The following is a 57,671-nucleotide window of genomic DNA, read 5'->3' on the forward strand; positions in this document are numbered from 1 at the left end:
ATGACTAAAACTGCTGATTCAGTTTGGAATGAATGCTTGTCTTTCATAAAAGATAACATTAAACCCCAAGCGTATAAAACCTGGTTTGAGCCTATTAAGCCAACAAAATTGGCTGGGGAAGCTCTTACGATTCAGGTACCTAGTAAATTTTTTTACGAATGGTTAGAAGAGCATTATATTAAACTATTAAGAGTAGCTTTAGTAAGAGAGTTAGGTAGTGATGCAAAGCTAATATATGATGTACGTATGGAAAATACGTATAGTAGTAATAGTCCGCAAACAGTAAAAATTCCGAGTTCGAATCGTAATCCATTAAAACCTCAAAAAATAACTGTTCCTTTAGAATCTAAAAGAGAGTTGAAAAACCCATTTATTATTCCTGGGTTGCAAAAGGTTAAAATAGAATCTCAATTAAATCCAAATTATAATTTTAATAATTTTGTAGAGGGTGATGCAAACCGTTTAGCAAGGTCTGCAGGGATGGCAGTAGCAAATAAACCAGGAGGGACTTCATTTAATCCGTTATTAATTTATGGAGGAGTTGGTTTAGGGAAAACACATTTAGCACATGCAATAGGTGTTGAGATAAAAGATAAATATGCTGATAAAACAGTTTTATATATTTCTTCAGAAAAATTTACACAACAATTTATCGATTCTGTAAAATCGAATACTAGAAATGATTTTATTCATTTTTACCAAATGGTTGATGTATTAATTATTGATGATGTTCAGTTTTTATCAGGAAAAACAGGAACACAAGATGTATTCTTTCATATTTTTAATCATTTACATCAAAACGGAAAGCAAGTAATTTTAACTTCTGATAAAGCGCCTGTAGATATGCAAGACATAGAGCAGCGTTTATTATCTCGTTTTAAATGGGGATTATCAGCTGAATTACAAGCACCAGATTTTGAAACACGTGTATCGATACTTCAAAATAAGTTATATAGAGATGGTGTTGAAATGCCAGAAGATATAGTAGAATATATAGCGAAGAATATAAAATCGAACGTTCGTGAATTAGAAGGTGTTATTATTTCGATGATTGCACAGGCTTCTTTTAATAGAAAAGAATTTACGGTTGAATTAGCAAAAGAAATTGTTGATAAATTCGTAAAGAACACAAAGAAAGAAGTTTCGATCGATTATATTCAAAAAGTAGTATCGAAGTATTTCGATATGGATGTTGCTACTTTACAATCTAAAACACGTAAAAGACATATTGTTCAAGCGCGTCAATTAGCGATGTTTTTTGCCAAACGGATGACCAAATCTTCATTAGCAAGTATTGGAAGTCAAATTGGTAAAAGAGATCATGCTACCGTATTACATGCTTGTAAAACTGTTGATAATTTAACAGAAACAGATAAGCAATTTAAAAAATACGTGGAAGATTTAACGAAAAAGTTAACCTTGTAATTATGAAAAAAATACTAATGGTTTGTTTGGGGAATATTTGTCGTTCACCACTAGCCGAAGGTATTTTACAATCAAAATTATCGAACGAATTTTTTAAAGTTGATTCTGCAGGAACGGCGGGTTATCATGTTGGTGAGTTACCAGATGAAAGATCTATTGAAGTGGCTAAGAAATACGGAATAGATATTACAAAGCAACGTTCAAGAAAATTTATAAAATCAGATTTTAAAGAATTTGATTTAATTTTTGCAATGGATGAAAGTAATTATCACAATATTCTTTCGATAATTGATGAAAAAGAAGATGCTCGAAAAGTAAAAATGATTTTAAACGAGCAGTATCCATCAGAAAACAGAAATGTTCCAGACCCATATTACGGAGGTGATCAGGGTTTTGAAAATGTATATAAAATGTTAGATGAAGCTTGTGAAATTATTGCTTCAAAATTAGAATACTAATGAAAGGGAAATTATACTTAATACCAACAACTTTAGGAGAAACCGAACCGTTAGAGGTAATGCCTATATCGGTTAAAAAAGTAATAGAGCATCTTGATCATTTTATTGTTGAAAATGAAAAATCAGCAAGACGATTTATAAAAAGAATTACACCTAATAAAGCACAAGCATCTTTAGAGTTATTATTATTAGATAAGTATTCGAATGATATTGAAATTCGAAATTATTTGGACGTATGTGATAAAGGAATTTCAATAGGTTTATTGTCTGATGCCGGAGTTCCAGCGGTTGCAGACCCTGGAGCAAGTATTGTGAAATTAGCACATGAAAGAGGTATTCAGGTAGTGCCTTTGGTAGGGCCTTCGTCAATATTAATGGCAATGATGGGATCTGGTATGAACGGTCAGAACTTTGCTTTTAATGGATATTTACCTATCGATAAATCGGATAGGAAAAGAACTATTAAAGAATTAGAAAAGATTTCTAGGGATAAAAATCAAACTCAAATTTTTATTGAAACACCTTATCGAAATGAAAAAATGTTAGATGATTTACGTGCAACTTTATCACCAGATACACGGGTGTGCGTGGCATGTGATATAACATTACCATCTGAATATATAAAAACACATACGGTTAAGGAATGGCAAAATATAAAAACTGATTTACATAAACGACCTACCATTTTTATACTTCATAAAACATAAAAAAAGCCGTATCTTAATAAGATGCGGCTTTTTTTATGTTTTATGTGAAGCTTTAAACTCTCGCTTTTCTATTGGGCTTGATATTAGATACGTCATAGCCGGCAAATTTTTTCATATATGATCTTATTGAAGTTCCAAAAGCGTCGTTAAAGGTAAAAACTCCGTTTGATCGCAAGTATTTTTTAACGTTACCAGCACCACTTAAATGTGCTGCAGCCAAAATACCAGATTCGGTAATTTTAGTGCCGTTAATAGTTTTACCTACACTTCTTCTAATGTCTTTTCTTAAAATCCACTTATTTACTTTACAGTAAGCTATAAAAGCTTTTTCTTGTAATTCAGGAGTTTTAAGAAATTTTTGAGTATTGTAAATTCTAAACCTTTTTAAGGTTCCTCTTCCAAATTGATATTTACCTAAATAACCTAATTTGTTTACAACTCGATATCTCCCTTGTGATTCTTTAAAAGCTAAAGCTTCTTTAAAACCAACAAAATCTTTTACCAAGAAAGGAATATTAAAGTTTTCAGCATAATATGCTGTTTTCTTTGGTGTAAGTGTTGTTTTATCTTTTTTAACTACTGGAGTTGTAAAGCTAACGAGCGCTACAAAACCTATTAATAAAAATACTAAATACTTGATAATTAATTACTTTCTGTTTAGCGGTGCAAATGTACACTAATTAATATAAATCATTAGCAATCAATATGTTAAGATTATTGTGAAATGTGAATATTTCTCGTTATTGATGTTTTTTTTATTTAAAAATCAATGAAACAACAATTAAATTATTTTTACTTCAGTACTATGTGTGTTTTATTGAGAATAAAATTTTGTTAAGATTACCTAATAATTCCTCGTTGATTAATCCATTTTTGATATTTAGCAGCGTTTCTGTTATGTTGTGCTAAAGAGCTTGCAAAATCATGAAAACCAATATTATCTACACTTGCACACATATAATAGTAACCATGTTTTTTGTAATTTAAAACAGCATCTATTGATGAAACATCAGGCATTGCAATTAATGATGGAGGTAAGCCAGTATTTTGATACGTATTATAAGGCGATTTAATTTTAAGATCGTTATTCAATACACGTTTTACAACAAAGTCTTCACCTTTAAGTTGTTTAATAGCGTAGATTACTGTTGGGTCTGCTTGTAAAGGCCAACCGTCTCTTAACCTATTTAGATATAAACCAGCTACAATTGGGCGTTCGCTTTTTTGAGCCGTTTCTTTTTGAACGATAGAAGCCAATGTGGTAACTTCTTTTTTTGTTAAGTTTAATTTTTTAGCTTTTGCTAATCGCGCTGTATTCCAAAAGCGATTGTATTCAATAAGCATTTTATTACGGAATTTTTCAGCAGAGGTATTCCAATAAAATTCATAACTATTAGGAATATACATACCCAAAGCATTTTTTTGATTGAAACTGTTTTTAACTAAAAAGTCATTTTCTCTCATTACTTTTACTAAAGAAATAGAATCAGTTTCAATTTGTTCAGCAATTCTACCAGCTAGCTTTTCTAATGAATCTTGATTGTTAAAAGATAATTTTATCGGAGTTTGATTTCCGCTCCTCAATAAGTTAACCACGTCGTTTAAACTCATTCCTTTTTTAAGAATGTATTTTCCGCCTTTCGGTTTTGTGAATTTTTTCTTTTCAGCAACCCAAATAAAATTTTCAGGTTTGTCTATGTAATTAGATAGCTGTTTTTTTAAGCCATCAAAAGTATCATCAGATTTTACATAAATAGTGCCACTTTTAGTAACCGCTTTGCTAAATATTTTCTGATAAAAATTAAAACCAATAATTCCGCCAATTAAAAATACAATGGCAATAGCTACGTATAATATTTTCTTATTCATTTATTAATTGAAATAAAATTTCGTCTTTATATATATTGTTGCTTAGAATCCAATCTTTTTTAATGCCGATTTCTTTAAAATGGTGTTTTGTAAAAAGAGGAATGCTTTTTTTGTTATCGCTAGTAATATTAGCGTATAACTGGTGTAACTGTAAATGGGTAAAACAATACTTAGTTAATAGATGTAAAGCTTCAGAAGCAAATCCGTTTTGTTGATAATCAGGGTGAATTAAAATTCCGATACCGGCTCTTTTATGTTGCGGATTAAAATCAAAAAGATCAATCATTCCAATAGCATTTAACGAGGTATTATCTTCAATAACTAACCTTAGTTGCTTAGCCTCATAAATATCTAAATAGGCATTTTCTAAATATTGTTTTAAAATAAATTTAGAAAACGGAGCTTGTGTATGGCTAACTTCCCAGACGGATTCATTGTTTTCTATCTGAAACAAAAATTCTAAATCTTCGGGTTCAAGCGCTCTTAAATTTATAAGTGTACCTTTTAATGTATTCATTATAATTCAATTTCGCCTTTAAACACACAAACAGCTGGTCCTTTTAGAAAAATATTGCTAAATTTTCCATTTTTTTCATGAAAACTAACTTCAAGTAAACCGCCTTCAACTGGTAATTTAATTAGTTGTTCGGTTGTTTTTTTTGTAGCATACATTGCAATTGCAACAGCGGTAACTCCGGTTCCGCAAGCTAAAGTTTCATCTTCTACGCCTTTTTCGTACGTTCTTACTCTAAAGGTGTTTGTGTTTATTTGTTCTACAAAATTTACGTTACTACCGTTCTCACCATATATATTGTAGCGAATCTCTCTTCCTTTTTCGAAAACAGGGAAATTATCTAAATCAGCAACTATTTCAACATGATGTTGTGTACCTGTGTTAGCAAAAATATATCCGTCATTTAGTATTATCTCATTAACATCTATCATGTGTAATGATATAATATCATTATTTATTTCAGCATAATGAGTACCATCAAAAGCAGTAAAAGTTGTCTTAGAGTCAATAATATTTAATCGTTTGGCAAAAGCAACTGCACATCGCCCTCCGTTACCACACATAGTTTGGCTACCATCGGCATTGAAGTAAATCATTTTAAAATCGGTTGTAGCATCATTTTCTAAAAGAATTAATCCATCAGCTCCAATTCCAAAATGACGATTACATAGTTTTGAGACTAAGTTAATGTCGTTCTTCGGAAAGGTTTCTTTACGATTATCGATTATAATAAAATCGTTTCCAGTTCCTTGATATTTGTAAAAAGTAATGCTCATATAAAGCAAATATACATATTTTATTAGGTAATTAAGAGTGTTAAAAAGCGGTTAAAAAGAGTTAAAACAAAGTTAAACAGATTTTAGAAGTATGTTAAAATGTTATCTTTGAAATATTAAATTTTGTAAGCATATGAAAAAAATAATTGTAACATTAGGAATTGCCTTTTTAGGTGGAATAATAGCACTTGCAGGATATAAAGTACTAATGGAAAAACACCAAGTAGTAGCAGAGAAAAATGTAATACCAGCATTACAAACTGTAAATGCAAATTACACACCAACGGTTGTAAATTCATCATCTACGCCAACTGACTTTACAGAAGCAGCAGATAAAACGATTCATGCAGTGGTGCATGTTAAAAATACAGCAGTAAGAACACAACAAAACCCATATGCGCAACTTTTTGGACGAAATGGTACACGTAAATATGAGCAAGTAGGAACGGGGAGTGGTGTAATAATTTCACCAGATGGTTACATAGTAACGAATAATCATGTAATAGAAGGAGCGAGTGAAATTGAGATTACATTAAATAATCGTAAAAAGTTAAAAGCTGTTTTAGTAGGGACAGATAAGGGGAATGATATTGCTTTATTGAAAGTAGTTACTGATGAGGATTTACCGTATTTACCTTTTGGGAATTCAGATAATGCAAAAATAGGAGAATGGGTTTTGGCAGTAGGAAATCCTTATAATTTAACATCAACAGTTACAGCAGGTATTGTAAGTGCAAAAGGACGTGATTTAGATGGGAATAGAAATATCGAAGCTTTTATTCAAACAGATGCAGCCGTAAATCCTGGTAACAGCGGTGGAGCCTTAGTAAATACGAGAGGAGAATTAATCGGAATAAACACGGCTATATCATCTAAAACAGGTTCTTTTATTGGGTATTCTTTTGCAGTACCGTCTAACATTGCTAAAAAAGTAGTAGATGATTTATTAGAGTTTGGATCTGTACAAGAAGCTTTAATAGGTTTTGTTCCTTATGAAGATAAAGAAGGTGTAATTGAAGGGGTGAAAATAGATGGAATAGAAAGTGATAGTGAAGCAATAAAAGCAGGTTTATTAGAGGGGGATATTATAACCAAAGTAAACGACATTAAAATTTCTAAATTTTCAGATTTAAAAGGGCAATTAACAGCAAAAAGACCAGGTGAATATGTAAATTTAACAATTACTAGAGATGGCGAAGATTTAATGAAAACTGTAAAGTTGGGAAAAAAAAGCACATTTACTTCTTTTTCTTTCGGAGTACAATTAAAAGATTTATCAAAAAAAGAAAGAAAAAAATATGCAATAAAAGGAGGGGCAAAAATTACAGGAACCAATAATAAAGGATTTTTGTATTATAAAGTAGGAGCAGGTTATATTTTAACTAAAATAAACGGCAAAGAAATAGCCAATGCCTCTGAGGCTGTTGCTGTTTTAGATACTTACACAGGGAATCAACAAATGATTTTAGAGTTAATGAGCCCTGATGGAAAAAAAGAGTATTTTCGATTTTAAAATACATTTATAAGAAGGACAAATGTCGTTGAAAATTATTTTTCAGCGACATTTTTCTTTGATAAAAATATTTATGAAACCGTTTGAAATACTTATTTTTACAGCAAATTTTTAAAAATTTAGTTAACACACAACTATGTCAACAATAACAAATTACGAAAGTGAAGTAGTAGGTCAAGCGCAAGTAAGACGAGCTACAGTTGAATTTATTAATATCGTTAATGATTTATGGTATGATAAATCGATTGAATTAGTTTTATTTAGAAACCAATTAGTAGATAAAAGAGCTAGTGAGGTTTTAAATTTAATAGATTACGCTAAAGAATTCGTAGCGAAACCTATTTCGATTAACGATGCTTTAGAAATAGCAAAAGCAATACAATCTATCGATTTACCAGCATCAAAATTAGATATTGGTAAATTAGCATATGAGTATCATTTACAAGATGATAACAATGCAGATAAATTAGCTTTTGTACAAAATCAATTAAAAGACGCTACTGAGGCAGAGGGTATTAAGCCTAAGGATGTTGTGTTATATGGTTTTGGACGTATCGGTCGTTTATTAGCGCGTGAGTTAATGAGTAAAATGGGTAAAGGTTCTCAATTAAGATTAAGAGCAGTTGTTACTCGTGGTGAAATTAACGAAGCTGTATTAGAAAAAAGAGCATCCTTATTAAGTATCGATTCAGTACATGGAGATTTCTTAGGAACTGTTCAGGTAGATGTAGACAACAATGCGTTAATTATTAACGGAACTACAGTGTATATGATTTCTGCTGGTAAACCAGAAGATATTGATTATACTAAATACGGAATTAACGATGCATTAATTATAGACAACACAGGTGCTTTTAAAGATAAAGAAGCTTTAAGTCGCCATTTAGTGCCAAAGGGAGCAAGTAAAGTATTATTAACTGCGCCAGGAAAAGGAATTCCTAATATCGTACACGGAGTAAATCATGCTGAAAATAACCCTGATAATGTAGATATTTTCTCTGCAGCTTCATGTACAACGAATGCTATTACACCAGTATTAAAAGTATTAGAAGACAACTTCGGAATTAAAAAAGGACATTTAGAAACGATTCATGCCTATACTAACGACCAGAACTTGGTAGATAATATGCATAGTAAATACCGTAGAGGTAGAGCAGCCGCTTTAAACATGGTAATTACAGAAACAGGTGCAGGTAAAGCAGTAGCAAAAGCATTACCCGCTTTAGAAGGTAAATTAACATCAAGCGCTATTCGTGTGCCAGTTCCAAACGGTTCTTTAGCGATTTTAAATTTACAGTTAAACTCTAACACTACTGTAGAAGCTGTAAACGCTATTATGAAACAGTATGCTTTGGAGGGGGATTTGGTAGAGCAAATTCAATATTCAATAAACAATGAGCTAGTATCTTCAGATATTGTAGGTACAACAGCTCCTTCAATTTTTGATAGTAAAGCAACTATTGCAGATGGAAATACAATTGTAATATATGTATGGTACGATAACGAGTACGGATATTCTCATCAAGTAATGCGTTTAGCAAAACACATTGCAAAAGTTAGACGTTATACATATTATTAATATCTTATATTAAAGTAACTAAAATTGGTCAAAATTTTTAAAAAATATTTTGGCCTATTTTGTTTTTAAGGATTGAATGTTTTAGTTATTTACTATTATAATAACGTTTTTTGTAAAATGATAATAGCAGGTTTATTCCGAAATTGAATGAATTAAACATCAGGTAGACTACCCTAACTTTATTTAATCAAAAAATAAACTTTATGTATTAAACAAACTATACATAAAATGATACCAGGTATACATAATTAGTATCGTAAAGTGTTTTTTTATTGCAAATTGCAGTATAATACGCATGGAAATCATATTGATAAATTGGGGGATTAATCAATAATGAATTTTAAAAAAAAGCATCATCTTTCTAAGATGGTGCTTTTTTACGATATAACTTAAAAAGTATTAATGAATCATATTTGTTTTATTAATTCATACAGCCGCTATTGGTAATAGGTATATTAACTTTTAAAGGCGTAATTATTCTATGAAAAATATGTTTTAAAGTAGCATATAACTTTTACGGTAGAGGATTAATACCAAAAAGTTTTTCTTAAATTAGCTATAAAATTAATAACATGAAATTACTATTTTCTTCATTTTTAATAATGTTAATGATTGCGGTAACAAAAGCACAAACTAAATTACCGTATTACGAAATTCCTGAAGCAGCAACAGAATATACTGCAGGTGCAGTAGCAAGTAGAATGGTTGATGGATTAGGTTTTCGTTATTACTGGGCAACAGAAGGGTTAACAGTTAAAGATTTAATTTTTAAACCTAGTAAAGGAGCAAGAACATCTGAAGAAACTATAGATCATATTTTAGGATTATCTCAAGTAACTTTAAACGCTGTATTAAAGAAACCGAATGGAGATAAGCAACCTGAAATGACATTTGCAGAGAAGCGTAAAAAAACATTAGAGAATTTAAAACACGCAAGTGATATTTTAAGGATAAGTAAAGATGTGTCGCAGTATAAAATTATCTTTGGAGAAAAAGAATTTCCGTTTTGGAACGCTTTAAACGGACCAATATCTGACGCAACTTGGCATGTTGGTCAAATAGTTTCTTTTCGTCGTTCTTCAGGGAACCCAATATCAAAAGAAATTCAGTTTTTAACGGGTAAAGTAAAAAAATAACAAACTGTTAGCGCTATTATTTTAATGACAATTCAACAAAAAATACAATCGCTTCGCGATGAACTAAATCTACACAATTATAATTATTATGTGTTAGATAATGCAACTATTTCAGACTATGATTTTGATGTAAAACTGAAAGAATTAGAGAAATTAGAGACAGAAAATCCTGAGTTTTTTAATTCAAATTCACCAACCCAAAGAGTAGGGGGAGAAATTACTAAAAATTTTGAAACGGTTACTCATAAAAACAGAATGTATTCTTTAGATAATTCATATTCTAAAGAAGATTTACAAGATTGGGAAAAGCGTATTCAAAAAATGTTAGGTTCCGATGATATTGAATATACATGTGAACTTAAATACGATGGAGCATCTATCAATTTAACTTTCGAAAAAGGTGTGTTTGTAAAAGCGGTAACTCGTGGAGACGGTTTTCAGGGAGATGATGTAACACCTAATATTCGTACCATAAAATCAATACCATTGATACTTAATGGAGACTTCGTCTCTGATTTTGAAATGCGTGGAGAAATTATTTTACCTCTTGAGGGATTCCGTAAAATGAACGAAGAAAGAGTAGTAAACGGAGAAGAAGAGTACAAAAACCCAAGAAATACCGCAAGCGGAAGTTTAAAATTACAAGACAGTGCAGAAGTTGCAAAACGCCCATTAGATTGTTTGTTGTATCAGGTAGTTACAGAAGAACGAAAATATAAAACCCATTTCGAGAACTTAGAAAATGCACGAAAAGTAGGTTTTAAAGTGCCAGAAACAATAACGTTAGCAAAAACAATAGATGCTGTTTTTGATTTTGTAAATAACTGGGATGTTAAAAGACATGAATTGCCTTATGAAACAGACGGAGTTGTAATTAAGGTAAATAATTTACAGCAACAAGAAGAACTCGGTTATACCGCAAAAGCACCGCGTTGGGCAATTGCATATAAGTTTAAAGCAGCGCAAGTTTCAACAATATTAGAAGAAATAACATATCAAGTTGGACGAACAGGAGCCATAACACCGGTTGCAAATTTAAACCCTGTACAACTAGCAGGAACTATTGTAAAAAGAGCTTCGTTGCATAATGCAGATCAGATTGAAAAATTAGATATTCGAATAAATGATACTGTTTTTGTTGAAAAAGGAGGTGAGATTATTCCTAAAATTATAGCAGTAGACATATCAAAAAGATCTGATAATTCTGAACCTACAAAATACGCAACCAATTGCCCAGAATGCAATGCAGAGCTTGTAAGAAATGAAGGTGATGCAAAGCATTATTGTCCGAATGAGTTTGGTTGCGCGCCACAAATAACAGGTAGGATTCAACATTACATCAGTAGAAAAGCCATGGATATAGATGGTTTAGGAGGAGAAACGGTTGATTTATTGCGTAAAGAAGGGTTGATTGAGAATTATGCGGATTTGTATGATTTAACTGTTGGTCAGGTAATTCCGTTAGAAAGAATGGCGGAGAAATCTGCTCAGAATATGGTGGCAGGAATTGAGAAGTCAAAAGAAATTCCGTTCGAAAAAGTATTGTTTGCTTTAGGTATTCGCTTTGTAGGAGAAACTGTAGCAAAAAAACTAGCAAAGCATTTTAAATCGATAGACAATTTATTGGCGGCCGATTTAGAAACCCTAATTTCAGTAGATGAAATAGGGCGTAGAATAGCCCAAAGTATTATCGATTTTTCAAATAATTTAGAAAATATTCAATTAATTAATAGGTTAAAATTTCATGGTGTTCAGTTAGAGGTTTCGACAGAGAGTTTGGAAGGTCAAACAGACAAACTTGCAGATAAAGTATTTGTGGTTTCAGGTGTTTTTCATCAAATGAGTAGAAATGAGCTTAAAAAAGCAATTGAAGATAACGGCGGAAAAGTAAGTTCATCAATATCTAAAAAAACAAGTTTTATTGTTGCTGGTGATAATATGGGGCCAAGTAAATTAGCGAAAGCAGAAGGTTTAGGTGTTTCTATTATTTCGGAGCAAGATTTTATTGATATGGTTAATTAGTAGGGTTTAGAAATGAATAAAATGTCATAGAGAGAAACGAAGCAGTCTCTTTAAACAGATTGCTTTATTATGTATGTAATGTTGAAGTTAAAAAAATGAATAAACAATTAAAAATAACTATTACATCAATCATATTTCTATTAGTAGCTATTATAGATGTATATGCAGTAATAACTCAAAATAAAAGTTTAGAAATAATTTTTAAACCTTTACTAATGACAACGTTGGTAATAGTTTATTTGTTCTCGGTTAAAAAAGCTAATTTTTGGCTGGTTTCAGCATTGTTTTTCTCTTTTTGGGGAGATGTATTTTTATTAGATAAAACAAATTATTTTATATTCGGATTGGCTTCTTTTTTAATAGTCCATGTTTTGTATATAAAAATGATATCTAAACTTTTACCGAAAAAACCTATTGTTAAAATATTAAAAGCAGCAATGCTTTTTGTACTGTTCTTTTTAGGTGTATTATTTTTAATAAAAGATAATATAGGAGAAATGCTAGTTCCTGTAATTGTATACGGAATTGCCATTTCAGGTTTTGGCACTTGTGCTTTGTTAAATTATCAACAAGAAAAAACATTAGCAAATTTATGGTTATTACTAGGGGCTATTTTGTTTATAGCATCCGACAGTTTAATAGCTTTAAATAATTTTTACAGCCCAATGTATTTGTTTGATGTTTTAATAGTTGTTTTATATATTATATCTCAGTACCTTATATGTAAATCGTTAATTTTAAAATAAATGTAATGCCCCCTAAAACTATTGAGTTTATATTGAAAATACTATTTTTCTTTGTTTCGGCAATGTATCTATACGCAGTTTTTGTAGAGTTTAATAGTTTAAAACCGTTTTTAATACCTTTACCTACAATCGTTTTAGGTTTTTTATATCTTCTAAAAGTAAAGAAAAAGGATAATAGAGTTTTATTGGCTATGTGTCTTACGGTAATAGCTGCTACTCTTAATACTATTCAAGGGTTTTTCTTGATATCAGTGTTGTTTTTTAAAATAGAGCATTTACTATTTATTAAATTAGTAATTGACTATATAAAACCTAAGAAACGAGAGTTTTTGCCTTTGTATATATTAATTTTTTCATTTTTTTTCATTTTGATATTTTTACTTATTTACGGCGAAACAGAGAAGGACCTTAATTATAAGATAAGTCTTATTTATGGTTTTATTTCCTTTTCATTATGCGCCATAGCTTTTACTAATTTTTTATACACCATGAGTAAAGCGAATTTATTACTTTTTATAGGTTTTTTTATAGCGATAGCATCCGATTGTGTTTATGCTATTGGTTTGCTAGATCAAACAATTTCATACTCTATCTTTTTAGGTCAGTTTTTATATTCGGTTTCTTATTATTTTATATATACAGGCTTTATAGAAAAAGATAAATATAAAATTGAATAGTTTTTTTGCTAAGTTTTTTTTGTATTAAAAAACATTTTTATTGTTACTTTTAATAAGTGTTGTTACATGTATTAAATAGTATTTTTGCCACATGAAGATAAAATTTTTATACATCGTTGTTTCTTTAGTTTTTATAGGGTGTAAAACAGAAAAAATATCCTTAAATTTTTTAAATGAATTTATAGTAAAAGATTCATTAAAGTATGAGAACACAATTATTGGCGGAATTTCAGGAATTAACTTTCATAATAATCAATATTATATGGTAGTTGATGATGTTAAAAACCCTAGAATTTTAGTTGGAAATATATTTGTAAAAAAAGATTCAATTAAGTTAGTAAGTTTTAAAAAAGTAATTGAAATAGACACTTCAAGTCAGTTTTATAAAAATAATGCTTTAGATTTAGAATCTGTTTTTGTTGATGGCCATCAAATTAACTTAGTAAGTGAAGGCTCAATTAAAAACGGAAAAAATCCTTCTGTTTTTAAGGTTGATAGTTTAGGAAGAGTTATTGAGCACATTACAATTCCTACATACTTTAATGCATTGTCTAAAGCAAAACCAAAGCACAATGCAGCATTTGAAAGCTCTTCGAAAAGTTATGATGAAAAAGGTTTTTGGGTTGCAATGGAAGCTCCACTTAAAGCAGATGGAGAAGAACCTACGTTTTATAAAACACAATCTCCAATAAGGATTACTTATTTTGATAAAAGTACAAGTGTGGCTATAAAACAGTTTGCATATCAATTAGAAAAAATAGACAAGCCAGCAAAAGGAAAAGTAAACTTAAATGGTGTGACAGCTATTTTAGAATATGCTAAAAATAATTTTTTCGTTGTAGAAAGAACTTATCAAAGTGGTTATGGAGCTTTCGGAAATACGGTTAGAATTTTTAGCGCAACGATTAACGAAAAAAGTACAAATACTTTAGCTATCCAATCGTTAAAAGAAGAAAAGTATATTCCACTTAAAAAAGAATTGTTATTCGATTTTGCATCAGTTAAAAATGTGTTAACAGATAAAATTATTGATAATATTGAAGGAATTACTTTTGGGCCAATGCTATCAAACGGAAATAGATCTTTAATATTAGTTTCTGATGATAATTTTCAGGTATATGGTAAGCAACTCAATCAATTTTTATTGTTAGAAATTGAAGAGAAATAATGTATTTTAGCAGTAGTAACTATATAAAATGATAAACAAACTTAAACATAAATCTATTCAAAAAACATACAATAATATCATTGTACAAAAAAAGGAAAAGATTTATAAAACGAATAAAGTAGCACACGTTGTAATTATTCTAGATAATGAATCTTTACAGAATGTAATGGTCGCCAATTTAATAAATAAGCTACCTTTTAAAAAGGAGAATATTACAGTGTTAATTTATAGAGAATATTCAAAAAAGCAAGAAACATCGCCTACGTTTTTTACAGATAATGATTTTGGTTTTAAAGCGAGTTTAAAATCAGACAATTTGAAAAACTTCGTTAAAAAAGAATATGATTTGCTTATTAACTACGTAAAGACGCCAAATTTATATACCAATATAATAACTTTGTTATCTCAAGCATCTTTAAAAACAGGTTTTGCAGGAATTGATGATAGATTGTATGATCTTGTTATTTCTGACGAAGGACTAAATGAGGCAGTTTTAAATCAAGAATTAAAAAAATATTTAACAATATTAAACAAAATATAATGCAAAAATTTGTTGGTACAGGGGTCGCTTTAGTAACTCCTTTTAACGAAGATTTAAGTGTAGATTTTAATGCGCTTAAAAAGTTAGTGAATTTTAATATCGATAACGGTACAAATTACTTAGTTATTAACGGTACTACGGCTGAAAGTGGTACTATTACAAGAAAAGAAAAGGAAGAGGTAATTAAGGTAATTGCAAACGAAAACAAAGGAAGGTTACCTTTGGTTTTAGGTGTTGGGAGTAATAATACACAAACAGTCATAGACGAATTAAATTCTTTAGATTTATCAAATATAGATGCTATTTTATCAGTAGCACCATATTATAACAAGCCAACACAAGAAGGTTTTTATCAGCATTTTAAAGCCATTTCTTTAGTAAGTTCAAAGCCAATTATTTTATATAATGTACCTGGTAGAACTGCTAAAAATATGGAGCCAGATACTATTTTACGCCTAGCGAATGATTTTAAAAATATAATAGGAGTAAAAGAAGCAGCAGGAAGTCAGCAGCAATATTTAGAATTATTAAAAGATAAACCAAAAGATTTTTTAATTATTTCAGGTGATGATGATTTAGCTTTAGGAGTTGTTTTAGCAGGTGGGGCAGGAGTAATATCTGTTATAGGACAAGGATTGCCAAAAGAGTTCTCAAAGATGATTCAGTTAGGTTTAGCAGGTAAGAATAAAGAAGCGTACGAGATTCATTATCAGTTAATGGATATTGTTGACTATATTTTTGAAGAAAATAACCCAGCGGGAATTAAATCAGTATTAATGAAACAAGGAATTTGTTTAGATGAAGTTCGTTTACCTTTAGTTAAAGCAACAGAAGAATTACAAACAAAAATTTCTGATTTTATAGATAATCTATAATTTGTCTAAACAAAAATACCATTTATAAGAGGCTACAGTTTTTTAATTGTAGTCTTTTTTTAGCATCTTTGTTCAATAGTTTCTTGTCAAAATTAAATTTGTTAAGGAATATAATTTCAAAAAAATAAAAATATGTTATCAAAAATAATAGAAAGCGCTTTAAATGAGCAGATAAAAGTAGAAGCAGAGTCATCACAAATATATTTATCAATGGCATGTTGGGCAGAAACTCAAGGTTTTGAGGGCGTTTCTCAATTTATGTATGCACATTCAGATGAAGAGCGTATGCACATGTTAAAGTTAGTAAAGTTTGTAAACGAAAGAGGAGGACATGCAAAAGTATCAGAATTAGCAGCGCCACCTGCAGAGTTTGGTTCTTTTAAAGACATGTTTCAAACCTTATTTGATCATGAGGTAATGGTTTCTGAATCAATTAATGATTTGGTTCATATAACCTTACAACAAAGAGATTATGCAACCCATAACTTCTTACAATGGTATGTATCTGAGCAAATAGAAGAAGAAGCATTAGCAAGAAATATTTTAGACAAAATTAATTTAATTGGCGATGATAAAGGAGGTTTATATTTGTTTGATAATGATGTAAAGCAAATAGTGGCTCAAGGTGCAGCAAACACAGCTGAATAAGATTAACAAACATTTAGGTATTTATACCTGTTTTTATAACATATTTTATGGTTTATTGCAATACTCTACTTAGAGTTAAAAAACGTTTTAATAATCCATAATTAATCACTAATTTTGCCAAATGCAAAAAATTAAAAATTTAGCGTATTTAGTTGTAGCGGTAATAGTGTTACAATCATGTAGCTCATACCACAAAACTTTAAATAAGGGAAGTGTTGAGGAGCAATACAAAATGGCCGTAAAAATGTACGAAACACAAAAGTACAGTAAAGCCTTGCGTTTGTTCGAAAAAGTAACACCTTCATATCGTGGTAAACCGCAAATGGAGCGTATTCAATTTATGGTTTCTCAATCTAATTTTAATGAGAAGAATTATAGTATAGCGGGATATTATTTTAATAGGTTTACAAGAAACTATCCTAAAAGTTCAAAAAGAGAAGAAGCCGCTTTTTTATCAGCATTAAGTTATTATAAAGCAGCGCCAAGTTTTAGTTTAGATCCAACAGATACAAATAAAGCGTTAGAATCTTTTCAAGGTTTTATTGATAGATACCCTGAATCTGATAAATTAGACGAAGCAAACAAGTATTATGTTGAGTTACGTAATAAATTAGAGAAAAAAGCGTTTGAAATAGCGAAAACATATTACAAAACCGCGGCTTACGATTCTAGAAACTACAGAGCAGCAATTGTAGCTTTCGATAATTTGTTGTCAGATTATTTAGGAACTAAATATAAAGAAGAAGCATTATATTTTCGTTTAAAAGCAGCACATGATTTTGTGTTAAAAAGTACGCAACGTAGAAAGGCTGAAAGAATTAAAGCAGCTATAAAAGCGTATGATAAGTTAAATAGAAGCTTTCCAGAATCTAAATTTATGGAAGATTCGAATGAAATGTTAGCAACATTAAACAAGGAACAAGAACAATTAGTTAAAAGTTAAAAAATGGATTATAAAGAAACGAAAGCGGCATTAAGTACTATTACTTATAACAAAGAAGCTATCGAAGCTCCAACAGAAAACATTTACGAAGCTATTTCTATCATAGCAAAAAGAGCGAATCAAATTAATTCTGATTTAAAGAAAGAATTAGTTGATAAGTTAGATGAGTTTGCTACTTATAACGATAGTTTAGAAGAAGTATTTGAAAACAAAGAACAAATTGAAGTTTCTAAATTTTACGAACGTTTACCAAAACCTCATGCTATAGCTGTAGATGAATGGTTAAACGGTAAAGTATATTACAGAACTCCAGACGTAGAATAATATGTCTGTATTAAGCGGTAAAAAAGTATTACTTGGTGTTACCGCTGGTATTGCCGCGTACAAAACAGCGAACTTAGTTCGTTTATTTATAAAATCTGGCGCAGAAGTTACCGTAGTAATGACTCCTGCGTCTAAAGATTTTATTACTCCACTTACACTTTCCACATTATCTAAAAACCCCGTTCATTCTACTTTTTACGAAAAAGAAGATGAAAACGAATTGTGGAATAATCATGTTGATTTAGGGCTTTGGGCAGATGTTATGATTATTGCTCCTGCCACCGCAAATACCTTGTCTAAAATGACAAACGGTACTTGCGATAATTTATTATTAGCAACATATTTATCGGCAAAATGTCCTGTATATTTCGCACCAGCAATGGATTTAGATATGTATCAGCATCCATCAACCAAGAAAAGTTTAGATAGTTTACAAGACTTTGGCAATATCTTAATTCCTGCTACTTCAGGCGAATTAGCAAGCGGATTGGTTGGAGAAGGCCGTATGGCAGAGCCAGAAGATATTGTTTCTTTTATAGAAAAAGACATTGTTTCTAAACTACCACTTCGGGGAAAAAAGCTGTTGTTAACTGCAGGTCCCACTTATGAAGCTATTGATCCTGTTCGTTTTATAGGGAATCACTCTTCAGGTAAAATGGGATTTGAAATAGCAAAAGCAGCTGCTAATTTAGGAGCTGAAGTTTTTTTAGTTTCAGGACCATCACATCAAAAAGTAAATCATTCTTTTATTCATAGAGTTGATGTGAAATCAGCAGAAGAAATGTATAAGGCTTGTCATAAGTATTACGGCGAAGTAGATATTGCTATTTTATCGGCTGCTGTAGCAGATTATCGACCAAAAAATGTGGCTAATCAGAAAATAAAAAAGAAAGATTCGTCGTTAGTAATAGAGTTAGAACCTACAAAAGATATTTTAAAGTCTTTAGGCGAAGCTAAAAAGAATCAGTTATTAGTAGGTTTTGCTTTAGAAACAGAAAATGAAGTAGAAAATGCTAAAGGCAAAATAGTAAAAAAGAATTTAGATTTAATTATCTTAAATTCACTGCAAGATAAAGGTGCAGGTTTTGCAACTGATACCAATAAAATTACGGTTATTGATGCTGATTTTAATGAAAAATCATTCGAATTAAAATCTAAAAAAGCAGTAGCAGTAGATATTATAAACGAGATTATAAACAAAGTTAGTTAAAATAACGATCGTCTTCTCGAGTATTATTGAAAAGTGAAATTTTTTACTTTGAAGATACAAACGCAGTTTTTCGAGAGATTTTAATTGGTCTCGGCTGCACTCGACCTGACAAATAAAATTATATTAAATGCGTACGTTTTTCTTTTTAGTTTTTATTTTATCATCAGTTTTTACAATACAGTCGCAAGAGCTTAATGCTTTAGTTACTATAAATACAGATAAAGTTCAGAGTAGTAATAAACAGGTTTATGAAACACTTCAAAAATCTTTAACGGAGTTTATTAATGAAAAGCAATGGACAAACAAAAGCTTTAAACAGCAAGAACGTATTAATTGCGCTTTTACAATTATTGTAAACGAGCAAAATGGTAATAATTTTAGAGCAAGTATTCAGGTGCAATCTACAAGACCTGTATATGGTTCTAGCTATGCAACACCTGTATTAAACCTTAATGACACTAATTTTAACTTTCGCTATAACGAATTTGATCCGTTAAACTTTAATCCTAATACTTACGAATCGAACTTAATATCAATCATCGCTTTTTATGCGTATGCAATTATTGGTGTAGATGCAGATACGTTTGCTTTAAAAGGAGGAACAGATTATTTAAAGGCAGCAGAAAATGTTGTCTTACAAGCACAATCTAATGGCGAATTAGGTTGGCAGAATCAAGTAGGAAAACAAAATCGTTTTGCGTTGATTGATAATTTATTGTCATCTAAATTTAATCCGTTACGTACTATTTATTACGATTATCATAGAAACGGATTTGATAACTTATCAAACACTAAAGAAGTTGCTAAAGAAACTATTGAAAAAAATGTAATAGCGTTAGATAAGCTTTACAATATAACAATAGGTAATTACATGGTTCGTGTTTTTTTAGATGCTAAAAGTGATGAAATAGCAAATGTTTTTTCTGATGGTAAGCCGGTCAAAAACACACAACAAATGCTAAGTGTTTTAAAGAAAATAGCGCCTACTTATAAAGATAAGTGGAAGAAGATTAAGTAAGTATGAAAAAAACTAGAATAGCTTTTATAACAGTTCTTTCAGTTATTATGTTGTATATAATTTCAATGGGAATTATAAAGAATGGCTTGGGTAAAAAAGAATTTTTTTTACTAGTTTTTGTGCTTTTATCAATTTTGATTGATAACGTATTATCAAGAAGAAAAAAACAATAAACTTCCGTTCTTTTTAAAGTGCTATAATTCAATCAAAATTTGTATTTTTATTCTTTTAAAGAATAGAATTTGCTTATACAATTATCCATACATAATTACGCGTTAATCAATCAGTTATCGATTGATTTTACAAAAGGTTTATCAATCATAACAGGTGAAACCGGAGCAGGGAAATCCATTTTATTAGGAGCCTTGGGCTTGGTAATGGGAAACCGTGCAGATTTATCATCTTTAAAAAACACTGAAAAAAAGTGTGTTATTGAAGCTAAATTTGCTGTTGAAGGTTATGATTTACAACGTTTATTTGAAAAACTAGATGTAGATTATGAAACAGAAACGATTATTCGAAGAGAAATCCTTCCTTCAGGTAAGTCGAGAGCTTTTGTAAATGATACGCCTGTAAATTTATCGGTTTTAACAGCTTTAAAAACAAAGCTAATTGATATTCATTCGCAACATCAAACATCGCAACTTTCAGATGTTAGCTTTCAGTTTTCTGTGTTAGATGCTTTGGCTAAGAATCAACCAAAGATAGCATCTTATAAAAGAGGATTAAAAAAGTATTCAGCATTAAATAAGGATCTTAAAATTCTTCAGCAAGAAACTGAAAAATCCAACGAACAGCATGAGTATAATTTGCATTTATTTAACGAGTTAGAAGAAGCAAATTTAAAAAGTGATGAGCAAGAAGCTTTAGAAGAAAAATTAGAGCGATTAAATAATATAGAAGAAATAAAACTGAGTTTATCAGAATCTTTAGAGATATCTGTAAATGAAGAAATAGGATTACAAAATTTATTGTATTCGCTAGAAAATAGTTTGCAAAAAATAAGTGGATATTCTAAAAAATACGAAGAGATTTCTAACAGAGTTACGAGTATAAAATTAGAGTTAGATGATGTTGTTTCTGAACTAGAAAATGAGAATGAAGCGGTAGATTTTAACCCGAATGAAATAGAAGAATTAAATGATAGATTACAATTAATTTACAATCTTCAGAAAAAACACGCGGTAGATTCTATTAAAGAATTACAGGCTATCCACGAAGCACTATCAGAAAAAGTATCGCAAGTAGCCAATGCAGGAACGTTAATTGAAGCAAAAAATGCTGAGATAAATGAAGTAGCTAAAAAGTTAGATGAAGTTGCTGTGATGATAACTAAAACGAGAAACAAAGCTATTCCGAAATTACAAAAAGCCTTAGAGTTTTTGTTAACAGAACTAGGAATGCCAAATGCACGTTTTTCTATAAAACTAACAGCATCAAAAGAGTATTTTACAAACGGAAAAGATGTATTAGATTTTTTATTCTCTGCAAATAAAGGTGGTAATTTCGGAGAACTTAAAAAAGTAGCCTCTGGTGGAGAACTATCAAGAATTATGCTTTCAATAAAAAAAATATTATCAGAAAACATACAATTACCTACCATTATTTTTGATGAAATAGATACCGGAGTTTCAGGTGAAGTTTCAAACAAAATAGCAAAAATAATGCAAGATATGGGTACAAGTATGCAGGTAATTACTATTACACATTTACCACAAATTGCAGCAAAAGGATTGCAGCATTATAAAGTGTATAAAGGAGAAGAAAAAGGCGTAACAACATCTAATTTAAAGTTGTTGTCTAATGAAGAAAGAGTAGTAGAAATAGCTGAAATGTTAAGCGGAAAAGATATTTCAGAAAGTGCTTTAACACATGCTAAAGAGTTATTGAATTAAAATTATGAGCGAAGACAATGCAGAAAACTTATTTTTTGAAGCTGATCAATTAATTGATGAGAATAAAATTATAGAGGCAAAAGAAGTTTTAAGAGATCTATTAAATGAATATCCAGATTATGGTAGGGCACATAATCACTTGGGTTGGTTGTATAGTGTGAAATTTAACAACCATCCAAAAGCCAAAAATCATTTAGAATTGGCTATAAAGTTTGCACCAAGTCATCAAGGAGTTTATACGAATTATGCCTATTTGCTTATAGAGATGAATCTTTTTGATGAAATGCTTGTTTTCGGAAAAAAAGCAATTGATAATAATATTGCTGATAAGGGAACTATTTATAATAAAATGGGACAAGCTTACGAGTTAAAAGGAGAATTAATGAATGCTTTTAAACAATATAAACTATCTGTAAAATCAGCTATTAATAACCAGTTTATAGATGAAGTATATGCATCTGTAAATAGGGTTAAAGGTAAGATGAGTATTTTACAAAAGTTAAAACTTATTAACGATTAAACATATAATTATGTACAATTTATTAAAAGGTAAAAAAGGAATTATTTTTGGCGCATTAGATGAAAATTCTATTGCTTGGAAAGTTGCAGAGCGTGCACATGAAGAAGGAGCAGAATTTGTATTAACCAACGCACCAATAGCAATGCGTATGGGACAAATTAAAGAGTTAGCTGCTAAAACTGGGTCAGAAATTATACCAGCTGATGCTACTTCTATGGAAGATTTAACAAATTTAGTTGAAAAATCTATGGAAATTTTAGGCGGTAAAATCGATTTTGTTTTACACTCAATCGGTATGTCGGTAAACGTTCGTAAAGGACGTCATTATACCGATTCTAAATACGATTTCACTACCAAAGGGTGGGATGTTTCAGCAGTGTCTTTTCACAAAGTAATGAATGTTTTATACAACAAAGAAGCCATGAATGAATGGGGAAGTATTGTTGCGTTAACCTACATGGCGGCACAAAGAGTTTTTCCTGATTATAACGATATGGCAGATAATAAAGCTTATTTAGAGTCGATTGCTCGTAGTTTTGGATACTTTTTTGGTCGTGATCATAAAGTACGTGTAAATACAATTTCTCAATCGCCAACACCAACTACTGCCGGACAAGGGGTAAAAGGGTTTGACGGGTTTATTTCATACGCCGAAAAAATGTCTCCGCTAGGTAATGCTACTGCGTTAGAATGTGCAGATTATACGATTTCGATGTTCTCTGATTTAACGAAAAAAGTAACTTTACAGAATTTATTTCATGATGGCGGATTCTCTAATATGGGAGTGAGCGAAGCCGTAATGGAAAAGTTTGAGTAATATTAGGTAAAGTGATAAAGAATAAAAAATGCAAGTCGTTAGATTTGCATTTTTTATTGATAAAATTATTAAAATGAATACAATTTTAGATATTGAAAAAGAGTTGGCTCCTTTAAGAAAACAGTTAAAAGAGCATACTTTATATACATCCTTAAAAAGGATAGAAGATGTAAAGATATTTATGGAGTCACATGTTTTTGCGGTATGGGATTTTATGTCGTTGTTAAAAGCTTTACAAGAAAAATTAACATGTACTACCTTGCCTTGGCTTCCTGTGGTAAATCCTAAAACAGCAAGATTTATTAATGAAATAGTTTTAGGGGAAGAAACAGATGTAAACGAATTAGGAGAGCCTAAAAGTCATTTCGAAATGTATATTGATGCTATGAAGCAAGCAGAAGCAAGTACCGTTGAAATAGCTAGTTTTATAAATAGCATTATTGAGCATAATACTATTGAAAAATCTTTAAACAAATGTTTAGTTTTAAAAGAAGTAAAAGAGTTTGTGTCATTTTCTTTTAAGGTAGTTGATACTCAAGAACCTCATATTATTGCGGCTAGTTTTACTTTTGGAAGAGAAGATGTGATTCCGGATATGTTTTTAGAAATTATTAAGAATACAGAAGAGAATTCAAGTTTAAACTACAACAAACTAACCTATTATTTAAAAAGACATATAGAGTTAGATGGAGACGAACATGGGCCATTATCTTTAAGGATGATAGAAGAATTATGCGGTAATGATGCACAAAAGTGGAATGATGTTTTATATTATGCTAAAGAATCTTTAAGGAAAAGAATTAATCTTTGGAACGGAATATCAAGACAAATAATAAACAATACTGTGAACTAATGAAACTAAATTTCTCTGTAATAATTCCGGTTTACAATCGTCCGCAAGAAATAGATGAGTTGTTAGAAAGTCTTACGAAACAAGATTTTTCTGATGATTTTGAAGTAATTATTGTAGAAGATGGTTCAGAAGATTCATCGGAAAATATTGTAGAAAATTACAAGAGTCAACTTGATTTAAAATATTTTTATAAAGAAAATAGCGGAGCAGGAGCAAGTAGAAATTACGGAATGCAACAAGCTACCGGAAATTATTTTATAATTTTAGATAGTGACGTTATTGTTCCGCCTCAATATGTATCAGAAGTAAAAAAAACCTTAGAAAATAATTTTACGGATGCCTTTGGTGGTCCAGATGCTGCACATAAAAGTTTTACCGATTTACAGAAAGCAATTAATTATTCGATGACGTCGGTTTTAACTACTGGCGGAATTAGAGGTAAGAAAAAAGGTGTTGGTAAGTTTCAACCACGTAGTTTTAACTTGGGATTATCAAAAAAAGCTTTTGAAAAAACAAACGGATTTTCAAAGATGAAAACCGGTGAAGATATCGATTTAACATTTCGCTTATGGGAAAACGGATTAGAAACACAGTTAATTGAAAAAGCCTTTGTGTATCATAAACGTAGAAGTACGATATCGCAGTTTTTTAAACAAACATATTCATTCGGATCTGCAAGGCCAATTTTAAATAAAAAGTTTCCAAAAACTGCTAAAATTACCTATTGGTTTCCGAGTTTATTTATCCTCGGATTTGATATTAGCATTCTTTTTGCAATTTTTGGTTATTGGCATTTTATTGCTTTCTACGGATTTTACTTTACGTTACTATTTATAGATGCATTAATTCAGAATAAAAATATAAAAGTTGCTTCTTTAAGTATTTTCACCTCTTTTACACAGTTTATAGGTTACGGCTTGGGTTTTTTAGAATCGAAGTTTTTTCCTGAAAAATAAACTTGTTTCATTCCGAATTTATTTCGGAATTACATAAAGATTGACAATTAATCATGATGTGAAGCTGAAACAAGTTCAGCTTGACGTGAAATAAAACGTCATCACGAGGAAGTATGAAGAAGTAATCTCACCTTATTAAAAAGAGATTGCTTCACTTCGTTCGCAATGACGATTTGATTTTACTCCGTCATTCCGGATTTATTTCGGAATCACATAAAGGTTGACAAGTAGTTATAATATGAAACCGAAAACGGGTTCAGCTTAGCGCTAAATAAAACGTCATTACGAGAAAGAATGACGAAGTAATCTCACTTCATAAAAAAGAGATTGCTTCACTTCGTTTTCAATGACGCTTATTATTAAATAATATCTAAAATACTTTCTGGCGGACGACCAATAACTGCTTTATTACCATTAATAACAATAGGGCGTTCTATTAGTTTAGGATTAGCAACCATTGCTTTTATAATTTCTGTATCCGACAATTCTTTACCTTTAAACTCTTCTTTCCAAACTTTTTCATTCTTACGAACTAATTGAGTAGGAGTGATGTTTAATAAGTTAATAATGGCTTTTAATTCGGTTTCTGTAGGAATGTCCTCTAAGTATTTTACAACTTCAAATTCCTTACCTGAGTTTTCTAAAATTTCTAATCCGCAACGTGATTTACTGCACCTGTTATTGTGAAATATTTTTATCATTTTGTTTTAATTTTTGTCAGTTCGAGTAATTTTCGATTTTACGAGAAAATTATATCGAGAACTTTTTTATGAATTATCTTTTTGTCCGTTTAGCATTAAATACGATTTTAAAAACGGATTTATATTTCCGTCCATCACCGCATCTACATTCCCTGTTTCGTGTCCAGTACGTACGTCTTTTACTAACTTATAAGGATGCATTACGTAATTACGAATTTGACTTCCCCATTCGGTTTTTAGTTTACCTGCTTCAATGTTTTCTCTTGTAGCTAAACGTTTTTGTAATTCAATTTCATACAATTGCGATTTTAACATTTTCAAAGCAGTTGCTCTGTTATCATGTTGCGAACGCGAGTTAGAACACTGAATTTGAATTCCACTTGGTTTATGAGTCAACTGAACCTTGGTTTCCACTTTGTTTACATTTTGTCCACCAGCACCACTAGAACGAGCGGTGACAATTTCGATGTCGGCAGGATTTATTTCAATTTCAATAGTATCATCAGCAACAGGAAAAACATAAACAGAACCAAAAGTGGTGTGTCTTTTTCCATTACTATCAAACGGAGAAATACGTACCAATCGATGTACACCATTTTCACCTTTTAACCATCCAAAGGCATAATCACCATCAAACTCAATAGTAACTGTTTTTACACCCGCAACATCACCAGCTTGGTAATTCAGTGTTTTTAATTTAAAACCTTGCTTTTCTGCCCACATGGTGTACATGCGCATTAGCATTTCTACCCAATCACAACTTTCGGTACCACCAGCACCAGCAGTAATTTGAATGGTTGCACTTAAATTATCGCCTTCTTCAGAAAGCATATTTTTAAACTCAATATCTTCTAGAAATGTAGCCGTTTTTTCAAACTGTTCTATCACTTCAGTTTCATCAACAGCATCTTCTTTATAAAAATCATATAAAACAGCAAGATCTTCATTCATTGAAATAACCAAATTGTAATCGCTTACCCATTTCTTTTTAAAACGGAGCGATTTCATTAAAACTTCGGCTTCTTTAGGATTATTCCAAAAATCAGGATCAACAGTTTTTTCTTCTTCATTATTAATTTCAATCAACTTCTTGTCAATCTCTAAATATCCTTTTAACTTGCCAATTCGTTCAGTAATATTTTTAAGCTGTTCGTGTGTAATCATAGAACAAAAATACATTTTAAAATCGTAGATAAAAATGGAAATAAACTTAATAAGCGATACTGTTACAAAGCCAACAAAAGAAATGATGAAGGCAATGATGAACGCAGAAGTTGGTGATGATGTTTTCGGAGCAGATCCAACAGTAAATGCATTGCAAGAAAAGGTAGCTAAACTATTTAATATGGAGGCTGCGTTGTTTTTTCCTTCGGGAACAATGGCGAATCAAGTAGCAATTAAAATACATACACAACCTGGTGATAAAATGTTTTGTGATAAATGGGCACATGTATATAATTATGAAGGAGGAGGAGCGGCTTTTAATTCTGGAGTAACCTCTCATTTAATTGATGGTAATAGAGGTATGTTTACTGCCGATCAGTTACAGAAAGCTGTTAGAGGGAGAGGAGATATTCATGTTCCGTTTAATAGACTGGTTTGTATTGAAAATACAACAAATAAAGGTGGTGGGGCTTGTTGGGATTTTGAAGAATTAAAACAAATTCAGAAAGTAGCAAAGACCAATGATTTGGCATTCCATTTAGACGGAGCACGTTTATTTAATGCATTAGTGGCTAAAAATGAAACTCCAGCTCAGTATGGGGAGCTGTTTGATACGATTTCTATTTGTTTATCTAAAGGATTAGGAGCTCCGGTAGGTTCTATTTTAGTAGGAAGTAAAAAGGACATGGAAAAAGCTTTACGTGTTCGTAAATTATTTGGTGGCGGAATGCGACAAGCTGGTTTTTTAGCAGCAGCGGCAATTTATGCGTTAGATAATAATGTAAATCGTTTGGCAGAAGATCATCAGAAGGCTCAACAAATAGGTGTTGTTTTAGAAGAATGCTCCTATGTAACAAAGGTAGAACCTATTGAAACTAATATTATTATCTTTTATGTAGATGATAAGATTGATCCGATGGTTTTTATCAATAACATGGCCGCAAAGGGCATTTTATTAATCTCTATGGGAGAAGGAAAAATACGAATTGTTACACATTTAGATTTTTCAGATGAAATGTTGACTATTTTACTAAAAGAACTTAAAAACTTTTAGAAAAAGACTCTAATAAAAGGAGAGAAAGCATTTGCATAAATGCTTTTATCTTCTTTGTATAGTACATCGTACTGAATACCAAGAGTAACTTTACCTGTAATATAAGCTGCCCCAATATTTAAAGAGGGATAGCTATAATTTTCTTTAATAGTTCCAACTTTTTTACTAACATAAGATTGTAAGAGTTCACCAGAAAATTCTATTTGAGGTATTGGTCTATATAAAGTAATAACACTAGCGGAATACATATTTGCACTGTAATCGCTACTTTTATTGTATAGGTAACCGATACTTCCTCCTAATGAGAATTCATCACTAAAATCATAAACTGCACTAGGAGAAATAGAAAGAGTTGTTGTGTTACTACCAAAACTAAAACCAAAACTACCACCAAAACGAGTATTACTCCAAAAATCAGATTCTTGAGAGAATGCACTTATTGATAATAAAAACAAAGATAGAATGATGAAATTTTTCATATGAGTATTTAATCTGGTTGGAGCAAAAATAAGAAATTTAATTGGTTAAAATAAAAAAGAGATTGTAGTTAAACAATCTCTTTTTTAAGAACTTAATTCAAATTATCTAGTTTAGACAACTCTTTATGATTTTTATTTAGTTTGCGTAGTAGAATACCATAAATTAATTGGTAAAACAACCATAATAAAACTAACATAATTAAAGAAATAACAGCAGTAATTATAATGAAAACTAACATTTTTGAACTGGTGAATTCAGGATGAGATTTTATGGTTGCCACAGCCACAGCCAGAGCAATTATAAATAAATAGGATAAGTTGAATAAAACGTAATACTTAACCGTTTTTCTAGTGTTTACAATTTTTGTCATCAATTCTTTGGTAGAGTCTGTAACTGAAATACGCTTATAGTTTAAATAAAATTTCATCAAAAAATAAAATAATATTATATAAGCTATTATCTGAGAATAGAATACAAAATTACCTAAGCCTATTTTTTCATATTCTTTGTTAGCTTCGCCCATATCAACGAAAAAATACATGGAGTTTAAGAGTATAAATTCTAATATTCCAATAATAAAAATCCATTTTACGATTGATGATGACCTTGAATGTGCCATTTTATAGATATCAACTTTAGAAACCGTGTCTGTTTCTTCTGGCTGATTATCCCATGCTTTTTTATATTTATCTAAATCCATTTATTATGGGTTTAATACTTTTTTTAATTTCTCTTTTGCTCTGTTCATTTTTACACGAGCGTTTACTTCACTAATACCTAGGGTTGCAGATATCTCTTTATAAGGTTTATCTTCTAAGTACAAAAAGATTAGTGCTTTGTCAATGTCATTTAACTTTCTAATGGCATTGTACAATGCTTTTAATTGTAATTCCTCTGTTTCGTCATAATCAATTGCTTTAATTTTAAAAGCATAGTCGGTAATATCTTGCGTCTTTACAGTTCTAGTAGATTTTCTGTATAAAGAAATAGCAGTGTTTAAAGCCACTCGATACATCCAGGTACTAAATTTAGCTTCTCCTCTAAACTTACTGTAGTTTTTCCAGAGTTGAATTGTTACCTCCTGAAACAAATCGTTATGAGCATCTTGGTTTGTAGTATAAAGTCTACAAATTTTATGCACAATGTTTTGATTGGCTTCAAAATCAGATAAAAATTTATTTTCTAGTTCCTTATTCACTAAGTTTAGTATGGTTGATTGGTTATAAGTAGCTCAAAAATACGAATTGTTACAGTTCATCCTAAAAAAAATACAGTTCAGTTGTTTTTAATTTTAAAAACGATAGATCAGCAGCATATTTGTAGTGTAATTAACCAATAAAAAAAAAGGATAATGAAATTTTTAACAGCAACATTAATGTTAATTCAACTCTTTTTAGTAGCGGAGTTAACAGCTCAGAATAAAGAAATACAAGTAACAGTTGTAAATGCTACATCAAACTTAGGTAAAATAAGTTATGCTTTATACACTAAAGATAATTTTAGAAAACAACCAATAAAAGCAACATCAACTATAATAAAAGAGGGTAAAAGTACTGTTGTTTTTAAAGATGTGCCACTTGGGGAATATGCTGTTATTTGTTTTCACGATAAAAATAATAATGGTAAAATGGATTTTAGACTTAACAGAATGCCATTAGAAGATTACGGATCGTCAAACAATGTAATTAACCCTTATGGTCCGCCACAATACGAACAAGCAAAATTTATGGTTACTGATAAAAATGTATCTTTAAAAATTAAATTTCAGCAATAATATAGCAATGGAAAAATATACATCCGATACATTTATAAGTTTGAAGAAAGATTTTTTAGTATGTTTAAAACTTACGATAATTTTTGGAGTAATTTTTACAATCATAAACCAACAATTTACCATTAAAGGAGCTGCAGTTGTGTTTTTATTTTCAGCAATGTATTCTTTTGTATTAGGTTTAGGAAACGGAATAATTAATAACTATTTAAATACTAGGTGGAACTGGGCTACACAAACGAACGAAAGAGTTTGGGCAGGAGTAATAGCAACTATTTGTTATACAATTATAGCCGTACTATTAATTCATTATATACAATATGTACTAATTTTTAACCATGATTTTTCTGTTTTTTTTGATGGGAAATTATTGTGGTCTCATTTATTTGCCATTATAATTTCTTTAGGAATTGCAAGTTTTTTTCATGCTCGTAGTTTTATGATTAATTGGAAAGCCTCGTTAAAGCAAGAAACTACACAACACGAAATTGTAGCGAAAACAGAAAGCGCAAAGTTTGAAACCTTAAAAAGTCAGTTAGACCCACATTTTTTATTTAATAGTTTAAATGTATTAACGTCTTTAATAGGAGAAAATCCGAAGCAAGCAGAAAGGTTTACCACAAAATTATCAAAAGTATATCGTTATGTTTTAGAACAGCGTAATAAAGAATTAATTCCGTTAGAAGAAGAGTTAAGGTTTGCAAAAACGTATATGGAGTTATTGCAAATGCGATTTGAAGATGCTGTGCAATTTAATATTCCAACGACGGTAAGTAACTCAGATTTAAAAATAGTGCCATTGTCATTACAGTTATTACTCGAAAATGCAGTAAAGCACAATGTAGTTTCATCAACTAAACCTTTGCAAATTTACATTTTTGAAGAAGATGGTTTTTTACAAATTCAAAATACGGTTAACCCTAAAGAAGCAATAGGTAAAAGTACAAAGGTAGGATTACGAAATATTGCAGACCGTTATGGTTTAATAACCGATGAACGGGTAGAAATTAAAAACAATAATAAAACATTTACAGTGAGTTTACCGCTGTTAACAAAAACAAATAATATGTCATACAATTCGAAAAATATAGAAAACAGCAAGTATGTAAGAGCTGTAGAAAAGGTAGAGAAATTAAAAGAATTTTATCAAAATTTAGCATCTTATTGTATTGTAATTCCTTTTTTAATTTTCATAAACTTAAGGTTTTCACCAGGATTTCATTGGTTTTGGTTTCCGATTTTTGGATGGGGAGTAGGATTAGCTTTTCACTTTTTAGAAGTAAATAATTACAATATTTTCTTAGGGAAAAATTGGGAAGAGCGTAAGATTAAAGAAATGATGAAGGACGATAAAAATTATAAGTAAAGGTGGGAAATAAATATATAGCGGAGCAAAAGTATACACAAGTAAAAAAAAGAGTAAAAAAAATTAAAGGGTTTTATACGCACTTAGCAATATACTGTATTATTATACCTGTAATAATTTTTGTAAACTTAAAATTCGAACCACATTTTCATTGGTTTTGGTTTTCTGCATTAGGGTGGGGAACAGGTCTTTTTTTCCATTGGTTAAATGTTTTTGGGTTTAACAAAATAGGTTTAACAAAAAACTGGGAAGAGCGCAAGATTAAAGAATTAATGAACGAAGAAAAAAACTATAAATAAGATGGAAAGAGATTATTCTGAAGAACAAAAATATATACTTGCAAAAAAGCGAGTAGAAAAAATTAAAGGATTTTACATTCATTTAGCAGTTTTTATTGTTGTAAATATCTTTATATCAGCAGTTATTGTATTCGGCTTAATAAATGATGGTACCTATAATTTTGTAGAAGCAGTTACTCATTTTGGAACGTATTCTACTTGGTTATTTTGGGGAATAGGATTATTTTTTCATTGGTTAGGTGTTTTTGGATCTAATTTATTCTTCGGAAAAGACTGGGAGAAGAAAAAGATAGAACAATATATGGACGATAATAAATTTTAATTATGGAGTCAGAAACAAATTATTTACAAGCAGAAAAAAAAGTAAAAAGGATCAAGAATTTTTATAACCATTTGCAAATATTTGTAATTATGATGGTTGTATTAGCGGTTTTTTCGAATACAATATTTAGTTTTTTTGAAAACCATATTCATAATGCAGGAACTTTAAAGTGGGTACGAGCTAATATTTGGGTAAACTCTTTATTATGGGCTTTTGGTGTTTTAATTCACGGCTTGTATGTTTTTAAAAGTAAAATTACTTTTCTTGATGCGTGGGAAAACAAAAAAGTAAAGGAGTTTATGAATGAAAAAAAATAAAATTATGGAAACTAATAATTACTCAGAAAAATACCTAGTAGCTCAAAAAAAAGTTGAAGAACTTAAACAATTTTACAAACATTTATCTGTATATATACTTGTAAATTTGTTTTTTATAGCACGTCGAATCTATAAAGATATTAAACTGGGTGATTCACTAGAAGAAGCTTTTTTTGATATAGATAATTATCGTTTTTTCTTATGGTGGGGAATTATTTTGGTACTACACGGTGTAAAAGTGTATAGCAAACAAAACCTGTTTAGTAAAAATTGGGAAGCGCGAAAAATAAAAGAATACATGGATGAAAAATAGTAAGATAAAACTATGAACGTTATAATTATTGAGGATGAAAAACCGGCAGCAAGACGGTTAAACAGAATGCTATCTGTATTAGATATAGAAGTTAAAACTATGCTACATTCTGTAGAAGAATCTATTAATTGGTTTCAGAATAACGAGCACCCTGATTTAATTTTTTTAGATATTCAATTGTCAGATGGATTATCTTTTGAGATATTTGAAGAAGTTGAAGTTAAATCTGCCATTATTTTTACAACAGCTTACGATGAATATGCCTTAAAAGCATTTAAATTAAACTCAATTGATTATTTGTTAAAACCTCTCGATGAAGACGAATTAAAGGTTGCGGTAGATAAATTTAAAGAAAATCAAACTAAAAAATCAGAGGTAAAAGTTAATATTGATGATATTCGTAAACTACTGATAAATCCGGTAGATAGAAAATTCAAAAAACGATTTACAATTAAGGTTGGTCAACATATAAAGATCATACATATTGATGAAATTGAGTGTTTTTATTCAGAAAATAAAGCAACTTATATACACACGAACTCTAACCGAAATTATTTAATAGACGATTCATTAGAGCATTGGCAAGAGCAATTAAATCCAGAACATTTTTTTAGAGTAAATAGAACTTTTATTGTGCATATAAATGCGATAAAAGATATTGTTTCATATACAAACTCACGATTACAATTAGTATTACATTCTTACACTGATGCCGAAATAATAGTAAGTAGAGAGCGTGTAAAAGAATTTAAAAATTGGATTGACTAAAAAATTACTTATACTATAATTTATAAAAAGTAACTCACATTAGCTAAGAGTTAAGCATAATGTGAGCTACTATATTTATTAAAAAGAGGTTATTTTTATTTTAAGTCAAACCTATCAGCATTCATTACTTTAGTCCAAGCTTTTATAAAATCGTTAACAAATTTTTCTTTATTATCATCTTGTGCATAAACCTCAGCATATGATCGAAGAATAGCGTTAGACCCAAAAACAAGATCCATACGCGTAGCTGTCCAAATAACTTTACCTGTTTTTCTATCACAAATTTCATATAAATTATCAGCGATAGGTTTCCATGAATAACTCATATCTGTTAAATTTACGAAGAAATCATTCGTTAATTTCCCAACAGTATTAGTAAAAACACCATGTTTTGTATTGTTGTAATTTGCATCTAACATTCGCATACCACCTACAAGAACTGTCATTTCTGGTGCAGTTAAACCCATTAGTTGTGTTTTATCAAGCATCAACTCTTCAGGGCTTACGACATAATTTTTTTTACTCCAGTTACGATATCCGTCAGCTAAAGGCTCTAAAGGTTCAAAAGATGCTGCATCTGTCATCTTATCAGTAGTATCTCCACGACCTGGTGAGAAAGGAACAGTTTTATTAAAACCCGCAGCTCTAGCAGCTTTTTCTACACCAATATTTCCTGCTAAAACAATAATATCAGCGATGCTAATATCAAATTGAGAAGCAATAGGTTCTAAAACTGCTAAAACACGAGCCAAACGTTTTGGCTCATTTCCTTCCCAATCTTTTTGAGGCGCTAAACGAATACGTGCACCATTGGCTCCACCACGCTTGTCAGACTGTCTAAAGGTACGAGCGCTATCCCATGCTGTAGCTACCATTTCTGAAATAGTTAAATTTGATTCCTCAATTTTTTTCTTTACAGCATTTACGTGATAATCTGTCGTTCCTGCGGGAATTGGGTCTTGCCAAAGCAAGTCTTCTTTAGGTAAGTCTGTACCAAAATAATTTGCACTAGGTCCCATGTCTCTATGAGTTAGTTTAAACCAAGCACGTGCAAATGTTTCAGAAAAATATTTTTGATCTTTCATGAATTTCAAAGAGATCTCCTTGTAAATAGGATCTACTTTCATAGCCATATCTGCGTCAGTCATCATAGGGTTATGACGAATAGTAGCATCTTCAATGTCTTTTGGTTTATCTTCTTTTTTAATAGTTACAGGTTCCCATTGCCAAGCACCAGCAGGACTTTTAACAGATTCCCATTCATGATTAAACAACATTTGAAAAAAACCATCATCCCATTTTGTTGGGTGTGTAGTCCAGGCTCCTTCCAGACCACTTGTTACCGTATAACGACCTTTTCCTGATTTGTTTGGGTTGTGCCAACCAAAACCTTGTTCTTCTACATTTGCACTTTCAGGGTCTGGTCCTAAAATACTAGCATCACCATTACCATGTGTTTTACCAACAGTATGACCACCAGCTGTTAAAGCAACTGTTTCTTCATCATTCATTGCCATACGTGCAAATGTTTCACGTACGTGAGCTGCTGTTTTTAAAGGATTTGGTTTTCCATTAACACCTTCTGGATTCACATAAATTAGCCCCATTTGTACAGCAGCTAAAGGGTTTTCCATCGTTGTTGGTTCATCTACATTTTCATAGCGTTCATCACTTGGTGCTAGCCATTCTTTTTCTGCTCCCCAATAAGTATCTTTTTCTGGTTGCCAAATGTCTTCACGTCCAAAACTAAAACCAAAAGTTTTTAATCCCATGTTTTCATAAGCAATAGTACCAGCCAAAATAATTAAATCGGCCCAGCTAATTTTATTACCATATTTTTTCTTGATAGGCCATAACAATCGTCTTGCTTTATCTAAACTAGCATTATCTGGCCAAGAATTTAAAGGCGCAAAACGTTGGTTACCAGATCCACCGCCACCACGACCATCAGATATTCGGTAAGAACCAGCAGAGTGCCAAGATAAACGGATAAATAAGCCTCCGTAATGACCCCAATCTGCAGGCCACCATTCTTGACTATCTGTCATTAAGGTATGCATATCTTTTTTTAATGACTCAATATCTAGTTTTTTTAGTTCTTCATGATAGTTAAAATCTTCTCCTAAAGGATTTGTTTTTGTATCATGTTGATGTAAAATATCAAGATTTAGTGCGTTAGGCCACCAATCGTTAACAGCTGATTTTGTAGTTGTATTACCTCCATGCATTACAGGGCATTTGCCAGATGATGTAGGTTTAATACCTCCATCTTGTTCTTTGTGCATGGGACATTTGCTTTCATTATTTAATGAGTTTGAATAGTTATCGTTTTCCATCTATGAAGTATTTATAGAATTAATAATTTAGTATACCCAAATTTAATAAACTATTTTTTATAAAGTGTTATTAATCAGTATAATAATTTATCAAGGTATAGGGTTGTCTTATAGTTAATTCCTGTTTAATACTTTTTTGTTATTAAAGGAAAGCTAATCAGAAATTTAAAAAATAATTTTAAAAAAATATTAGATAGCGATTATCGAAAACAATAGCCCTATAATTTATATTGATACAGAAATTTTTTTTAGCAGTAATAAAAGAGCTTAGGAACTTGAATTTTGAATTGATTAACATCAAACTAATTATACCGCTAAGAGGTAGAGCCTAATACTCTATATATAAAGAAGATTTCTTAGTTTTATTATTAATTAGAATTTAGCTATCGCTTTGCTTTTATAAAATCGGAAATCAAATAACTAATAAATTTACCAACTTGATTTATAGCCGAAGGATCTTGAACAATAGTAGGAGAACCTTCACAAATATGAATATAATTTGCATTGGTATTTTTAGCAAAATAATAAACAAACTCTCTTGCTTGTTGCGATGTAAATCCTGCGGGAGTCATAGCACTACTCGGAAAATTTTGGATACAATCTAAGTCAATCTCAATACCAAAAGGGTTTTCTTGAATAAAGTTTTTAGCACGTAATAATTCATTCTCAAACGGAATTGATTTGTAAACTTCTAATTCTTCATAAGTATTATAATCAATGTTTGTATTGGTATGAATATAATCGAAAACATATTGTGGAGTATAGTTTTCATGCAAGCCAAACATAAAATATTTTTCTAAATATTTATGTTCTATAGCATATGAGAAACCGTTACCGCTATGACGTTCCTCTAAACGACGTAAATCGGTATGTGCATCTAAATTAATAACATTTATAGGTTGATTTTTTCCTTCGGATAGTCCTTTTAAATTTCCATAAGCGTTATTATGTCCGCCACCAATTACAATCGGAACTTTATCAACTTCAATTATTTTTTTAATAATAGATGATAATTCTTTATCAATAGCTTTTACTAATAAATCTCCTTTCTCTCTGTCAGATCCCTCAAAATTTAAAACCTCATTTAAAAAATCTAAATAACCTAAAACAAGAATGTTTTTTCCGTTAATAAATTGATTTTCTTGCGTATTTAAAAATGACTTTAAAGTGGGGGTAAAAGCAGTATGTGCGCCACCGTTACCATAATTCATTTTTACACCAATATCTTCTGGTACACCAATAATAACAAATTTAGCAGTAGCTTTTTTAAGTTCTTTAATAGCAGAAATAGTTTGTACATGTTGCCCTAATTTTGTTTCTCCTTCACGAGGATTTACAAAATCATTAATGTTTTTTTGTGTAAATAACTGTAACATATTAAATTGATTTACCGTTAATAAATACCGTATCAATTAATACAGACCCAAAATTATAAGGAATAGCACCGTAACTTAAAATTTCTTTTGTAACGATAAAATTAGCTTTCTTACCTTTTGTAATGCTTCCAACTTCATCAGATAAATTCATAGCATAAGCCCCGTTTATAGTAGCTGCATTTATAGCTTCTTCGGGTGTCATTTTCATTTTAATACAGGCAGTAGCAACTACAAAATTCATATTACCCGAAGGTGTAGAACCTGGATTAAAATCAGTAGCCAAAGCTAGTGGTAATCCTGCGTTTATAATATCTCTAGCAGGAGTATAGGGAATACTTAAAAAATACGAACAAGAAGGTAATGCTACAGGCATTGTATTTGTTCCTTTTAAGGCATTAATATCATTAGTATTCATAACTTCTAAATGATCTACAGATAAAGCATTGTGTTTTACACTTACCTGAACTCCGCCTATAGTTGTAAACTGGTTCACGTGTACTTTAGGAGTTAATCCGTGTTTTTTACCTGCTTCTAGAATTCTATCTGTATCTTCTACCGAAAAATAACCAGTTTCACAAAAAGCATCTATAAAGTCAGCCAATTTTTCTTCAGCTATTTTGGGTAACATTTCATTAATAATTAAATCGATGTAACCATTTTTATCATCTTTGTATTCTTTCGGAAAAGCATGAGCTCCTAAAAATGTAGCTTTGATGGGTAGGTTGTAGTTTTCGCGTAATCTTTTAATAACGCGTAACATTTTTAATTCAGCATTAACAGTTAATCCGTAACCAGATTTAATTTCAACAGCGCCAGTACCAAGCTTCATAACCTCTTCTAAACGAACTGCCGATTGCTCATACAAATCTTCTATTGAAGTTTCTTGAAGCTTCTTGGCTGAATTTAAAATTCCGCCACCATTATTGGCTATTTCTTCATAGGTTAATCCGTTAATTCTGTCAACAAATTCTTGTTCTCTATTACCAGCATATACAATATGAGTATGAGAATCACACCAAGTAGGGAGAATCATTTTACCGGTGCAATCAATAGTTTTATCTGCTTTAGCAAATAAATTATTCATCGTACCAAAATCTAGAATCCTATCATCTTTAATTAATAGAAAAGCATTTTTTATAGTAGGTAAAATACTCATTTCTTTTCCTGAAACTTTCTTAACACTAGCTTCTCTAACCTGAATTAATTCTTTGATATTTATGAATAATGTTGTCATTATCGTTTTATGAAATTTGTTACACAAACTTACGGTAAAAACAATAAAAGAGATAGTTTTTAAATCAAAATACTTTTAAATAACCGTAACAGATTAATGTTTTTAGTTTTTTTAAATGTGTATTTTTTCTTTTAATAAACGAATAAATACGGTGGTAAAAAAGATGAAAAATAACCAATCATTTACTCCGTAAATAGCAAAAAATGCACCAGCCATTAAATCTTTTTCAAAAACATTAGAAATGGTATTGTTAAGTATCCAATTTATCCAAATACAGCCATAAATAAATTTTTCAATGGCAAAAATACCTACTAACCATTTTACTTTGGTGTAATTTTTTGCGATACTCATATATGCCAATCCCCAAATAAGTATCATTAAAAGTCCGAAATTAGACATTACGACCGGATCAGCTTCGTTAATAACAGTATTCGTGAAAAACTTCGAAAATATAAGAACTGTAGCGTTCATTAATCCGGCAATAATAAATCCCTTTGCAATTGTAGTGTTGTTTATTGTCATAATGTTGGTTCTTTTTTATGTATAGTTTTCGTTTTAGAGTAAATAACATATGTTAAACCTCTTTAAGTTCTAAAATATGTTATTATTTACTGTCTCTAAATTATATTTGAATACGGTATTGAAAAACACAGTAAAAAGTGTTGGTATTTACAAAGGATGACTAGAAGGAATTCTTATTTTTCAAAAAAGAAATCATGTATTTCAATAATATCACCTCTTCCCATTTGTACAAGATTCCTTGTTTCTTTTAGGAATATACCGAGAGATCGTTCATTATACACTAACTTCATATCATTGGAATAATCAGTAACAACATACATGTCTCCTTTTAACTTATAAAAAGGAATAACTAGTTTGCTTTTTACTTTTACACCTTTATTTACAACTTTACCATTTTTTAAAGTACTAACAAGAGTTTCTTCGTTGTTTTCACTTGAAGAAACCTTAACATAAGATACCATCATGTTCATCCATTCCTCTTCATCAATTAAAAACCATCTTACTTTATCAAAATTAATTCCATTTTGACTAATCCATCCTTGACTAGTAAAACCAAAAAGAACCTGTTTTTTGCCATCTAGTTCAGGCTTATTTGCAGGTGTAAATTCTTGTATTTTATAAGTGATAACAGAGGTTAATGACATGTCTTTTAGTTTTTTGCCATCAAAAGAAAGTGTTTTTAAAGAGAAGCTTGTTAACTCAGGATTGTTTGATAAAATCCATTGTGTAGCTGTTAACTCAGCCCTTTCTTCCATTTGTTTAACAGCGGCAATTCCGGCACCAATAGCAACTAGCGCACCAGCTGCAGCTATTGCCCCATTATTTTGAGCTTTTACATTTTGAGGTAGTAAATAAATCAAAACAGTAAGAAAGAGAAATATTTTTTTCATGATTTTTTATTTATAGAGGGTTAATAACTTAAAATAAGACTAAGTAATTTATAGAGGAATAAGGTAAAGAAATTAATCTTACCCAATTCGTGTTCCGTTTTTAATTTTTCTATCAGGAGAAATAAGCGTTATTTCATGCTGTTCGCCAACAGCACCTAATACCAAACATTCACTCATTATGTTGGCAATTTGTTTTTTAGGAAAGTTGATAACAGCCACTATTTGGTTGCCTATTAATTCTTCAGGAGTGTATAATTTTGTAATTTGAGCAGAAGTTTTTTTAATACCAAATTCGCCAAAATCTATTTGCATTTTATAAGCAGGATTTTTTACTTCTTTAAAAACTTCAGCAGAAAGTATTGTTCCTATTCGCATTTCTACTTTTGTAAAATCATCCCAAGTTAAAGCATTCTCTTTCATAAATGTTAAGGAGTTTAAAAATGTTTATTATTACAGGTAGCATTTTAACCAAATACCCATTATGGGGTTCCATAGTTTTTATTTAATAATCTGTTGGCAGCAGTAAATGGCGTTGTTTTTCCGTTTTCTAACTTTTTAAACTCTTCTTTTAGTAAATTTTTTATTTCAGAATTGTTATAAAAATTGCTTTTTAACTGTTGATTGATTGTTTCTAATAACCAGTATTTATTTTGATTGTTTCTTTTTTGTTGAAAATAAGAGGTACTCATTGCTGAGGTTATATACTCGTTAATCATTTTATAAACGTCAGCAATACCTTTATTATGTAGCGCACTTGCTAATAAAACTTTAGGTTGCCAACCACTATCTTTTGGTGGATATAAATGTAGTGCTCTGTTGAACTCAACTTTTGCAATTTTTGCATTTTTCTCGTTACCGCTATCTGCTTTATTAATAACAATCGCATCAGCCATTTCTATAATTCCTCGTTTAATACCTTGTAATTCGTCACCTGCACCGGCAAGTTTTAATAATAAAAAAAAATCGGTCATAGAATGCACGGCAGTTTCAGACTGTCCAACTCCAACAGTTTCTATGATAATAGTATCAAAACCAGCAGCTTCACATAAAATAATAGATTCTCGTGTTTTTTGAGCAACACCACCTAAAGAAGTTCCTGAGGGAGAAGGTCTTATAAATGCATTTTTATCGGTAACCAATTCTTCCATTCTAGTTTTATCACCTAAAATACTACCTCTATTGATAGAACTACTTGGGTCTACAGCTAAAACAGCTACTTTTTTACCTAACGAAGTTAAGTGCTTCCCAAAAGCCTCAATGAATGTGCTTTTTCCAACTCCAGGAACACCGGTAATACCAATTCTTACCGATTTGTTTGCGTGTGGTAAACAAGCTTCTAAAATTTCATTTGCTTGTTGTTGATGTTTTGTATTGGTGCTTTCAACCAAAGTAATTGCTCTGCTTAAAAAAGGAATACTTCCTGCTAGTATTTCACGAATATATTTAGGAGTGTCAGCCTTTTTTCTTCTACTTATTTTTATTTTTTCAGCAGCTGATTTACTGGTCGTTTCTGGTTGAGAAACGCCATCTTTTTCAGAAAGAGCAGATTTGTTGATATTAGCCATATTTTAGTAAAAACGAAATAATAACGTAAATTTATAAATAAAAATTCAGCAAAATGCAACGAAGCTTAAAAAGTATCGTCTTTAGTATAAGAAATCAATAATGAAGTCGACCAAACAGTTACATCAATCAATTATAAATGCGTGTAAAAACAACGATGCAAAAGCACAAATGCAGTTGTATGATTTGTATTGCGAAGCGATGCTTACTGTTGCAAATCGTTATGTAAAAGATACATTTATAGCTGAAGATATTATGCAAGAAGCTTTTATAAAGGCTTTTAAAAATATTAATATGTATAAGGAGGAAGTTGCATTCGGAGCTTGGTTAAAACGTATTGTAATTAATCAAAGTATTGATTGGTTAAAAAAGAAAAAGCTAGAGTTTGTTGCAATAAATGAAGAAACTACAAAAATAACAGCAGATGATAATTGGGAGGTGGAAACCGTTATTTCATGCCAAGAAATTATAAACTGCATTCAAAAATTAAAAGATAAATACAGCGTAGTATTAACCTTGTTTTTGCTAGAAGGTTATGATCATGGAGAGATTTCTGAAATATTAGGAATTTCAGAATCAACATCTAGAACTCATTTGTTAAGAGGTAAAAAGAAAGTGCAAGAACAATTAAAAGCAGTATATAATGTCTAAAGATATTAGAGAAATATTAAAAAATAAAAGTGATGATAACGCAAAGTTATCAACAAATCACAGGCAACGTTTTCAACAAAAAATGATGGACGAGATACATGATAAATCATCAGGAAAAAAATCATTTCAATGGTTATATGCAGCAGCATCAATTGTAATATTGTTAGGGTTAGGAATAACATTTTATCCGTCAGAAAATATAAATACACCAATTAATAACATCCCAAAAACCATTAGTTTAGGTAATGTTTCGCCAGAATTAAAAACAATAGAATCGTACTACACAAACACGATAAACTACGAACTAAGTCAGTTAGAGTTAACTGATGATACTAAAGAATTTTTTGATGGTTATTTTGCTAAAATAGGCGAGCTAACCAACGAATATAAATCGTTAACCGAAGAGCTCAATAAAAAAGGAATTAACGATAATACGATCAATGCATTGATTGGAAACCTGCAATTGCGTTTACAGCTGTTAAAACGTATGCAAAAACAATTAAATGAACTTAAAAATCCAATTAAAAATGACATTCAAACAATTTAAAATAAGTACTTTTTTATTACTCGCAACAAGTGTTGTGTTTGCTCAGAAGTACGATAAGAAATTTAGCGAAAACTTTAAAACAAATAAAGATGTAATCGTTAATATTAATGCTTCTAATGCGGATGTAAATGTAACTACGTGGAATAAAAATGAAGTTTCTGTAGAAGCTGTTATAGAAATAGAAGGATTAGATAAAGCTGAAGCTGAAAAGTACTTTAAAAACTGGAAATTTGAAGCTTTAGGTAATAAAAGTAAAGTGCAAATTAATGCTAAAAGCAATAGTTTTCATTCTTTAGATACCGATGATATAATATTTTTTAATTCGTCAAAAGACAATAATGCTAACGTTTATCATTACAATACTAATGGATCGAATGTTATTGTATTGCCAGAGATGCCTGAATTACCAGAAATGCCCGATATGTCGGAGATTGAAATCCCTGAAATCAACTTTGAAGAAATAGTATCTGATTTAGATCATATGGAGTTCGATTTTGATAAGTATGCCCAAGATGGTGAGAATTATTTTTTTCAGTGGAAAGATGGCGTTAACGGTATTGCTATAAAGTCAAAAAAAGAATGGGAGAAGTTTAAAAAAAGTAAAAAATATAAGAAATTTAAAGAGAGTATTAAAAAAAGTAAAGAAACAATGAGAAAAAGCCGTTTAACGATGCTGAAAAGTAGAGAAACGGCGAGTAAACACAGAGCTATAGCTGAGGAGTCTAGAAAAAAAGCTCGTAAAAATGCTATAGAAATGTTACAGAATTCTCGTTTATCAGAAAAAGAATACTCGAAAGAGATTAAAGAAGCATTAAGGAAAGCGCAAGAATCACTTAAAAACACCAAATTAGATTTTGTTTTTTTAAATAAATCAGGAACAGTTACTGTAAACGGAAAGAAAGTAAAAGTTACTAAAAAGATTACTATAAAAGTGCCTAAAAATGCAACCTTCGATTTAAATACACGTCATTGTAAAGTAAAATTACCAAAAACAAAAGCTTCAGGGAAAGTAAGTTATGGTACTTTTAACGCAGATGTTTTAAGCGGAGGAGAATTAAATATATCATATTCGCCAGTAACTATAAATTCATTAAATACTACTAAATTATTTTTAAATAACGTAACCGATGCTCATATAGCATCGGTTGCTAACTCTACATTAAATACTAATTCATCAAAATTAATTATAGATAAAGTTTATGAAGAAGTTTCAATAAAAAATGAATTTGGAGAATTATTGATAAATAAAATTGATTCAAAAATGAATACCTTAATGGTCTTTTTAAATTATTCAAACAGTACAATAAATATATCAGACGTTGATACCACAATCGACGTTAGTACTAAAAACGGGAAATTTGAATTTGATAAAAAGTTAGGGAAGTTAAATAAAGCAACTAAAGATTCAGAGGGGTTTATAAGGTATAAACGATCATCAAAAACGTCTAATAATAAAATTATTGTAATAGCTAATTATAGCGAAATAAAACTAAAATAAGTTTTATAATTTTAACTAAAACTTCAATAAAATTCCATTTCATTATTCTTTATAAAGTGCCTATCTTTAGCATCTGTAAATAGCCACTTTTTCGATGAAATTATATAAAGAAAATCAATTAAAAGTATACAACTCTTTATCAAAAACTAAAGAGCCTTTTAAAACTGTAAACGACGGATATGTAGGTATGTACGTTTGCGGTCCTACCGTATATAGCAATGCCCATTTAGGAAACGTACGTACATTTATGTTTTTTGATGTGGTATATCGTTATTTTTTACATTTAGGTTATAAAGTGCGTTATGTGCGTAATATTACCGATGCAGGGCATTTAGAAAACGATGCAGATGAAGGAGAAGATAGAATTTCTAAAAAAGCACGTTTAGAAGAAATCGAACCAATGGAAGTGGTACAAAAGTATACTGTAGACTTTCATGATGTTTTAAAAAACTATAACTTTTTACCGCCAAGTATAGAGCCTACCGCAACAGGTCATATTGTTGAACAAATTGAAATGATAAAAGAAATCATGGAAAAAGGGTTGGCATATGAAGTAAACGGTTCTGTTTATTTTGATGTTTTAAAGTATAACGAAACTGGTAATTACGGAATCCTTTCTGGTAGAAAAATAGAAGATGCAATTCATAATACAAGAACCTTAGACGGACAGTCAGATAAGAAAAATCCACAAGATTTTGCCCTTTGGAAAAAAGCCGATGAACGCCATATTATGCGTTGGCCTTCTCCTTGGAGTGATGGTTTTCCTGGTTGGCATTTAGAATGTTCGGTAATGAGTACAAAATACTTAGGAGAACAATTTGATATTCACGGTGGTGGAATGGATTTAAAATTTCCACATCACGAATGTGAAATAGCACAATCTCAAACTTGTAGTGGTGTTACTCCAGTAAATTACTGGATGCATACCAATATGTTGTTGCTAAATAGCCAGAAAATGGCAAAATCAACTGGTAATTTTATTTTACCAAACGAGATTTTATCAGGTGAAAACGAAATTTTACCAAAAGCATTTTCAGCAAGTGTGGTACGTTTCTTTAATATGCAAGCGAATTACAGAAGTATTCTTGATTTTTCTGGCGAAGCTTTAGAAGCATCAGAAAAAGGACATACCAAGTTAATGGATGCTGTAAATTTCTTAGATAAAATTGAAGCAGGAAATACTTCAACTTTTGATGTTCAGAAATGGAAGCAAGAATGTTATGCAGCCATGAATGACGATTTTAATACACCTGTATTAATTTCTCATTTATTTGAAGCTGTAAAAACTGTAAATCAAATAAAAGAACAAAACGCTAGTTTAACTTCAGATGATTTAGAAGAGCTAATAGTAACAATGAAAGCGTTTGTTTTTGATGTTTTAGGATTGATGAACGAAGTCTCTGAAGGAAATAATTCTGATAAATTAAGTGGAGTAGTAGAAATGCTTATTCAAATGAGAAAAGAAGCACGTGAAAACAAAGACTGGGCGTTGTCTGATGAAATCCGAGATAGATTATTAGTATTAGGAATTCAGTTAAAAGACGGAAAAGAAGGAACGAGTTTTTCTGTTAATTAATTGAAAAAAATACTCACATACCCGTTTATATTATTGGTACGGTTTTATCAAACAGCCATTTCACCATTTACACCAGCAACATGCAGGTATTCGCCAACATGCTCTAGTTACACAATTGAAGCATTGCAAAAACACGGATTGTTTTATGGCGGTTGGTTGGCAACAAAAAGAATATTTAGCTGTCATCCATGGGGAGGGAGTGGTTACGATCCAGTGCCAGAAAAAAAGAAATAGTAATTGTTGCCTCGAGTATTATTTTTAATAAAATATTATTTGTTGAAAAAAGAAACGTAGTTTGCGAGAGGTTTTAGTAAGAATATATTAATAAATAGGTCCCGACTGCGCTCGACCTGACATATAATAAGAATAAATGAATTTTTTATCTATAGTATGGGACTTAGATCCTGAAATCTTAAAAATTGGTAGTCTAGGTATTCGTTGGTACAGTTTAATGTTTGTAGCAGCTTTTGTGTTAGGACTTCGTTTAATGAAGAAAATTTATATAAATGATAAAATACCTGTAGAGAAATTAGATCCTTTATTTATGTATGTCTTCATTTCTATGCTAGTAGGAATGCGTTTAGGTGATGTTTTCTTTTATAGCTGGGATTATTATCAGAATCATTTATTAGAAATATTTTTACCAATAAAAGAAAGTGTAAATAGTAGGTTGTTCGGATTTATTGAAGGATGGAAATTTACAGGATTTACTGGGTTTGCAAGTCACGGAGCAGCAATTGGTATTCCTTTAGCATTATATTTTTATGCAAAAAAACATTTAAATAAACCATGGTTATTTATTTTAGATAGAGTAGGTATTATTGTTGCCTTAGCAGGATTTTTTATCCGTTTAGGAAACTTTTTTAATTCAGAGATCTATGGAAAACCAACAGGAAGCAGTTTCGGAGTTATTTTTAAAAGAGCTGGAGAAACCGTGCCGTGTCATCCAACACAATTATATGAAGCATTTAGTTATTTAGCATTGTTTTTTGCATTGTGGCATTTCTATTGGAAAACAGATAAGAAGAACCAATCAGGGTTTTTATTCGGATTGTTTATGGTGGTTTTGTGGTCGTTACGTTTCTTTATAGAATTTTTAAAGAAAGCACAAGTAGATGGAAGAGAAGACTGGGTATTTAACTCATTAAACACAGGGCAGGTATTAAGTATACCGCTTGTTTTAATAGGTTTTTGGTTGATGTTTAGAAAAACGAAATAAGTTAGATTTTAGATACAAAAAAGCTCCAAGTTTAAACTTGGAGCTTTTTTGTTATTTGATGTTTTATGCTGAGTTATTTTTACAGTTAATGGATTAACTATAAATAGAAACTAAAAATATAATTTCGTTTTAATAAACTAAATCAAAAATTAACGGATCTATTTATAGATTAGCAGAGGGTCAAGCAAAACTCAAGGCATAAAAAAATCCCAAAACTTAATTTGGGATTTTTTATTGCTAGTATTCTATTTTGTCATTCTTTTCGCCCCATTTTTCAAAAGGCTCTAAGGCAATTTTTCTTCCTACTTGTTCAAACGGAATGCTACGTTCTTCGTATGGTAACGGAATTTCTTTATAAATAAATTCGTCATCAAAACCAATATTAGCAGCATCTTGTTGGTTACTTCCGTAGTATACCTTATCTGGTCTAGCCCAATAAATTGCACCTAAACACATAGGGCAAGGTTCGCAAGAAGTATATACGATACAACCATCTAATTGAAAAGAGCCTAAATTTTTACAGGCATCTCTAATAGCGGTAACTTCAGCATGTGCTGTAGGATCGTTTGTAGAAGTAACTTTATTATTACCACGACCAACAATTTCTCCGTCTTTTACAACGATACAACCAAATGGTCCGCCTTCGTTATTGCTCATTCCTTTTAAAGCTGCTTTTACAGCTTCACTCATATATTCTTCGTGTTTGTTCATCTATTTTATTTTTAAAAAAAGGATTACAAAATTAGGTTTTTCTTTTGTTTGGTTCGTTAAATAAATTAAAAATTATTAAGAATAATGATTGTTATAAACGCTTGTGATTAATATTTACTTTTATATGACTCTAGAATAGGCTGTCATGACATTTTTTTTGAATGGCTTTATTTAAGATGATAACTTTGTTAAGATATTATTAAAAACTATCTAACCATGAAGAAATCATTTAAATTTACTTTAAAAACGTTACTCTTACTAAGTATAGTGTTTTTAAATTCTTGTGATAAGAAAAAACAAGAATCAGAAAAAAAAGCAACAGCTGTTGCTTATAATAAAATTGTATTAGAAAACTTATGTGAAAGCGATTGGTTTCCACATTTACAAACTCCTGCACCAGAAGAAGGAAAAGGAAGCCCGTTTGATGTAGATACGAGTACCAATGCTATTTTTCATCAATGGTCTTGGCAAAAATTTTTATGGTTGACAAAGCCAGAATATCAAATAGAAAAACTTTTGGTTAAAGTAGATGGAAAAGATGTGCCTTTATATATAGGGGAAACATTACCACTGTTTTTAAATCCCAAAAAAATGCATCAGGTAGACTCTCATTTAGGAAGTGTAAAGTCAATTCCAGGAGCATCCGTAGTTTTAGAAGATACAGCACAAGCAGGTTCTTCGGGTATTTTAAGAACTAATCCAGCATATAATCCTGCAAATAATAAAGAGGAAACAGTATTTTATTCAATCCATATTTCACCAACGTTTAAAATAGCTGCAGAAAAATTTAAAGACTCAATTTTAAATGGTTCGTTGGCGAAAGATAACTTAGCATCTTTTCCTGTAGGTTCCTTAGAGTTAAAAGTTTCATGGACTACAGTAACAGCCATTCCTAAAAATAAACGTGTCAATTATTTTACTACGGTAGGGGCTGTTGATGACGGCAAAGGAAATTTTGTTAATACTGAAGTTGCTTTGTTAGGAATGCATGTTGTTGGAGTGGTAGAAAATCACCCTGAGTTTATTTGGGCAACTTTCGAACAAGATGATTTAGCTCCGTTTTATAATAGAAAAGATAATGAAGCAAGTTCTTCTTCAGATAAACTATTATTTGCAAAAGGAAACACTACTGGTATTGGAGGTATTTATTGGGATACAATTACACAACAGCCATCAAAATTGTATAAAGCATACGATTTATTTAAATACGGTGTACCAAGAGATAGTGAAGGTAACTTTATGAAAACTTGCCAACAAGAACCTATTAATTTTAAAAATATTAAAAATATAAACACATGTGTTAAAAAGAGCTTAAACGACGTTTGGGGTAATTATTTCTATAACGGCTCTATTTGGGTAGATACTGATGGTTTGAATACACAAGCTCAAGCACAATTGTTAGTTGACTTAGGAGGCTCAATAGGTAATGCAACTCCAGGTTCATCAGCAAGAGGTTCTTTAAATAATGCAAATGTAACTATGGAAACTTTTACGCAAACATTTAATAGTAGTCTTAAAAGCATTAAAGTAGATAATTTAGCAAATTGTTTTAGCTGCCATAATGCTGTTAGTTATACAAATAATAAGTCGCCAATATATATAAGTCATGCATTTGATGCTTATATAAAGAGAGCTGAAGGAAAAACATATAATGAAGTAGAAATGTTAAAAGCGAAGCAAGAAGTGCAAGAGTTTATAAAGAATAGGTTGAATTAATTTAAAAAAATCAACCATAAGAAAACCGAAACTGTTAAGTTTCGGTTTTTTTTATGATTATAATAAGTAAGTTTTTATTTTAATCCTCCAGTCATGTTTTCAGGTTTTACCCATTCATCATATTCTTCAGCAGTTACATAACCTAAACGAACAGCCTCTACTTTTAAAGTTGTACCGTTTTCGTGTGCTGTATTTGCAATTTCAGCAGCTTTATAATATCCTATTTTAGTATTTAAAGCAGTAACTAGCATTAAAGAATTGTTTACCAATTCGGTAATTCTATCGTGATTTGGTTCAATACCAGCAGCACAATTTACATCGAAAGATACACATGCGTCTCCAATTAACTGAGCAGACTGTAATACATTAGCCGCCATCATTGGTTTAAAAACATTTAATTCGTAATGTCCTTGTGTACCACCAACAGTTACAGCAACATCGTTACCCATAACTTGTGCACAAACCATTGTAATCGCTTCTGCTTGCGTAGGATTTACTTTTCCTGGCATAATAGAAGAACCTGGTTCGTTTGCAGGAATAATTAATTCACCAATTCCAGAACGTGGTCCTGAAGCCATCATACGAATATCGTTGGCTATTTTATTAATAGAAACCGCTAATTGCTTTAAAGATCCGTGTGTTTCAACAAACGCATCATGCGCAGCCAAAGCTTCAAATTTATTTTCAGCAGTAATAAAAGGTAAACCTGTAAATTCAGCAATATATTTTGCCACTAACACGTCGTAATCTGCAGGTGTGTTTAATCCTGTTCCAACTGCTGTTCCTCCTAAAGCTAATTGCGATAAATGGTCTAGTGAGTTTCTTAATGCTTTTAAACCAAAGTTTAACTGCGCAACATAACCAGAAAACTCTTGTCCTAAGGTTAGGGGAGTAGCATCCATTAAATGTGTACGACCAATTTTTACAACATCTTTAAAAGCTTCTGATTTTGCTTGTAAAGTGTCTCGTAATTGCTCTACACCAGGAATGGTTACTTCTACAATTTTCTTGTAAGCAGCAATGTGCATACCTGTAGGAAAGGTGTCGTTTGATGATTGCGATTTGTTTACGTCATCATTTGGCTGGATGGTTTTTTCACCTTCACCAATTACATTTCCTGCAATTTCATGTGCTCTGTTAGCGATTACCTCGTTACAGTTCATGTTAGATTGTGTACCAGAACCCGTTTGCCAGATTACTAACGGAAATTGATTGTCGTGTTTACCTGTTAAGATTTCGTCACAAACTTGTGCAATTAAATCTCTTTTTTCATTAGTTAAAACACCTAATTCGGCATTTGTATAGGCAGCAGCTTTTTTAAGGTAAGCAAAACCATATACTATTTCTAACGGCATAGAACCAGCTGCGCCTATTTTAAAGTTGTTACGAGAGCGTTCTGTTTGTGCTCCCCAATATTTATCAGCAGGAACTTCAACGTTTCCCATTGTGTCTTTTTCGATTCTGTACTTTGTCATTTTAAAATGATTTAAAAGAATATAAATTAACGATGGTCAAAATTACAAATTCTAATAGTTTTAGTAGGTGATTTTTATCAGATTTTATTGCTTTCAAAGAAAAATAGTTATAATTTTGTCGCACAACAATTATTAATAGGAAACAAATGTTAGATTTTTCAGAATTTTCAGGATTGGTATTATTCATGTTTATTTTTACAACCGGATTTTGGTTGTTAATTTTCTTATTAACATTTGTAGTTCCTTATTGGATTGGTGGAACGATCTGGGAAAATATAAAGTTAAAGAGAGAAGCAAAAAAAGCTGCTGAAGGTAAGTAGTTTTTAAATTGATATAAAAAAAGCTCGTTCATGTATTTGAACGAGCTTTTTTTGTTTCTGGGTGTTTAAACAGGCTTTTCGTTATATCTTTTTTATAGTTACAAAAGCGAGGTTTACTTTTTGATTAACTATGGTAGTCTAAGAATTGGAAGAGATTGCTTCGTTCCTTGCAATGACGCATATTTATTAAGTTTTAAAAAAGGATGCCTCTGCAATCCTTAACACATGTTTATTTTTTATGTGGAAGAGATTGCTTCGTTCCTCGCAATGACGCATATTTATTAAGTTTTAAAAAAGGATGACTCTGCAATCCTTAACACATGTTTATTTTTTATGTGGAAGAGATTGCTTCGTTCCTCGGAATGACGCATTTTTATTAATTTTTAAAAAAGGATGCCACTTCAATCCTTAACGCATGTTTGTTTTTTGTATGGAAGAGATTGCTTCGTTTCTCGCAATGACGTATTTTTATTAAGTAAATAATAGTAGTTTAAGAGGTTACTTGGTTCCTCGCAATGACAGCTATTTATTAAGTTTTAAAAAAGGATGCCACTGCAATCCTTAGCGTATGTGTACTTTTTGTATGGAAGAGATTACTTCGTTTCTCGTAATGACGTATATTCATTATGTATATGTGTTTTTTTTAAAAAATAGAGGTAACAAAAAGCTCGTTCAATAAGAACGAGCTTTTTTTGTGTGTATTAGATAATCGCGTTAGGGATTAAATGGTTTGTTTGAGCTCTTTTAGTTTGTGTGTTTTTAGAACATACTAACTAGAAAGCGAGTAATGAAAGCCCGCTCGAACGCCCAAATTTTAGCCGTTAAAATCTCCAGCACCATTTTCTTGACCTCCACCTTCGGGTCTTTCTCTTTTTTTCTTTTGATTAAAACGATACGTAATACTTAATGATATTTGACGTTCTCTCCATTGAAATTCTCCGTTAGAAATTGTTGACGGATTTTCTCTACCGCCATAATACGTTGTGCTTTCTCTTTTACGTGAGTTAAATAAATCGCTTACATTTAAAACAACCGATGCTTTGTCTTTAAAGATGTCTTTACTAAATGCCAGGTTTGCCATAAACATACCTTCTCTATCACTTTGTGCATTTGTTTGTGGGCCACGGTACATAATACGTGTTTGCCAATCTATCTTAGCTGGTAATGTTATACGTGCGTTAAAACGCGCAAACCAACTATCTTGGTTTACTTCTGCTAGGTTGGTAGTAACTTGTGAATTGTCTTGTGCTGTATAAGTGTATGAAAAAGCATCTGTATTAAACTTAAAGTAGTTAAAACTAGCAGATAAACGCACTTTTTTTGTTGGATTGTAATTACTTGTAAATTCAAATCCGTAACGATCTTCGCTATTTAAATTTAAAGGCTGACTAACAAATACATTGGTTCCGTTTCTTTCTTCAATTATTGAAACTCGCTCGATTTTATCGGTAGAAATTTGATAGTATATAGAAGCACCTAAATTAAATTTTCTGATTTTTGTGTTATAACCTAAGTCGAAAGAACTTGTAAATGTAGGGTTTAAATCAGGGTTCCCTCTAAATACACTTGTAGCAGAACTACGGCTTTCAAACGGATTTAAAAACCAGTGACGTGGTCTTCTTAAACGTCTGCTATACCCTAAAGTTACATTTTCATTGTCGTTTAATTCGTAACCAAGGTTTACAGTAGGAAACCATTCTGTATAATTTTTGTCTGAATTTTTATTTTGAGTATCTGATTGTAAATCGATATCGATGTCTGTTATTTCAGCACGTAAACCTAATAGGTATGAAAACTTGTCTATTTTACTACCATATTGAGAGTAAAAGGCATATACGTTTTGCTTAAAAGTTAAATCGTTAGAAGGGTTATAGTTGATATTAGGATCTAAAATATTTACTCTAAAATCAGAATTTAAATCTTGATAAGTAGCTTTGTGACCAGCTTCAAACTGACTGTTTTCCCCGATTGGTAAGACATAATCTACCTGAACTAACTTTTCTTTAGAACTAGTGATTTGTGAATTATCTTCAGAAGGAATTCCGTTTACACTAATAGGTGAATTTTCGGTTTGATTACTATCTCCGTATTGTAAATCGATAGTTAACTTCTCACCATTATCATTTAATTTATTTGTGTAATTTATAGAATACTGCTTGTCAACTCCATCTTCATCTTCGTTTTCAACTCTAATTTCCTCAAGTAAAACCTGGTTAGGATCGTTAAATAAAAACCTGTCTGTTAAGTTGGTTGCAATATCATCTCCGTTAGATTTTCTATACACAAAATTACCTGTAATAGAGCTGTTATCGTTAATGTAATATTCTAAACCAATTGAGGCATTGAAGTTTTTATTTTTTCTATCAAAAGTTCTATCTTCTGTTTGTGTGCTGTCTAAAACTCCGTTTGTTAAATAAGAAAATGCTGTTTGTGAATTACCTGGTCCTTTTCTGTACGAATAACCAAGATTAGAAAATAAGTTAATCTTCTTTGTTCGGTAATTTAAGTTTGGTGCTACTCTTAACATATCAGGATTACCAGCAGTAACGTTTACAGAACCGTTAAAACCTGTTATTTTTCCTTTTCTTAAAATAATATTTAAAATACCTGCAGTTCCTTCAGCATCATAACGTGCCGATGGCGAGGTAATTACTTCTACTTTTTCAATAGCATCTGCAGGAAGATTTCTTAAAGCATCTGTACCTGTTAAACCAACAAGTGCCGAAGGCTTTCCGTCAATTAGAATACGCACGTTTTCACTACCACGTAAACTAACGGCACCTTGTGCATCTACGTTTACAGATGGTACATTGTCTAATACATCAGAGGCAGAACCCCCTTTTACGGTCATGTCTTTACCTACGTTGTATATTTTCTTATCTAAACGAATTTCTACGGTAGATTTTTCGGCGATAATTTCTACTTCATCCAACGTTTCAGCATCCTCAGAAAGCGAAATTGTACCTAAGTTGGTGTTGGCTGTTAATTGTTTTTGTTGAAGATTTTTAGTTTTAAATCCAATAAATTCTACTTTTAAGGCATATTCACCAGAAGGAATTGTAATAGAAAAATTCCCATTTAGATCTGTAATTCCACCAGAAACTTGTTTGTTTTGAAGATGAGTTAATACTAAAGTAGCATACTCTAAAGGTTGTTTAGAATTGGCTTCAATAATTTTACCAGTTAATGTAATTTTAGAAACATTTTTACGGGTAGGTTTTTGCGCAAAGGCAGAAACAGCTATAAGTAGCACAAAAAGAAATGTTATTTTTTTCATTGAATAGTTTTATTGTGTAAAGTAGATAAGACCGCGAAGTTCTTTAAAGGTTTAATCTTGCTTAGTTAAAGGATTGTTAAATAAACGCTAAAGTTGAAAAATCAAAGGGTTTAAATTGCTTACAAAAATGAATAAAACTTGTGTTGTAAATAGAATTATAGTTGATCTATTTATAGAAATTAGTATTAATATACTACCTGATTATTTTAATAAACCGAAAGCATAAAAAAAACCGAAACGGTTATGTTTCGGTTTTTTATTTACAAGTGAATATTACTTGCTTATTTTTTCTTCTTTCCTTTTTGCTGAGCAGCTTGTTGCTCTTGTGCTTGTTTCATAGCATTATCTAAACGCTCACGGAACTTACTTTTAGCTTTTTCAGGTTTCTTTTTATTTTCTTCAATCTTCGCATGAATCTTATCTTCATCAATTACGTAATTTTTAATAATTAACATAATAATGATGGTTAATAAGTTAGATATAAAGTAATATAAACTTAATCCACTTGCGTAGTTGTTAAAGAAAAATAACATCATAATAGGAGAGAAGTATATCATATACTTCATCATTTTACCCATATCAGGCATTCCTTCTTGTGTTGGAGCTTGCATGTTTGCTTGCTGACTTTGGTTCATTTTCATGTAAAAGAAAATTGCAATAGAAGCTAATATTGGAAATAAACTTATATGGTTTCCGTAAAAAGGAATGTTAAAAGGTAACTGATATACCATATCGTAAGATGATAAATCATTTGCCCATAAGAAGCTTTTTTGTCTAAACTCTATATTGGTAGGAAAAAACTTAAATAAAGCAAAGAACACAGGCATTTGTAATAATGCAGGAATACAACCCGACATCATGTTTACACCAGCTTTTCGTTGCACCGCCATGGTTTCTTGCTGACGTTTCATTGCATTTTCTTTACCAGGATATTTTTTGTTGATTTCTTCCATTTCAGGACGAATCACTTTCATTTTGGCACTCGATAAATACGATTTGTAAAGTACCGGAGACATGATAATACGAACAACAATCGTCATTAATATAATAATCAATCCGAAGTTACCAATAAAGCCTTTTAATAGGTTAAATACAGGGTAAAATACAGTACGGTTTAAGAATCCGAAAATTCCCCATCCTAAATCTGAAATCTCATCTAAATTAGTGCCTTTATAAGATTCTAATAAATTATAATCTGTTGGTCCGTAAAACCATTGCATGTTATAATTTAATTCTCCATTAGTTAACGCTAAAGGTGTTTTTAAACCATAGGTTTTTGTAAAAACAGTATCTTTTTCTTCACCAGTAAAATCAACAGATTTTAAACTAGCTTCGTTAAAAGGTGTATCAGAAGATAAAATTGAAGAAAAGAAATGTTGTTTATAAGCAACCCAATTTACATCACTAACCGTTTCATCGTCGCTCATTTGTAAGTAATCAACTTCCTCATCAGCTTTATAGTAATAGTAAGAGTACATGTTTTCAGTTTTTAAACTTTTTTCATGTCTAAAACCTTTTAAACTCCAATCTAAATTAATTGCTTGAGAGCTGTTTATTACTGAATTTAACCCTTGAGAACGAACAGCAAAAGCTACGCGGTAATCGTCTTTTTTAATTTCGTAACGATATTCTAAAAATTTAGTTTCAGATACTTTCAGTTTCATAGAAAGTATTTGAGTATCTCCGTTTTTAGTTAAAGTAGGCGTAAATAATAAATCTTTTGTGTTTAAAATACGGTTATCGGTTGTTCCGAAATTAATATTAAAAGATGCATTATTATCTTTTACTAAATATAAAGGAAGCGAATCGTATGTTTTGAAGTTTTTAATTAATGCTTCAATAATTTGCCCACCTTTATTATCAATAGTTAATTTAACAAGGTCATTCTCTATAGAAGTACTTCCGTTTTTACTAGTTGAAGCTCCGTATGCAAAAGCACCTAATTTGTTTTTTAAAGCAATTTGCTGTAGCGAGTCATTTAAGACAGCTGTTTCAGCTAAATTGTTTTGAGTAGTTGAAGCTTCAGAAACTTGTTCTGTTTTAGTTGTTTCAGGTATTACTTCTGGCTCACGAGTGTTCATCCACCAAAGTAATATTCCTCCTAATAAAAGCATTCCTATAAAGGAATTTAAATCAAATTTTTTTTGTTCCATTGATATGAATTATAATGTCAACTTGTCATTTTTTGTTTTTCTCATTATTGAAAAACCCGACAAATGTAGCGAAACCTTATATATTTTATGAGGTTTTACTGTGATTAATTTAGATAAACGTTATAGTTCAAAAGAGATGCCAATCATTTTAAAAAAAGAGAACATAATTATTATTTATATGATGAAGTAATTTTTTATATAAAATAATTATCTAAAAGATTATATTTGCCTGCGTTAGAAAAGAAAAACAAAAAGAGCTATAATACTATTTATTTTTAGTGTAAAGACTCTTAAATATATGATTAAATTTAAATAAAAAAAATGCAAAAAAAGATAACTGATTTTTTAAAAATTTTAATAGTACTGATTTTTCTCATTGGTTGTAATGATGAAGAAGTTGATGTTTTAAGTCAAGATAAAACCCCGCCAAGTTTAAACGTTTCATTTGCAGGAGTGTCAGATAGTAGTAAAGACGATAAAATAGTTGCTAGTAAAGAATTAGAAATTAAAATTGATGCTAAAGATGCTAATGGTATTGAGAGTGTTGAAGTATTTATAGACGAAAAAAAGAAAGGAGAAGATACAAAAGCTCCGTTCTTAATTACTGTTAATCTTTCAAATTATAAATCGAGAACGTCAAAAAAATTGTATAAAGATTATACATTAAAGGTGGTCGCTAAAGATAAAGCAGGTAACATCTCTTTTGAAGAACATATTTTAAATATAGATAATGAAATACCAGTTATAAGTAATGTCTCATTAGAAGAAGGTATAATACTTCAAGGGGAATCAAATATTGTTACTTTCAATGTAAATGATAATGAAGAAATATCTAAGGTTAATGTATTTACTAATGGGGTTT

At 30.7% G+C, this 57,671-nt stretch carries 59 protein-coding genes (1 of these 59 running past the window's edge); 39 read left to right on the top strand and 20 right to left on the bottom strand.

Going from position 1 to position 57,671, the window contains the following annotated elements; genetic code table 11:
* The 3 genes from dnaA to ACQ629_RS00015 are packed head-to-tail and all read left to right on the top strand — an operon-like array spanning position 1 to position 2,590.
* Positions 1 to 1,425 (top strand): chromosomal replication initiator protein DnaA, encoded by a 1,425-nt coding sequence (gene dnaA, locus ACQ629_RS00005; RefSeq protein ID WP_483705695.1) that lies wholly within the window; start codon positions 1 to 3, stop codon positions 1,423 to 1,425.
* A 2-nt stretch (positions 1,426 to 1,427) separates the two neighbouring features.
* Positions 1,428 to 1,883: a low molecular weight protein-tyrosine-phosphatase gene (locus ACQ629_RS00010; RefSeq protein ID WP_483705697.1), complete on the top strand. Its 456-nt coding sequence runs from the start codon at positions 1,428 to 1,430 to the stop codon at positions 1,881 to 1,883.
* Positions 1,883 to 2,590: an SAM-dependent methyltransferase gene (locus tag ACQ629_RS00015; RefSeq protein WP_483705699.1), complete on the top strand. Its 708-nt coding sequence runs from the start codon at positions 1,883 to 1,885 to the stop codon at positions 2,588 to 2,590. Before ACQ629_RS00010 ends, ACQ629_RS00015 begins: the two co-directional genes overlap by 1 nt.
* A gap of 52 nt (positions 2,591 to 2,642) precedes the next feature.
* On the opposite strand, the gene ACQ629_RS00020 is transcribed toward ACQ629_RS00015, so the two are convergent.
* The 4 genes from ACQ629_RS00020 to dapF form a co-directional block, all read right to left on the bottom strand.
* The gene (locus ACQ629_RS00020) at positions 2,643 to 3,206 is read right to left on the bottom strand and encodes a peptidoglycan-binding protein LysM (RefSeq protein ID WP_483707233.1); all 564 of its coding nucleotides are present in this window, start codon (positions 3,204 to 3,206) and stop codon (positions 2,643 to 2,645) included.
* 224 nt (positions 3,207 to 3,430) lie between these two features.
* A complete protein-coding gene (mltG, locus tag ACQ629_RS00025) occupies positions 3,431 to 4,459 on the bottom strand; it encodes an endolytic transglycosylase MltG (protein ID WP_483705701.1) in 1,029 nt (342 codons plus the stop codon).
* On the bottom strand, positions 4,452 to 4,976 hold the full coding sequence (locus ACQ629_RS00030) for a GNAT family N-acetyltransferase (RefSeq protein ID WP_483705704.1): 525 nt from the start codon (positions 4,974 to 4,976) through the stop codon (positions 4,452 to 4,454). Before ACQ629_RS00030 ends, mltG begins: the two co-directional genes overlap by 8 nt.
* Positions 4,976 to 5,749 carry a diaminopimelate epimerase gene (gene dapF / locus ACQ629_RS00035; protein WP_483705706.1) on the bottom strand — a complete coding sequence of 258 codons (774 nt, stop codon included), beginning with the start codon at positions 5,747 to 5,749 and terminating at the stop codon, positions 4,976 to 4,978. Before dapF ends, ACQ629_RS00030 begins: the two co-directional genes overlap by 1 nt.
* Positions 5,750 to 5,882: 133 nt before the next feature.
* Between dapF and ACQ629_RS00040 the strand changes: the two genes are divergently transcribed.
* The 19 genes from ACQ629_RS00040 to ACQ629_RS00130 all read left to right on the top strand — a co-directional run bounded on the left by ACQ629_RS00040 (position 5,883) and on the right by ACQ629_RS00130 (position 25,190).
* A complete protein-coding gene (locus ACQ629_RS00040; RefSeq protein WP_483705708.1) occupies positions 5,883 to 7,262 on the top strand; it encodes a trypsin-like peptidase domain-containing protein in 1,380 nt (459 codons plus the stop codon).
* A gap of 136 nt (positions 7,263 to 7,398) precedes the next feature.
* Complete coding sequence (locus ACQ629_RS00045; RefSeq protein ID WP_483705710.1) at positions 7,399 to 8,841, top strand: glyceraldehyde-3-phosphate dehydrogenase; 1,443 nt, start codon at positions 7,399 to 7,401, stop codon at positions 8,839 to 8,841.
* A gap of 572 nt (positions 8,842 to 9,413) precedes the next feature.
* Positions 9,414 to 9,977 carry a hypothetical protein gene (locus ACQ629_RS00050; RefSeq protein ID WP_483705712.1) on the top strand — a complete coding sequence of 188 codons (564 nt, stop codon included), beginning with the start codon at positions 9,414 to 9,416 and terminating at the stop codon, positions 9,975 to 9,977.
* Between the two features lie 24 nt (positions 9,978 to 10,001).
* Positions 10,002 to 11,999: an NAD-dependent DNA ligase LigA gene (gene ligA / locus ACQ629_RS00055; protein ID WP_483705714.1), complete on the top strand. Its 1,998-nt coding sequence runs from the start codon at positions 10,002 to 10,004 to the stop codon at positions 11,997 to 11,999.
* Positions 12,000 to 12,094: 95 nt separating this feature from the next.
* Positions 12,095 to 12,745, top strand: a complete 651-nt coding sequence (locus ACQ629_RS00060; protein WP_483705716.1) for a lysoplasmalogenase — start codon at positions 12,095 to 12,097, stop codon at positions 12,743 to 12,745.
* Positions 12,746 to 12,777: 32 nt separating this feature from the next.
* Positions 12,778 to 13,422 (top strand): lysoplasmalogenase family protein, encoded by a 645-nt coding sequence (locus ACQ629_RS00065; RefSeq protein WP_483705718.1) that lies wholly within the window; start codon positions 12,778 to 12,780, stop codon positions 13,420 to 13,422.
* Positions 13,423 to 13,513: 91 nt separating this feature from the next.
* Positions 13,514 to 14,590, top strand: coding sequence for an esterase-like activity of phytase family protein (locus ACQ629_RS00070; RefSeq protein WP_483705720.1), 1,077 nt, complete (start codon positions 13,514 to 13,516; stop codon positions 14,588 to 14,590).
* A gap of 28 nt (positions 14,591 to 14,618) precedes the next feature.
* Positions 14,619 to 15,131 (top strand): DUF6913 domain-containing protein, encoded by a 513-nt coding sequence (locus ACQ629_RS00075; RefSeq protein ID WP_483705722.1) that lies wholly within the window; start codon positions 14,619 to 14,621, stop codon positions 15,129 to 15,131.
* Complete coding sequence (gene dapA / locus ACQ629_RS00080; protein WP_483705724.1) at positions 15,131 to 16,006, top strand: 4-hydroxy-tetrahydrodipicolinate synthase; 876 nt, start codon at positions 15,131 to 15,133, stop codon at positions 16,004 to 16,006. Before ACQ629_RS00075 ends, dapA begins: the two co-directional genes overlap by 1 nt.
* A gap of 132 nt (positions 16,007 to 16,138) precedes the next feature.
* The gene (locus ACQ629_RS00085; protein ID WP_483705726.1) at positions 16,139 to 16,654 is read left to right on the top strand and encodes a ferritin; all 516 of its coding nucleotides are present in this window, start codon (positions 16,139 to 16,141) and stop codon (positions 16,652 to 16,654) included.
* Positions 16,655 to 16,775: 121 nt separating this feature from the next.
* Complete coding sequence (locus tag ACQ629_RS00090; RefSeq protein WP_483705728.1) at positions 16,776 to 17,597, top strand: outer membrane protein assembly factor BamD; 822 nt, start codon at positions 16,776 to 16,778, stop codon at positions 17,595 to 17,597.
* A gap of 3 nt (positions 17,598 to 17,600) precedes the next feature.
* Positions 17,601 to 17,921, top strand: coding sequence for a DNA-directed RNA polymerase subunit omega (locus ACQ629_RS00095; RefSeq protein ID WP_483705730.1), 321 nt, complete (start codon positions 17,601 to 17,603; stop codon positions 17,919 to 17,921).
* Position 17,922: 1 nt separating this feature from the next.
* A complete protein-coding gene (gene coaBC, locus ACQ629_RS00100) occupies positions 17,923 to 19,131 on the top strand; it encodes a bifunctional phosphopantothenoylcysteine decarboxylase/phosphopantothenate--cysteine ligase CoaBC (protein WP_483705732.1) in 1,209 nt (402 codons plus the stop codon).
* 127 nt (positions 19,132 to 19,258) lie between these two features.
* The gene (gene porD, locus ACQ629_RS00105; RefSeq protein ID WP_483705734.1) at positions 19,259 to 20,149 is read left to right on the top strand and encodes a type IX secretion system protein PorD; all 891 of its coding nucleotides are present in this window, start codon (positions 19,259 to 19,261) and stop codon (positions 20,147 to 20,149) included.
* A 242-nt stretch (positions 20,150 to 20,391) separates the two neighbouring features.
* Positions 20,392 to 22,044, top strand: coding sequence for a DNA repair protein RecN (recN, locus tag ACQ629_RS00110; protein WP_483705736.1), 1,653 nt, complete (start codon positions 20,392 to 20,394; stop codon positions 22,042 to 22,044).
* A 4-nt stretch (positions 22,045 to 22,048) separates the two neighbouring features.
* Positions 22,049 to 22,564 (top strand): hypothetical protein, encoded by a 516-nt coding sequence (locus ACQ629_RS00115; RefSeq protein WP_483705738.1) that lies wholly within the window; start codon positions 22,049 to 22,051, stop codon positions 22,562 to 22,564.
* A 10-nt stretch (positions 22,565 to 22,574) separates the two neighbouring features.
* A complete protein-coding gene (locus ACQ629_RS00120) occupies positions 22,575 to 23,381 on the top strand; it encodes an enoyl-ACP reductase FabI (protein WP_483705740.1) in 807 nt (268 codons plus the stop codon).
* 73 nt (positions 23,382 to 23,454) lie between these two features.
* A complete protein-coding gene (locus tag ACQ629_RS00125) occupies positions 23,455 to 24,234 on the top strand; it encodes a DUF3050 domain-containing protein (RefSeq protein ID WP_483705742.1) in 780 nt (259 codons plus the stop codon).
* A complete protein-coding gene (locus ACQ629_RS00130) occupies positions 24,234 to 25,190 on the top strand; it encodes a glycosyltransferase family 2 protein (RefSeq protein WP_483705744.1) in 957 nt (318 codons plus the stop codon). Before ACQ629_RS00125 ends, ACQ629_RS00130 begins: the two co-directional genes overlap by 1 nt.
* Before the next feature lie 359 nt (positions 25,191 to 25,549).
* Here ACQ629_RS00130 and arsC read toward each other — a convergent pair whose 3' ends face one another.
* Complete coding sequence (arsC, locus tag ACQ629_RS00135; RefSeq protein WP_483705746.1) at positions 25,550 to 25,891, bottom strand: arsenate reductase (glutaredoxin); 342 nt, start codon at positions 25,889 to 25,891, stop codon at positions 25,550 to 25,552.
* Between the two features lie 66 nt (positions 25,892 to 25,957).
* Positions 25,958 to 27,055 carry a peptide chain release factor 2 gene (gene prfB / locus ACQ629_RS00140; protein WP_483705748.1) on the bottom strand — a complete coding sequence of 366 codons (1,098 nt, stop codon included), beginning with the start codon at positions 27,053 to 27,055 and terminating at the stop codon, positions 25,958 to 25,960.
* A 34-nt stretch (positions 27,056 to 27,089) separates the two neighbouring features.
* On the opposite strand from prfB, the gene ACQ629_RS00145 reads away from it, so the two are divergent.
* Positions 27,090 to 28,109 carry a threonine aldolase family protein gene (locus ACQ629_RS00145; protein WP_483705750.1) on the top strand — a complete coding sequence of 340 codons (1,020 nt, stop codon included), beginning with the start codon at positions 27,090 to 27,092 and terminating at the stop codon, positions 28,107 to 28,109.
* On the opposite strand, the gene ACQ629_RS00150 is transcribed toward ACQ629_RS00145, so the two are convergent.
* From ACQ629_RS00150 to ACQ629_RS00160, 3 genes are all read right to left on the bottom strand, one after another.
* A complete protein-coding gene (locus ACQ629_RS00150; RefSeq protein ID WP_483705752.1) occupies positions 28,106 to 28,588 on the bottom strand; it encodes a hypothetical protein in 483 nt (160 codons plus the stop codon). The two genes, ACQ629_RS00145 and ACQ629_RS00150, sit on opposite strands and share 4 nt — an antisense overlap.
* A gap of 92 nt (positions 28,589 to 28,680) precedes the next feature.
* Entirely contained in the window at positions 28,681 to 29,289 is a 609-nt protein-coding gene (locus tag ACQ629_RS00155) for a hypothetical protein (protein ID WP_483705754.1), read from the bottom strand.
* A gap of 3 nt (positions 29,290 to 29,292) precedes the next feature.
* Positions 29,293 to 29,787 carry an RNA polymerase sigma factor gene (locus ACQ629_RS00160; RefSeq protein WP_483705757.1) on the bottom strand — a complete coding sequence of 165 codons (495 nt, stop codon included), beginning with the start codon at positions 29,785 to 29,787 and terminating at the stop codon, positions 29,293 to 29,295.
* A 153-nt stretch (positions 29,788 to 29,940) separates the two neighbouring features.
* Here ACQ629_RS00160 and ACQ629_RS00165 point away from each other — a divergent pair, with 153 nt between their 5' ends.
* Genes ACQ629_RS00165 through ACQ629_RS00195 form a run of 7 tightly spaced genes read left to right on the top strand, consistent with a single transcriptional unit; the run spans position 29,941 to position 33,745 of the window.
* Positions 29,941 to 30,363, top strand: a complete 423-nt coding sequence (locus tag ACQ629_RS00165) for a DUF2141 domain-containing protein (RefSeq protein ID WP_483705759.1) — start codon at positions 29,941 to 29,943, stop codon at positions 30,361 to 30,363.
* 40 nt (positions 30,364 to 30,403) lie between these two features.
* Positions 30,404 to 31,726 carry a 2TM domain-containing protein gene (locus tag ACQ629_RS00170; RefSeq protein WP_483705761.1) on the top strand — a complete coding sequence of 441 codons (1,323 nt, stop codon included), beginning with the start codon at positions 30,404 to 30,406 and terminating at the stop codon, positions 31,724 to 31,726.
* A 2-nt stretch (positions 31,727 to 31,728) separates the two neighbouring features.
* Positions 31,729 to 32,025, top strand: a complete 297-nt coding sequence (locus tag ACQ629_RS00175; RefSeq protein ID WP_483705763.1) for a 2TM domain-containing protein — start codon at positions 31,729 to 31,731, stop codon at positions 32,023 to 32,025.
* 1 nt (position 32,026) lies between these two features.
* Positions 32,027 to 32,347, top strand: a complete 321-nt coding sequence (locus tag ACQ629_RS00180; protein ID WP_483705765.1) for a 2TM domain-containing protein — start codon at positions 32,027 to 32,029, stop codon at positions 32,345 to 32,347.
* Positions 32,348 to 32,349: 2 nt separating this feature from the next.
* Positions 32,350 to 32,664, top strand: a complete 315-nt coding sequence (locus ACQ629_RS00185) for a 2TM domain-containing protein (protein ID WP_483705767.1) — start codon at positions 32,350 to 32,352, stop codon at positions 32,662 to 32,664.
* Positions 32,651 to 32,977, top strand: a complete 327-nt coding sequence (locus tag ACQ629_RS00190; RefSeq protein ID WP_483705769.1) for a 2TM domain-containing protein — start codon at positions 32,651 to 32,653, stop codon at positions 32,975 to 32,977. The genes ACQ629_RS00185 and ACQ629_RS00190 overlap by 14 nt, the downstream gene beginning before the upstream one ends.
* A gap of 12 nt (positions 32,978 to 32,989) precedes the next feature.
* The gene (locus ACQ629_RS00195) at positions 32,990 to 33,745 is read left to right on the top strand and encodes a LytR/AlgR family response regulator transcription factor (protein ID WP_483705771.1); all 756 of its coding nucleotides are present in this window, start codon (positions 32,990 to 32,992) and stop codon (positions 33,743 to 33,745) included.
* A 95-nt stretch (positions 33,746 to 33,840) separates the two neighbouring features.
* Here ACQ629_RS00195 and katG read toward each other — a convergent pair whose 3' ends face one another.
* From katG to meaB, 7 genes are all read right to left on the bottom strand, one after another.
* Positions 33,841 to 36,030: a catalase/peroxidase HPI gene (katG, locus tag ACQ629_RS00200; protein ID WP_483707235.1), complete on the bottom strand. Its 2,190-nt coding sequence runs from the start codon at positions 36,028 to 36,030 to the stop codon at positions 33,841 to 33,843.
* A gap of 434 nt (positions 36,031 to 36,464) precedes the next feature.
* On the bottom strand, positions 36,465 to 37,457 hold the full coding sequence (locus ACQ629_RS00205; protein ID WP_483705773.1) for a formimidoylglutamase: 993 nt from the start codon (positions 37,455 to 37,457) through the stop codon (positions 36,465 to 36,467).
* A 1-nt stretch (position 37,458) separates the two neighbouring features.
* Positions 37,459 to 38,691: an imidazolonepropionase gene (hutI, locus tag ACQ629_RS00210; RefSeq protein ID WP_483705775.1), complete on the bottom strand. Its 1,233-nt coding sequence runs from the start codon at positions 38,689 to 38,691 to the stop codon at positions 37,459 to 37,461.
* A 111-nt stretch (positions 38,692 to 38,802) separates the two neighbouring features.
* A complete protein-coding gene (locus ACQ629_RS00215) occupies positions 38,803 to 39,213 on the bottom strand; it encodes a hypothetical protein (protein ID WP_483705777.1) in 411 nt (136 codons plus the stop codon).
* A gap of 173 nt (positions 39,214 to 39,386) precedes the next feature.
* Positions 39,387 to 40,103 (bottom strand): hypothetical protein, encoded by a 717-nt coding sequence (locus tag ACQ629_RS00220; RefSeq protein ID WP_483705779.1) that lies wholly within the window; start codon positions 40,101 to 40,103, stop codon positions 39,387 to 39,389.
* A 78-nt stretch (positions 40,104 to 40,181) separates the two neighbouring features.
* Positions 40,182 to 40,523, bottom strand: coding sequence for a tRNA-binding protein (locus ACQ629_RS00225; protein WP_483705781.1), 342 nt, complete (start codon positions 40,521 to 40,523; stop codon positions 40,182 to 40,184).
* A gap of 59 nt (positions 40,524 to 40,582) precedes the next feature.
* Entirely contained in the window at positions 40,583 to 41,668 is a 1,086-nt protein-coding gene (meaB, locus tag ACQ629_RS00230) for a methylmalonyl Co-A mutase-associated GTPase MeaB (RefSeq protein ID WP_483705783.1), read from the bottom strand.
* A 100-nt stretch (positions 41,669 to 41,768) separates the two neighbouring features.
* Between meaB and ACQ629_RS00235 the strand changes: the two genes are divergently transcribed.
* The 6 genes from ACQ629_RS00235 to lgt all read left to right on the top strand — a co-directional run bounded on the left by ACQ629_RS00235 (position 41,769) and on the right by lgt (position 47,157).
* On the top strand, positions 41,769 to 42,317 hold the full coding sequence (locus tag ACQ629_RS00235) for an RNA polymerase sigma factor (RefSeq protein WP_483705785.1): 549 nt from the start codon (positions 41,769 to 41,771) through the stop codon (positions 42,315 to 42,317).
* Positions 42,310 to 42,864, top strand: coding sequence for a hypothetical protein (locus ACQ629_RS00240; RefSeq protein WP_483705787.1), 555 nt, complete (start codon positions 42,310 to 42,312; stop codon positions 42,862 to 42,864). Before ACQ629_RS00235 ends, ACQ629_RS00240 begins: the two co-directional genes overlap by 8 nt.
* Complete coding sequence (locus ACQ629_RS00245) at positions 42,821 to 44,362, top strand: hypothetical protein (protein WP_483705789.1); 1,542 nt, start codon at positions 42,821 to 42,823, stop codon at positions 44,360 to 44,362. The genes ACQ629_RS00240 and ACQ629_RS00245 overlap by 44 nt, the downstream gene beginning before the upstream one ends.
* Positions 44,363 to 44,456: 94 nt before the next feature.
* Positions 44,457 to 45,938, top strand: a complete 1,482-nt coding sequence (cysS, locus tag ACQ629_RS00250) for a cysteine--tRNA ligase (protein WP_483705791.1) — start codon at positions 44,457 to 44,459, stop codon at positions 45,936 to 45,938.
* On the top strand, positions 45,939 to 46,172 hold the full coding sequence (gene yidD / locus ACQ629_RS00255) for a membrane protein insertion efficiency factor YidD (RefSeq protein ID WP_068705109.1): 234 nt from the start codon (positions 45,939 to 45,941) through the stop codon (positions 46,170 to 46,172).
* 136 nt (positions 46,173 to 46,308) lie between these two features.
* The gene (lgt, locus tag ACQ629_RS00260) at positions 46,309 to 47,157 is read left to right on the top strand and encodes a prolipoprotein diacylglyceryl transferase (RefSeq protein WP_483705794.1); all 849 of its coding nucleotides are present in this window, start codon (positions 46,309 to 46,311) and stop codon (positions 47,155 to 47,157) included.
* Between the two features lie 237 nt (positions 47,158 to 47,394).
* Here lgt and ACQ629_RS00265 read toward each other — a convergent pair whose 3' ends face one another.
* Complete coding sequence (locus tag ACQ629_RS00265) at positions 47,395 to 47,868, bottom strand: nucleoside deaminase (protein WP_483705796.1); 474 nt, start codon at positions 47,866 to 47,868, stop codon at positions 47,395 to 47,397.
* A gap of 216 nt (positions 47,869 to 48,084) precedes the next feature.
* Here ACQ629_RS00265 and ACQ629_RS00270 point away from each other — a divergent pair, with 216 nt between their 5' ends.
* Entirely contained in the window at positions 48,085 to 49,584 is a 1,500-nt protein-coding gene (locus tag ACQ629_RS00270) for a hypothetical protein (protein WP_483705798.1), read from the top strand.
* Positions 49,585 to 49,658: 74 nt separating this feature from the next.
* Here ACQ629_RS00270 and fumC read toward each other — a convergent pair whose 3' ends face one another.
* Entirely contained in the window at positions 49,659 to 51,059 is a 1,401-nt protein-coding gene (gene fumC, locus ACQ629_RS00275; RefSeq protein ID WP_483705800.1) for a class II fumarate hydratase, read from the bottom strand.
* Positions 51,060 to 51,205: 146 nt separating this feature from the next.
* Here fumC and ACQ629_RS00280 point away from each other — a divergent pair, with 146 nt between their 5' ends.
* Positions 51,206 to 51,379: a hypothetical protein gene (locus ACQ629_RS00280; RefSeq protein ID WP_218772764.1), complete on the top strand. Its 174-nt coding sequence runs from the start codon at positions 51,206 to 51,208 to the stop codon at positions 51,377 to 51,379.
* Positions 51,380 to 52,193: 814 nt separating this feature from the next.
* On the opposite strand, the gene ACQ629_RS00285 is transcribed toward ACQ629_RS00280, so the two are convergent.
* The gene (locus ACQ629_RS00285) at positions 52,194 to 54,656 is read right to left on the bottom strand and encodes a TonB-dependent receptor (protein WP_483705802.1); all 2,463 of its coding nucleotides are present in this window, start codon (positions 54,654 to 54,656) and stop codon (positions 52,194 to 52,196) included.
* A 281-nt stretch (positions 54,657 to 54,937) separates the two neighbouring features.
* Entirely contained in the window at positions 54,938 to 56,809 is a 1,872-nt protein-coding gene (yidC, locus tag ACQ629_RS00290; RefSeq protein ID WP_483705804.1) for a membrane protein insertase YidC, read from the bottom strand.
* A gap of 321 nt (positions 56,810 to 57,130) precedes the next feature.
* Between yidC and ACQ629_RS00295 the strand changes: the two genes are divergently transcribed.
* A protein-coding gene (locus tag ACQ629_RS00295) for an Ig-like domain-containing protein (RefSeq protein WP_483705806.1) crosses the window boundary here: on the top strand, positions 57,131 to 57,671 show its 5' portion. It continues 1,649 nt past the right edge of the window; the window shows 541 of its 2,190 coding nt (coding positions 1–541); its start codon is at positions 57,131 to 57,133; its stop codon lies off the right edge, out of view.

It is taken from the genome of Tenacibaculum sp. SM2510 (assembly GCF_057002845.1).

What these genes read in the sequence shown, in the direction of transcription:
- fumC (WP_483705800.1), bottom strand. Translation starts at nt 51,059, where the DNA reads ATGACAAAGTACAGAATCGAAAAAGACACAATGGGAAACGTTGAAGTT.
- prfB (WP_483705748.1), bottom strand. Translation starts at nt 27,055, where the DNA reads ATGATTACACACGAACAGCTTAAAAATATTACTGAACGAATTGGCAAG.
- ACQ629_RS00215 (WP_483705777.1), bottom strand. Translation starts at nt 39,213, where the DNA reads ATGACAATAAACAACACTACAATTGCAAAGGGATTTATTATTGCCGGA.
- ACQ629_RS00090 (WP_483705728.1), top strand. Translation starts at nt 16,776, where the DNA reads ATGCAAAAAATTAAAAATTTAGCGTATTTAGTTGTAGCGGTAATAGTG.
- ACQ629_RS00145 (WP_483705750.1), top strand. Translation starts at nt 27,090, where the DNA reads ATGGAAATAAACTTAATAAGCGATACTGTTACAAAGCCAACAAAAGAA.
- ACQ629_RS00225 (WP_483705781.1), bottom strand. Translation starts at nt 40,523, where the DNA reads ATGAAAGAGAATGCTTTAACTTGGGATGATTTTACAAAAGTAGAAATG.
- ACQ629_RS00120 (WP_483705740.1), top strand. Translation starts at nt 22,575, where the DNA reads ATGTACAATTTATTAAAAGGTAAAAAAGGAATTATTTTTGGCGCATTA.
- ACQ629_RS00235 (WP_483705785.1), top strand. Translation starts at nt 41,769, where the DNA reads ATGAAGTCGACCAAACAGTTACATCAATCAATTATAAATGCGTGTAAA.
- ACQ629_RS00165 (WP_483705759.1), top strand. Translation starts at nt 29,941, where the DNA reads ATGAAATTTTTAACAGCAACATTAATGTTAATTCAACTCTTTTTAGTA.
- coaBC (WP_483705732.1), top strand. Translation starts at nt 17,923, where the DNA reads ATGTCTGTATTAAGCGGTAAAAAAGTATTACTTGGTGTTACCGCTGGT.
- ACQ629_RS00150 (WP_483705752.1), bottom strand. Translation starts at nt 28,588, where the DNA reads ATGAAAAATTTCATCATTCTATCTTTGTTTTTATTATCAATAAGTGCA.
- ACQ629_RS00280 (WP_218772764.1), top strand. Translation starts at nt 51,206, where the DNA reads ATGTTAGATTTTTCAGAATTTTCAGGATTGGTATTATTCATGTTTATT.
- ACQ629_RS00040 (WP_483705708.1), top strand. Translation starts at nt 5,883, where the DNA reads ATGAAAAAAATAATTGTAACATTAGGAATTGCCTTTTTAGGTGGAATA.
- meaB (WP_483705783.1), bottom strand. Translation starts at nt 41,668, where the DNA reads ATGGCTAATATCAACAAATCTGCTCTTTCTGAAAAAGATGGCGTTTCT.
- ACQ629_RS00045 (WP_483705710.1), top strand. Translation starts at nt 7,399, where the DNA reads ATGTCAACAATAACAAATTACGAAAGTGAAGTAGTAGGTCAAGCGCAA.
- ACQ629_RS00270 (WP_483705798.1), top strand. Translation starts at nt 48,085, where the DNA reads ATGAAGAAATCATTTAAATTTACTTTAAAAACGTTACTCTTACTAAGT.
- ACQ629_RS00285 (WP_483705802.1), bottom strand. Translation starts at nt 54,656, where the DNA reads ATGAAAAAAATAACATTTCTTTTTGTGCTACTTATAGCTGTTTCTGCC.
- arsC (WP_483705746.1), bottom strand. Translation starts at nt 25,891, where the DNA reads ATGATAAAAATATTTCACAATAACAGGTGCAGTAAATCACGTTGCGGA.
- yidC (WP_483705804.1), bottom strand. Translation starts at nt 56,809, where the DNA reads ATGGAACAAAAAAAATTTGATTTAAATTCCTTTATAGGAATGCTTTTA.
- katG (WP_483707235.1), bottom strand. Translation starts at nt 36,030, where the DNA reads ATGCACAAAGAACAAGATGGAGGTATTAAACCTACATCATCTGGCAAA.
- ACQ629_RS00115 (WP_483705738.1), top strand. Translation starts at nt 22,049, where the DNA reads ATGAGCGAAGACAATGCAGAAAACTTATTTTTTGAAGCTGATCAATTA.
- mltG (WP_483705701.1), bottom strand. Translation starts at nt 4,459, where the DNA reads ATGAATAAGAAAATATTATACGTAGCTATTGCCATTGTATTTTTAATT.
- ACQ629_RS00240 (WP_483705787.1), top strand. Translation starts at nt 42,310, where the DNA reads ATGTCTAAAGATATTAGAGAAATATTAAAAAATAAAAGTGATGATAAC.
- ACQ629_RS00015 (WP_483705699.1), top strand. Translation starts at nt 1,883, where the DNA reads ATGAAAGGGAAATTATACTTAATACCAACAACTTTAGGAGAAACCGAA.
- ACQ629_RS00130 (WP_483705744.1), top strand. Translation starts at nt 24,234, where the DNA reads ATGAAACTAAATTTCTCTGTAATAATTCCGGTTTACAATCGTCCGCAA.
- hutI (WP_483705775.1), bottom strand. Translation starts at nt 38,691, where the DNA reads ATGACAACATTATTCATAAATATCAAAGAATTAATTCAGGTTAGAGAA.
- ACQ629_RS00095 (WP_483705730.1), top strand. Translation starts at nt 17,601, where the DNA reads ATGGATTATAAAGAAACGAAAGCGGCATTAAGTACTATTACTTATAAC.
- ACQ629_RS00185 (WP_483705767.1), top strand. Translation starts at nt 32,350, where the DNA reads ATGGAGTCAGAAACAAATTATTTACAAGCAGAAAAAAAAGTAAAAAGG.
- lgt (WP_483705794.1), top strand. Translation starts at nt 46,309, where the DNA reads ATGAATTTTTTATCTATAGTATGGGACTTAGATCCTGAAATCTTAAAA.
- ACQ629_RS00205 (WP_483705773.1), bottom strand. Translation starts at nt 37,457, where the DNA reads ATGTTACAGTTATTTACACAAAAAAACATTAATGATTTTGTAAATCCT.
- ACQ629_RS00070 (WP_483705720.1), top strand. Translation starts at nt 13,514, where the DNA reads ATGAAGATAAAATTTTTATACATCGTTGTTTCTTTAGTTTTTATAGGG.
- ACQ629_RS00075 (WP_483705722.1), top strand. Translation starts at nt 14,619, where the DNA reads ATGATAAACAAACTTAAACATAAATCTATTCAAAAAACATACAATAAT.
- ACQ629_RS00265 (WP_483705796.1), bottom strand. Translation starts at nt 47,868, where the DNA reads ATGAACAAACACGAAGAATATATGAGTGAAGCTGTAAAAGCAGCTTTA.
- ACQ629_RS00190 (WP_483705769.1), top strand. Translation starts at nt 32,651, where the DNA reads ATGAAAAAAAATAAAATTATGGAAACTAATAATTACTCAGAAAAATAC.
- ACQ629_RS00085 (WP_483705726.1), top strand. Translation starts at nt 16,139, where the DNA reads ATGTTATCAAAAATAATAGAAAGCGCTTTAAATGAGCAGATAAAAGTA.
- cysS (WP_483705791.1), top strand. Translation starts at nt 44,457, where the DNA reads ATGAAATTATATAAAGAAAATCAATTAAAAGTATACAACTCTTTATCA.
- ACQ629_RS00180 (WP_483705765.1), top strand. Translation starts at nt 32,027, where the DNA reads ATGGAAAGAGATTATTCTGAAGAACAAAAATATATACTTGCAAAAAAG.
- dnaA (WP_483705695.1), top strand. Translation starts at nt 1, where the DNA reads ATGACTAAAACTGCTGATTCAGTTTGGAATGAATGCTTGTCTTTCATA.
- dapA (WP_483705724.1), top strand. Translation starts at nt 15,131, where the DNA reads ATGCAAAAATTTGTTGGTACAGGGGTCGCTTTAGTAACTCCTTTTAAC.
- dapF (WP_483705706.1), bottom strand. Translation starts at nt 5,749, where the DNA reads ATGAGCATTACTTTTTACAAATATCAAGGAACTGGAAACGATTTTATT.
- ligA (WP_483705714.1), top strand. Translation starts at nt 10,002, where the DNA reads ATGACAATTCAACAAAAAATACAATCGCTTCGCGATGAACTAAATCTA.
- ACQ629_RS00245 (WP_483705789.1), top strand. Translation starts at nt 42,821, where the DNA reads ATGAACTTAAAAATCCAATTAAAAATGACATTCAAACAATTTAAAATA.
- ACQ629_RS00060 (WP_483705716.1), top strand. Translation starts at nt 12,095, where the DNA reads ATGAATAAACAATTAAAAATAACTATTACATCAATCATATTTCTATTA.
- ACQ629_RS00155 (WP_483705754.1), bottom strand. Translation starts at nt 29,289, where the DNA reads ATGGATTTAGATAAATATAAAAAAGCATGGGATAATCAGCCAGAAGAA.
- ACQ629_RS00125 (WP_483705742.1), top strand. Translation starts at nt 23,455, where the DNA reads ATGAATACAATTTTAGATATTGAAAAAGAGTTGGCTCCTTTAAGAAAA.
- ACQ629_RS00220 (WP_483705779.1), bottom strand. Translation starts at nt 40,103, where the DNA reads ATGAAAAAAATATTTCTCTTTCTTACTGTTTTGATTTATTTACTACCT.
- porD (WP_483705734.1), top strand. Translation starts at nt 19,259, where the DNA reads ATGCGTACGTTTTTCTTTTTAGTTTTTATTTTATCATCAGTTTTTACA.
- ACQ629_RS00195 (WP_483705771.1), top strand. Translation starts at nt 32,990, where the DNA reads ATGAACGTTATAATTATTGAGGATGAAAAACCGGCAGCAAGACGGTTA.
- ACQ629_RS00030 (WP_483705704.1), bottom strand. Translation starts at nt 4,976, where the DNA reads ATGAATACATTAAAAGGTACACTTATAAATTTAAGAGCGCTTGAACCC.
- ACQ629_RS00010 (WP_483705697.1), top strand. Translation starts at nt 1,428, where the DNA reads ATGAAAAAAATACTAATGGTTTGTTTGGGGAATATTTGTCGTTCACCA.
- ACQ629_RS00050 (WP_483705712.1), top strand. Translation starts at nt 9,414, where the DNA reads ATGAAATTACTATTTTCTTCATTTTTAATAATGTTAATGATTGCGGTA.